The organism is Klebsiella sp. HMSC16C06 (assembly GCF_001808325.1).
Classification (GTDB): domain Bacteria; phylum Pseudomonadota; class Gammaproteobacteria; order Enterobacterales; family Enterobacteriaceae; genus Klebsiella; species Klebsiella variicola.
Map to the genome: position 1 here is coordinate 1 of NZ_KV793029.1, position 56,643 is coordinate 56,643.

The following is a 56,643-nucleotide window of genomic DNA, read 5'->3' on the forward strand; positions in this document are numbered from 1 at the left end:
GTTGTAGGCCGGGTAAGGCGCAGCCGCCACCCGGTATAAACGCAACTCCGTGCCTGATGCCATCGCCCGGCGGCGCTACGCTGGCGCGGGCCTGGAGACAATCAGAGCCGGACGAGTAGGCCAGCCAGGATAAGCGCCGCTGTAGGATCAGAAGCGTAAAATTATGGCTCGCGGCGATCGGCCAGGTCCGTGAGCGGCTGCGCATCGTCGTTTGTGGAAACCTGCGGCGGCGACTTGCGCTTCCACTTCAGCTCGCTCACCAGCACCCCCGCGAGGATCAAGACGCAGCCGAGCAGAGCCAGCAGCGGCAGACGCTCACCGGCCAGCCGGCCAAAAATACCGGCCCATACCGGTTCACCAGTATAGATAAGGGTGGCCCGCGTCGGCGAGACGCTGCGCTGCGCCCAGTTCATGGTCACCTGAATGATCGCGCTGAAAATCCCCAGCCCCAGCGCGACGCCGAGCAGGGCCGGCGTCAACGGCGGAACCGCCTCACCCGCCGGCTTCATGGCGGCGAAAGCCACCAGCGACGCGGTCGCCAGCTGCACGACCGTCACCCGGCGGACATCGACTTTCCCGGCCCAGGCGCTGATAAGGATAATCTCCGCCGCGATCGCCAGCGCGCTCGCCAGAGTAATCATCTCCCCCACGCCAAGCGCCAGCAGATTATTTTCCGGCCCGGCCAGCAGGATCAAACCGATAAACGCCAGCACAATCCCCACGCAGGACATCACCCCCGGCATACGACCCAGGCACAGCCACTGCAGCAGCGGTACCAGCGGCACATACATCGCCGTGATAAAGGCAGATTTACTGCTGGAGATCGACTGCAGTCCCCAGGTCTGCAGGCCATACCCCAGCGCAATCGCCACGCCAATCGCCACCCCCGCCTTCACCTCCAGCCACGTCAGCCCTCGCAGGGTGCGCAGCGAGAGCAGGCCCACCGCCAGCGCGGCAGTCGCGAAACGCAGACCGACAAAAAACAGCGGCCCGCTGAGGCTCACCGCATACTGCACGGCAAGGAACGTCCCTCCCCAGAACATGGTGATCATGATGAGAAGAGCTTCCTGGCGGGTAATGGAGAATTTTAACGAAGACATAAGGCAGCCATGACGATTAACGGGCGACCAGTGTGCAATCCGCCCGGCGGGAGCGCAACCACCGACAGATAAAAAAACCGCCGGCAGATGCCGGCGGCGAGGGCGATGCGGTTGGGTCGGGGAGATTAACACCGCATCAAAGAGAACAGTGCGAGTCGCGCGTTAACTTTCACGACTACCGTGACTGTTTTTACCCCCTTTTTTGCCAGCCTCTGAGGCGCGCTGAGGGTCATTTTTAAAATTCCCCCCGCTATGCTGGCCACCTTTACGTCCTGCTTCTGATGCTCTTTCACGGTCTTCAGCAAAGTTGCCAGAACCGCCACGATGGTTTGCCATTACTGACCTCCATTAGGTTAGACATCATAGTGCATTACGCGGGAGCGGCGACGCCGCTGTCTTACCGCGTATCTATAAGGTTAGTGAATGACTGCCGCTGACGGCGGCAAATGAAATATCCAGAAACAAACCCGGGCGAAAAAAGCCCCCTCGCGGCGCGTACGGGTTCTAACCTGCTCTGCTGGCGGAGAAAAAATAGTCGGCAAAAATGTATCCTGATGCTACACCCTTGCCACACCGGCCAAAATAGCAGGCACAACGCTTCCTCCTTCTCTCCCTTTCAGGCCGCGCGGTGCAAGGAAAAGTAAATAATGCTTTGTCATTTTGTTATAAATCAAATAAATGCCCGTTGGATTTGCACTCTCCGGCGGAGGCTTTATCTTTAAAGGTAACCAGCCATTTGGCTGGCTTATAACGCAACCGAGGAGTGATGGAAATGGCTAAAATTCTGGTGCTTTATTATTCCATGTATGGACACATTGAAACCATGGCTCACGCCGTCGCCGATGGGGCAAACCGGGTGGATGGCGTTGAGGTGGTTGTGAAGCGCGTGCCGGAAACCATGCAGGCTGAAGCATTTGCCAAAGCAGGCGGGAAAACGCAAAACGCGCCCGTCGCCACGCCGCAGGAGCTGGCAGAGTATGACGCCATCATCTTTGGTACCCCAACTCGTTTCGGCAACATGTCCGGTCAGATGCGCACCTTCCTCGATCAAACCGGCGGTCTGTGGGCGTCCGGCGCCCTGTACGGCAAGATCGCCAGCGTATTCAGCTCAACCGGCACCGGCGGCGGACAGGAACAAACCATTACCTCGACCTGGACGACGCTGGCCCACCACGGCATGATCATCGTCCCGATCGGCTACGGCGCCCAGGAGCTGTTTGATATTTCCCAGGTCCGCGGCGGTACCCCTTATGGCGCGACCACCATCGCCGGCGGAGACGGCTCGCGTCAGCCGAGCGAGGAAGAGTTAGCCATCGCCCGCTATCAGGGCGAACATGTCGCCAAACTGGCCGTTAAAGTCCACGGCTAATCTTCTGCAGGAGGAGTAACATGCCAACTCAAGAAGCAAAAGCACATCGCGTCGGCGAATGGGCAAGTTTACGTAACACCTCGCCGGAGATCGCCGAGGCGATTTTCGAAGTCGCCCACTACGATGAAAAACTGGCGGAGCAAATCTGGGAAGAAGGCAGCGACGAAGTGCTGGCGCTGGCCTTTGCCAAAACCGATAAAGATGCGCTGTTCTGGGGTGAACAGACGATTGAGCGTAAAAACGTCTAGGACGTTTATTTCCGCCAGGTCTCGCCCTAACCTGCTAAAAAACCCGGATTGCTCCGGGTTTTTTACATTATTTCGCCGCCTCGTTGATCACCTTTTTAAAGGTCTCCAGCGGACAGAATCCCTGATCGTCAACCGGGCAGCCGTTAAGCGCCAGGGTGACCCGCTGCGGCGGGGCCTGCAGGGTTAACGCGTCGGCGTTACGCAGCTGTTCAGTACTTTGATAGACATACTCAATCTTCATCAGATCGCGATTACCGGCGCTGTCATGCCAGCGCTGAAACAGCAGTTTGCCGCCAATGGGCGTGCGCTCGTACTGGCCAGGTAGTTGATAAGGCTTAAAGTCCAGGGCCGTCAGCAGCGAGGCGATATTCGAGTCGTGCCCCACCAGCAGCGTGACTTTCGCCTTGTTGGCCTCCTCGCCCACCAGCGCGTTATCGATATATTTAACCAACGGTTTGGCGACGTTTTGTGCCACCGCTACCGAGGTAAACAGACTATCCTGGTAGCCGTTCTTCAGCTTCGACAGCACCTGCCATTGCTTATCGCTGGTGATTTCCCCCCACGCCACCTGGTCTTTCGGGAAGCCTTCATAATATTGCAGGGTGAAGGCGTCCACCAGCGAGTTGCCCACCTTCAGCGGACCGGAAACCCCCGGCTCCTGTTGATAACCGGCGCTAAAGGTATCCTTACCCTCGCTCAGCGAGCAGACCTGCTTCTCTTTGCAGGAGGGCGAGTTGCGGTAATCGATCATCGTCTCCAGCAGCTTATAGCTCTCGGTCAGTTGCATCCCCTGACGCTCTTTTTCCATCGCCTGCAGCGCTTTCTCGCGAAACGCGGGGGAGTCGTCGGTAATAACCGGGTTGAAGGTCGGGTCCATGGTGCCCATCTGCGGCTGATGGTGCACCGTGATACCGCAGCCCGGGAACGCGCCGGTGATAAAGAACTGCGCGGTGGCGACGGTGCGCTGCAGGCTGTTGGCATAGGCGTAAACCGCGTTTTCCGGTGGGCACTCGCCGCTGGTCACCAGCTTCTGCTGCGCCAGCCATTCGCGCATATAGTGGCCCATATACACCTCCAGCACGCCGCCTTTGGTTGTCAGCTGGCCGCCCGGCACATCCCACTGCGGCCAGGCCTTGGCGGTGGACTGCTCGAGCACGCTGCCGTTATTGGCCAGCGGCGCACGCAGGTTGTGACGGCTCATGATCAGCACCTGCTGCAGCTGATATCCCTCCGGGGCGGCCGAGTCCTGCGCCTGAGCGCCAGCGGATAACATCACCGCGCCGGCAACGGCGGCGGCAAGTAGACGTTTTTTCATCCCTTCATCCTTAGTCATTTATTATCATCGCGTTAATTGTGACGGATTTATGACATTTTTCCTGGTAATCGCTCGCAAACTTAGACCGTAGCCGAAAATTTCCCCTGCCGGGCAAAGAGTTTTATAATGAAACAATTAACCTGGAGGCTTTCGTGAAACGTACCCGTCTGGAAAACAGCTGTTGCCCTATCGCCCGCTCCCTCGATGTTATCGGCGACTGGTGGTCGCTGCTGATCGTCCGCGATGCTCTACGCGGGGTGCGCCGGTTTAGCGAATTCCAGAAAAACCTCGGTATTGCCAAAAACATGCTCGCCGGGCGGCTGAAAATGCTGGTGGATGAAGGCATCCTGCGCCTGCAGCCGGCCTCCGATGGCAGCGCCTGGCAGGAGTATGTCCTGACCGACAAGGGCCGTGCCCTGCAGACGGTGCTGGTCGCCCTCTCCCAGTGGGCAGACGACTATCTGTTCGAGCCCGACGAACCGGCGACCCGGCTCATTGACCGTCAGCAGCGCCAGCCCCTGCGTAAGCTGGTCCTGCAGGCGGCGGATGGCCGTGAGCTGGCCCCGGCAGACATCACCATCGCTATTCCGCTGAACGACTAAACGCTGCCCGCGGCAGGCAAAAATGAAAAAGTCCGGACAAAATGGTTGCATTATTAAACCTAATATCTCATGCTGAATTTGGTTTAATAATGCAACCTTTTACGAGGCAATTCTCATGACCCAACCATCGCACACTGCTTTTATCACTGGCGCGTCCTCAGGTATCGGCGCGATCTATGCCGAACGACTCGCCGCCCGCGGCTACAACCTGATCCTCGCCGCCCGTCGTGAAGACCGGCTGCTGGCGCTCGCCGACCAGCTGCAGGCGCGCTACGCCATCCAGGCCAGCATCCTCAAAGCCGATCTTAGCGAAGAGCACGGGATTGCCGCCGTAGAGCAGCGTCTGCAGCAGGATCCCGCCATCGACCTGTTCATTAACAACGCCGGCACCGCGAAAATGGCGGGTTTTCTCGCCAGTACGCCGCGGGAGCACCAGGCGATTCATACGCTCAATACCACGGCGCTGCTGCGCCTGAGCTATGCCGCGCTGGCCGCTTTCATCCCACGACGCCGGGGAACGCTCATTAATATTGCCTCCATCCTCGCGCTACATACGCTGCCAGGTAGCGCGGTCTACAGCGCCAGTAAAGCCTGGGTGTTGAGCTTCACCCGCGGTCTGCAGGATGAGTTTGCCGACAGCGGCGTGCGTATTCAGGCGGTATTGCCGGCGGCGACCGCCACCGATCTCTGGCCGACCTCCGGCGTGGCGTTGAACGCCCTGCCCACCGGCACGGTGATGACCACAGAGGATCTGGTGGACGCCGCTCTCAGGGGGCTGGAGATGGGGGAACAGGTCACCTTACCACCGGTTCATGACCTGGGACTGTGGGAGGCTTTTGAGCAGTCCAGACTGGCGCTGTTTACCAGCGCACGAACCGGACAGCCTGCGCCGCGGTATCGCTAAGCGGCACCTTGCGGCGGACATTACTCCGGTAGCGGAACCGCCGTCAGGGTACAAATGGCCTCGTGCTCGCCGCCGCGGCGATCGGTGATCACCACCTTATCGCCCGCTTTTTTGCCTTCACACGGCTTGAGGACCTGCTCCACGATCTGCTCGCGGCTCGCCTGACGTTCACTTTCAGCCTGGCTGGCAAAGGCAGACAGCGCCAGCACCACGCCCAGCAGGCTGAGGGATTTCTTATACATGACTGACTCTCAGATCGTTCTTATTCGCGGTCAGCGTAACCCGCTGTACGCCGCACTTCTGTAAAATCACTTAACGGAGTGTTACATCCTTTCAGGTGAAACCCGGGCGGTCACATTCCTGCGGGAAATATTTTATCACAACCCCGCCGCCGGATATTCTCGCGATGAGGCGTCATCTTTCAGACATATCCCGATGTTATCTTCAAACAGAGCCCTGTATCTTTTTCCCTTTCTAAACAGAATATTAGGTTGGTCTATGTCGGGTCTTATTCTCTTTATCGTCGCGGTGGCGCTGCTGGGCGTCGCCATCTACAGCCTGGTGTCGTACCTCAAAGAGCGGCGCGCCAGTCAGTTACCTGTCCATAAAAAGAAGAAATAATACCTTCCGTTCCCCGCCGTTTTCTGCTGATTTCTTTACCGTCCTGTACTGTCCCTTACCGAACCAAAAACCAAGGCAGGCCCGTGGGCCTGCCTTGGTTCAATCGCAGCATCAAACGTTTATGACTCCCAGGCCTGCTCCGCTTTGGTGGCATCGAACTGCGGCGGCGGTTTACGGAAGCGTCGGGTCAGGTAAGCCAGGTACAGCAGGCCAAGCGCCGCCCACACCAGGCCGAGCGTTAGCGAGGTGGCCTCGAGGTTGATCCACAGCACGCCCACCGTCAACGCGCCGACCATCGGCAACAGCAGATAGTGCAGCCGATCCTTCCAGGTTTTGTTATACCCCTTGCGCCGCCAGAAGTGGTTGAACACCGACAGATTTACGAAGGTGAACGCCACCAGCGCGCCGAAGTTGATCAACGCCGTGGCGGTCACCAGGTCGAAGAACAGCGCCGACAGCGCGACAATACCCACCATAATCACGTTCAGCGCCGGGGTACGCCATTTCGGATGCACATAGCCAAAAATGCGCTCCGGGAAGACGTTGTCGCGGCCCATCACGTACAGCAGACGGGAGACGCTGGCATGCGAGGCCAGGCCCGATGCCAGGGTGTTAACAAAGGTGGTGCAGAGGAAAATCGACTGGAACAGCTTGCCGCCCACGTACAGCGCAATCTCCGGCAGCGCGGCATCGGGGTCTTTAAAGCGATGAATATCCGGGAAGAACAGCTGCATAAAGAACGACGCGACGATGAAAATAATGCCGCCGTACATCGCAGTAAGAAAAATCGCTTTCGGGATCACCCGTGCGGCGTCAGGGGTCTCTTCCGACAGCGTGGTCACCGCGTCGAAGCCGAGAAACGAGAAGCAGACAATCGTCGCGCCGGTAATAATCGGGATCAGATGCGCATTCTGGCTGATAAACGGCTGCAGCGACCAGACGGTCCCCACCCCCTCGCCTTTGTGCAGCCCCTGCACCACCAGAATGACAAACACCACCATGATCGAAATCTGCACGAGCACGAACAGGGTGTTGAAGTTGGCCACCAGGTTAACGCTTTTCAGGTTCGCGGCGGTCAGAATGGCGACAAAGGTGACCACCCACACCCATGGCGGCACCTCCGGGAACAGCGCCGAGAGATAGATCTTCGCCAGCAGGACGTTGATCATCGGCAGAAACAGATAATCGAGCAGCGACGACCAGCCGACCATAAAACCGACGTGCGGACTGATGGATTTTTGCGCGTAGGTATAGGCGGAACCGGCTTCCGGGAACTGACGCACCAGTTTGCCGTAGCTGATGGCGGTGAACAGCACCCCGGCCAGCGCCAACAGATAAGACGCCGGTACGTGGCCATTGCTGATGCCGGAGACGATGCCGAAGGTATCAAACACCGTCATCGGCGTCAGATAGGCCAGCCCCATCATCACCACTTGCCAGAGTTTGAGGGATTTACGCAGGCGTGGTCTGCCCGCCTGAGCGGCGTTATGCGCAGGAAGATTAATAGCCATCGCCCATTCCCCCCTTGCTGTTAACAGTTTGCGGACCCAACGTCCGCGTGACAAACCTGCTTAGCAAAGGGGTAAGGCATAGATAAAAGGGTAAGACGGACCGGTGAGCGGTAGCTGGCTGGCATTCCATGCGGCCTGAGCGGCCTCCCTCTCCCTGCGGATATTTGAACATCTGCATCATCTCATTTCCTCGTCACACACTGTGTCGTTAACTGAAGCCCCGTTGCCGCCTGCGCTCCTTAACGCGACATCCGGGAAATGGCTGGGCTCCCAGCAAAAAGGACGACCAGGCTCCGCTCAGGCCGTATGATGCTACTGATTACCAAACTCATGGGCCCCTCGCGGGGCGACCATCAGGCGTTTTTCAACATCCACTCAATTTCGGTTTCTGTGATAAGACGCTCAAACTGCAGTAATTCATCATGCTTACAGGCATGGAAAACGTGGCAGAAACGCTCACCGAGGCGCTCGCGCAGATGATCGTTCTGCATAAACTCCCACAGCGCATCGCTCTGGCGGATCGGGAACGGCAGGCCCTCTTGTTCCAGACCGTTACCTTCCACCTCTTCCTGCAAAGGCAGCTGGGGGTTATCCAGCCCGTGCAGAATGCCGGCAAAAATCGCCGCCATCACCAGATACGGGTTGGCGTCCGCCCCCGCCACGCGATACTCGACGCGGTGGTTCTGCCGCTCGCCGCACGGAATACGCAAGGCCACGGTGCGGTTGTTATGCCCCCACGAAGCCTGCGTCGGGACGTACATCCCCGGCTGGAAGCGGCGATACGAGTTCACGTTCGGCGCCAGCAGCGCCATCGAGGCCGGCATCAGATCGATCATCCCGGCCAGCGCGCGTTTGAGCAGCACAGAGTCTTCCCCGTCGCCGTCCACCAGCACGTTTTCCCCTTTATTGTTCAGCATGCTGATGTGGATGTGCATCCCGCTGCCCGCATGCTCTTCATAAGGCTTCGCCATAAAAGTGGCGTGCATCTTATGCTTCTCCGCCATTAAACGCACGAGACGTTTTAACGCCAGCGCATCATCGCAGGCATCCAGCACGTTATCGGTATGGTGAAGGTTGATTTCAAACTGGCCCGGCGAGGCTTCCGCCACCGCGCCGTCGGCGGGGATCAGCTGCAGTTTGGCCAGCTCGTCGATGTCATAAAGCACGTCGGCAAAGTGGTTCAGGTTATCGACGGAGTAGACCTGGCTTTGGGTGTTGCGATCGTCGGTGCCCGGCGCGCACGGCGGCTGGAGGTAGCCTTCGGCGTCGCGTTTGCGGTCCAGTAAATAGAACTCCAGCTCTACCGCTACCACGGGGAACAGCCCGCGCTGGCGCAACTGCTGCCAGAGGCGGTTGAGTACGTTCCGCGGCTCAACGTCAAAGGGAGCGCCATCTTCATCAACCATGGTCAGCTGTACCTGGGCTATCGATTGTGGGTCAGCCGCCGAAGGCGTTAAGGTGCCGGGTACCGGAATGCAGCTGCGATCCGGTTCGCCCATATCCTGACCCAGGCCGGCCTCTTCCACCACATTGCCAAGAATATCCATTGCAAACACCGAGGCCGGGAAATAACAGCCTTTCTCCAGTTTGCTCAGGCCGGCAACCGGAATGCGCTTGCCGCGGAAGCAGCCGTTCAGGTCGGTAAGGAGGACATCGACATACTGGGTATCGGGGTAGGTTTCGAGGTAGCGCTTCACTTCTTTCGCGAACGCGCTGACCCGTCTCTCTTCCGTCTGCTGAACAAAGTTCTCAACTTCTACGATATTGGTTTCCATGATTCACCGCCGTTGGTTGGGTTTCGGTCCTGTGCTCAGACCGTTAAATATAATGTCCACCCCATCGACTGTGTATGCAAATAAATTGTTTGTCAAATGTTAAATTAAGTTTGCAAAGGGCTATTTCCGCTGCTAGATTGAGAAAATATTGAACGATATGGCCGTTAAACCCGCTATAGCGGTCATAATTTAGTCCACTTTGTGAGGGCGATCATGGAAAATATAATGTACAAGCCAGTTATTGGCGTCGTGATGTGTAGAAACAGGCTTAAGGGTCACCAGACCCAGACTCTGCAAGAAAAGTACCTGAATGCCATTGTTAACCACGGCGGACTGCCGATCGCCCTGCCGCATGCGCTGGCGGAGCCGGAGCTGCTGAACGCGTTAGTCGATAAACTGGACGGGATTTACCTGCCAGGCAGCCCCAGTAATGTGCAGCCGCACCTTTATGGTGAAAACGGCGATGAGCCTGACGCCGACCCCGGGCGTGATCTTCTGAGCATGGCGCTGATTAACGCCGCGCTCGAAAGGCGCATCCCCATTTTCGCCATCTGTCGTGGACTGCAGGAACTGGTTGTCGCCACCGGCGGGACTCTGTATCGTCGTCTGTTCGAGCAGCCTGAGCTCCTTGAACATCGTGAAGATCCTGAACTGCCCGTCGAGCAGCAGTATGCGCCGTCCCATCAGGTTGAGGTTCAGGAAGGAGGATTGCTGTCGCAATTGATACCGGGCTGCAACACGTTTTGGGTAAACTCGCTACATGGGCAAGGGGCAAAAACCCTGAGTCCGCAGCTGCGCGTGGAGGCGCGAGCGCCGGATGGACTGGTGGAAGCGGTCAGCGTGAACGATCATCCTTTCGCGTTGGGCGTACAGTGGCATCCTGAATGGAACAGTAGCGAATACGCCCTGTCGCGTATGTTGTTTGATGGTTTTATCACCGCCTGTCAGGGCCATCATGCTGAAAAGCGGCGGCGCTGACCACTACCGTTAAGGAAATGCAAATATGAGCGATGACGGACTGGCGCCAGGGAAACGTCTGTCAGAGATCCGCCAACAGCTGGGTCTCTCACAGCGTCGTGCCGCCGAACTGTCTGGGTTGACACATAGTGCCATCAGCACCATAGAGCAGGACAAAGTCAGTCCTGCCATCAGTACGCTGCAAAAGCTGCTGAAAGTCTATGGGCTGTCGCTCTCGGAATTCTTTTCTGAACCCGAAAAGCCGGACGAACCCCAGGTGGTCATTAATCAGGATGACCTGATTGAGATGGGAAGTCAGGGCGTTTCCATGAAGCTGGTTCATAACGGAAATCCGAACCGTACGCTGGCGATGATTTTTGAAACTTACCAGCCTGGAACCACGACCGGGGAGAGAATTAAGCATCAGGGTGAGGAGATAGGCACCATACTGGAAGGTGAGATCGTGCTGACCATTAACGGTCAGTCGTATCACCTGGTGGCTGGACAGAGCTATGCCATTAATACCGGCATCCCGCACAGCTTCAGCAACACCTCGGCAGGCATCTGCCGCATCATCAGTGCCCACACCCCCACCACATTCTGATTATTTAGCCTGAACGAGGTTCAGGCTTTCTTCAGGCCTGTCGCGGCGGAATATCTATTTTCGTCGCGGCGAAGAAATCGTAGTAATTACGCCTGCGCCGTACGGAATATTATTTCCTGTTGGCCCCGAAATAATTAACGCCAGTGAATGGCGACTCGCTCCTGAATAATTCGGGTTGTAAACAACCTGTCGCCATTCAGGGGAATAAAACGGTATTCAACTCCGGGGATACGTTATGCCCTGCGCCCGGCGCAGTGCCCCCGTGCAGCCTGAAAACGCCGAACTGATTAATGTGCCGATAATGTTTTTAAGGAGTCATGATGAATTTTCAGCACCTGGCTTACTGGCAGGAAAAAGCGAAAAACCTGGCCATTGAAACGCGCTTATTTATTAACGGCGAATATTGCGCCGCGGCCGATAATACCACCTTTGAAACTATCGACCCTGCCGCGCAGCAGACATTAGCGCAGGTCGCCCGCGGTAAAAAAGCCGACGTCGAACGGGCGGTGAAGGCCGCGCGCCAGGCTTTTGATAATGGCGACTGGTCGCAGGCCTCCCCCGCACAGCGTAAAGCGATCCTCACTCGCTTTGCTGATCTGATGGAGGCCCATCGTGAAGAGCTGGCGCTGCTGGAAACGCTGGATACCGGCAAACCGATCCGCCACAGCCTGCGCGACGATATTCCCGGCGCCGCCCGCGCCATTCGCTGGTACGCCGAGGCGCTGGATAAAGTCTATGGCGAAGTGGCCCCCACCGGCAGCAACGAGCTGGCGATGATCGTTCGTGAACCAATTGGCGTGATCGCCGCGGTGGTGCCGTGGAACTTCCCGCTGCTGCTGGCCTGCTGGAAACTCGGCCCGGCGCTGGCGGCGGGCAATAGCGTAATCCTCAAACCCTCAGAAAAATCGCCGCTCACCGCCCTGCGTCTGGCCGGGCTGGCGAAAGAGGCCGGCCTGCCGGACGGCGTGTTGAACGTGGTCAGCGGCTTTGGTCACGAGGCCGGGCAGGCGCTGGCCCTGCATCCTGATGTTGAAGTCATTACCTTTACCGGCTCCACCCGCACCGGCAAGCAGCTGCTGAAAGACGCCGGCGACAGCAATATGAAGCGCGTGTGGCTGGAAGCGGGCGGCAAGAGCGCCAACATCGTCTTCGCCGACTGCCCGGATCTGCAACAAGCGGTCAGCGCCACCGCCGGCGGCATCTTCTATAACCAGGGCCAGGTGTGCATCGCCGGGACCCGTCTGCTGCTCGAGGAGAGCATCGCTGACGAGTTTCTGGCGCGGCTGAAAACCGAAGCACAACACTGGCAGCCGGGTAACCCGCTCGATCCGGACACCACCATGGGCATGTTGATTGATAACGCCCATGCCGACAACGTGCACAGTTTTATCCGCGGTGGCGAAGCCAAAAGCACGCTGTTCCTCGACGGACGGAAAAATCCGTGGCCTGCCGCCGTCGGCCCGACCATTTTCGTTGACGTCGACCCGGCATCGACCCTCAGCCGGGAAGAGATCTTCGGCCCGGTACTGGTGGTCACGCGCTTCAAAAGCGAAGAAGAGGCGCTGCAGCTTGCCAATGACAGTGACTACGGTCTCGGCGCCGCCGTGTGGACCCGCGATCTGTCACGCGCCCACCGCATGAGCCGTCGCCTGAAGGCTGGCTCGGTCTTCGTCAACAACTATAACGATGGTGATATGACCGTTCCGTTCGGCGGCTACAAGCAGAGCGGCAACGGGCGCGATAAATCGCTGCACGCGCTGGAAAAATTCACCGAACTGAAAACCATCTGGATTGCCCTGGAGTCTTGATCATGACTGAACATACCACTAGCTACTACGCCGCCAGCGCCAATAAGTATGAACCGTTCCCGACGCTGGAGGGCTCCATCAACTGTGACGTCTGCGTTGTCGGCGGCGGCTACACCGGCCTCTCCTCAGCTCTGCATCTGGCCGAAATGGGCTACGACGTGGTGGTGCTGGAAGGGGCGCGCATCGGCTTCGGCGCCAGCGGCCGCAACGGCGGTCAGTTGGTCAACTCCTATAGCCGCGATATCGACGTCATTGAGAAGAACTACGGCCCGGATGCGGCCAAAATGCTCGGCAGCATGATGTTCGAAGGCGGCGATATTATTCGCGAGCGCATCCAGCGCTACCAGATCCAGTGCGATTACCGCCCGGGCGGCCTGTTCGTGGCGATGAACCATAAACAGCTGGAAACCCTGGAAGAGCAGAAAGCCAACTGGGAACGCTACGGCAACACCCAACTGGAGCTGCTGGACAGAGAGGCCATTCGTCGCGAAGTGGACAGCGACCGCTACGTCGGCGCCCTGCTTGACCACAGCGGCGGCCATATTCACCCGCTGAACCTCGCCATCGGTGAAGCGGACGCCATTCGCCTGAACGGCGGCCGGGTGTATGAGCAGTCGCCGGTCACCCGCATCCAGCACAGCAGCCCGGCGGTGGTCAGCACCGCGCGCGGCCAGGTCACCGCGCGCTACGTGATCGTCGCCGGCAACGCCTATCTTGGCGATAAACTGGAGCCGGAGCTGGCGAAACGCAGCATGCCGTGTGGCACCCAGGTGGTCACTACCGCTCCGCTGTCGGAAGAGGTCGCCCGCTCGCTGATCCCGAAAAACTACTGTGTGGAAGATTGTAACTACCTGCTGGACTACTACCGTCTGACCGGCGACAACCGTCTGCTGTACGGCGGCGGCGTGGTCTACGGCGCGCGCGATCCGGACGACGTGGAGCGGCTGATTATGCCGAAGCTGCTGAAAACCTTCCCGCAGCTGCAGGGGGTGAAAATTGACTACCGCTGGACCGGCAACTTCCTGCTGACCCTGTCGCGGATGCCGCAGTTCGGCCGTCTCGATAACAATATTTACTACATGCAGGGCTACAGCGGCCACGGCGTGACCTGTACCCACCTTGCCGGACGCTTGATTTCAGAGCTGCTGCGCGGCGACGCCGAGCGGTTCGACGCCTTCGCCAAACTGCCGCACTACCCGTTCCCGGGCGGCCGCAGCCTGCGCATTCCTTTTACCGCCATGGGCGCCGCCTACTACAGCCTGCGCGACCGCCTTGGGGTTTAATCGCCTCTGCCGACGGCGCTGGCCGTCGGCTCATGCTGCGGATAGTGCTGCTGAAAGTAGTGGCGCAGAAACTCCACGGTGGTGCGAATTTTAGCCGACGTCGCCAACCGGGAGACATAGACTGCCCAGACGTTGGCAGGCTGAAAGAATTCCGGCAGCACATGCACCAGATGGCCGCTGGCGATATTCTCCCGGACGTCCCACCATGAACGTAACGCAATCCCCTGCCCGTCAAGACACCACTGATGCACAATTTCACCATGGTTGGACGACAGCGGCCCGGTCACCTTGATCGCATGCTGCCCCTCTTTGCTGTGCAACTGCCAGATGCCAAACGGATGATCGCGTTCTTTAATCACCAGGCAGGGTAAGGCGGCCAGATCGCTCAGCTGTTTCGGCGGTGGATGGCGGGCAAGGAATTGCGGCGAGGCGCAGAGCACGCGGTGGTTGGCCGCCAGCTGGCGGGCAATCAGATTCGGCGCGATATCATCGCCCACGCGAATATCGAGATCCACCCCTTCATTGACTAAATCCACCAGCCGGTCCTGGACATCGAAACGCAGTTCCAGCTGCGGGTACTGAAGGGCCAGCGCCGACAGCGCCGGGGCCACCACCCGGCGACCAAAGCCGAAGCTACTGATAATACGCAGCGTTCCCTGCGGCACCTGACGTACGTCGGAAAGCTCGTCCATCATCTCATCGACATCCTGCAAAATGCGCTGCGCCCATTCGTAGATCCGCTCCCCCTCCTCGGTAATGGTGACCCGGCGGGTAGTCCGGTGCAGCAACACCACATTCAGGGTTTGCTCCAGCAGCGAAACCCGCTTGCTGACGAACGCCGGTGATACGCCAAGCTCTTCGGCGGCGGCGGCGAACCCGGCCCGGCGAGCGACCAGCATAAAGACGCGTAAATCATTTAGCAGCGGCAGATTATTCATGATCTGTGTTTTATGTTTCACCAGTTAGCGTGATTAATTATGAACCAGTCAATTATAGGATAGGCAGGTGGTCAAACATCATCGCTAAAAAGTGAGAACCGGAATGAAAAAAACCTATCGTATTGCCGCCATCCCGGGTGACGGAATTGGCAAAGAAGTTCTGCCTGAAGGGATTCGCGTGCTGCAAGCCGCCGCACAGCGTTGGGATCTGTCATTGAGCTTCGAGCAGATGGAGTGGGCAAGCTGCGAATATTATGCCCATCACGGCAAGATGATGCCGGACGACTGGCGCGAGCAGCTGCAGGGCTTCGATGCCATCTACTTCGGCGCCGTCGGCTGGCCGGATACCGTTCCCGACCACATTTCGCTGTGGGGGTCGCTGCTGAAGTTCCGCCGTGAGTTTGACCAATACGTCAACCTGCGTCCGGTGCGTCTGTTCCCCGGCGTCCCCTGCCCGCTGGCGGGTAAAAAGGCCGGCGATATCGATTTTTACGTGGTGCGCGAAAATACCGAAGGCGAATATTCCGCCCTCGGCGGGCGCGCCAATGAAGGCACCGAGCATGAAGTGGTGATTCAGGAGTCGGTCTTTACCCGCCGCGGCGTGGACCGGATCCTGCGCTACGCCTTCGAACTGGCGCAAAGCCGCCCACGCAAAACGCTGACTTCGGCGACCAAATCCAACGGTCTGGCGATCAGCATGCCCTACTGGGATGAGCGGGTGGAAGAGATGGCCAAAAACTATCCGGATATTCGCTGGGACAAGCAGCATATCGATATCCTGTGCGCCCGCTTCGTGCTGCAGCCGGAGCGTTTTGATGTGGTGGTCGGCTCCAACCTGTTCGGCGATATTCTCTCCGATCTCGGCCCGGCCTGTACCGGCACAATCGGTATTGCGCCGTCGGCCAATCTCAATCCGGAGCGCACCTTCCCGTCGCTGTTCGAGCCGGTTCACGGCTCCGCGCCGGATATCTACGGTAAAAATATCGCCAACCCGATCGCCACCATATGGGCCGGGGCGATGATGCTCGATTTCCTCGGCAACGGCGATGCGCGCTATCACGCCGCGCACAACGGCATCCTGGCGGCGATTGAGCAGGTGATTGCCAGCGGGCCGAAAACCCCGGATATGAAAGGCAGCGCGTCAACGCAACAGGTCAGCGACGCCATCTGCAAGGCCATTTTGGCGTAATTACCCCGACCGCTCCCCGGTGGCGCTGCGCTTACCGGGGCTACAAAAGGCACGATAATGTAGATACTGTTATCGGTTTGCAACAGTTTCGCCCCGGGAAAAACGTTTGTTCTGTGTTATTTCCGGGCACATTGCGCTCCCGATATGTCTTCCGTGTTATGTCTCTTCTGGCGCAGGGAGCGCGCAGGGGGCGGCCAGTCGCCGCCGCCCCCTGTACCCCCGGGCTCCGGCCAGCAACATCGCCACTGCGTGGTTCCTTCGACTTATCCCTGCAGGCTTCGGGTCGGGCAAGGCGTTAGCCGCCACCCGACAAAAAAACGACACCGCGAGTAGCAAGCACGGGTAAGGCGCAGCCGCTACCCGGGAAGACCTGCGCCAACTTCCCTCTCTTTTCGCTATGCAGAATCCCCCACGATTGACAAGTGGACCGCATCACAGCGGTGAACTTTATTAATTCCTGAAAGGACAGAACCTGCGCCAATTCACCTTTTATTATTTCCGTTCCGTGTTTTATTGCTTCACGAATCGGCCAATTGTTTAATTCATGTAACGAAGAAATAATCCGATTGTTAATAGCTTTTTGCTACGAACCTTGACCCTACAGCGTGATAACAACGACAGGCTAAAGCCACCGACGGGCAATCATGCCCAGGAGATCACCCATGTTGAGCAACGTAAAGAAAAAAGATGTGCCGCTGATTGCCATCAGCCTGGCGGCCATTGTTTTCATCGCCGCTACATTAAGTCTCTTCCCGCAGCAAACCGCGCAGGCGGCTGATTCGATTTTTAACGGCGTGACCCGGCTGCTGGGTTCCACGGTACAGGTACTGGCGCTGGGACTGGTGCTCTATCTGGCGACCAGCAAATACGGCAATATCCGTCTCGGCGAAGGTAAAGTCGAATACAGTACCCTCTCATGGCTGTTTATGTTTATCTGCGCCGGGCTCGGCTCCTCCACGCTGTACTGGGGCGTTGCCGAATGGGCTTATTACTACCAGACCCCGGGCCTGAACATTGCTCCGCAATCGCCGAAAGCGCTGGAATACAGCATCCCTTATTCTTTCTTCCACTGGGGGGTTAGCGCCTGGGCGACCTACACTCTCGCTTCGCTGATCATGGCCTATCACTTCCACGTGCGGAAAAATAAAGGCCTCAGCCTCTCCGGGATCATTTCAGCGATCACCGGAGTGAGTCCGCAGGGCTTCTGGGGCCGTCTGGTCGATCTGATGTTCCTGATCGCTACCGTCGGCGCGTTAACCATTTCGCTGGTGGTCACTGCCGCCACCTTCACCCGCGGCCTGTCAGCGCTGACCGGGCTGCCGGATAACTTCACCGTGCAGGCGTTTGTGATCCTGCTCTCCGGCGGTATTTTCTGCATGAGCTCGTGGATTGGCATCAACAACGGCCTGCAGCGCCTGAGCAAAATGGTCGGCTGGGGGGCGTTTCTGCTGCCGTTGGTGGTATTACTGGTTGGTCCGACCGAATTCATCACCAATAACATCATTAACGCCGTCGGCCTGACGACTCAGAACTTCCTGCAGATGAGTCTGTTTACCGATCCCCTCGGCGACGGCGCCTTTACCCGCAACTGGACCGTCTTCTACTGGCTGTGGTGGATCTCCTATACTCCGGGCGTGGCGATGTTCGTCACCCGCGTCTCCCGCGGGCGCAAAATCAAAGAGGTGATATGGGGACTGCTCCTTGGTAGCACCGCCGGCTGCTGGTTCTTCTTTGGGGTGATGGAAAGCTACGCCATGCACCAGTTCGTTAACGGCGTGATTAACGTACCGCAGGTGATGCAGACTCTCGGCGGCGAAACCGCCGTCCAGCAGGTCCTGATGTCGCTGCCGGCAGGTAAGCTGTTCCTCGCCGCCTATCTGTTTGTGATGATTGTTTTCCTCGCCTCGCACATGGATGCGGTGGCCTACACCATGGCAGCGACCAGCACCCGCAACCTGCGCGAAGGCGACGATCCGGATCGCGGCATGCGCCTGTTCTGGTGCGTGGTGATCACCCTCATCCCGCTATCGATTCTGTTTACCGGCGCTTCGCTTGAGACCATGAAAACCACCGTGGTGCTGACCGCCCTACCATTCCTGGCCATTTTACTGATTAAAACCGGCGGCTTCGTGCGCTGGCTAAAACAGGACTACGCCCACGTGCCGGTCAATCAGATAGAAACCCATACGCCCGAGCCAATGATTAAAGCCGAGACGCTACCGGTTGGCACGGTACTCAAAGGCGACGGCCAGTCGCTGTAAAACCTCTTACTGACAATAATCACAAGGTGACCTTACATGAGCAATTTGAGCCCTGACTTTACTCTGCCGATTAACTTTTGCGCCAATCCGCAGGATGCCTGGACCATTCCGGCCCGTTTTTATACCGACAGCCAGGCGTTTGAGCACGAGAAAGAGCGCATCTTCGCCAATAGCTGGATTTGCGTCGCCCACGGCAGCGAGGTCGCCCGGCCGAACGACTACATCACCCGGGAGATCATTGGCGAAAATATCGTTATCGTCCGCGGCCGCGACAATATTCTGCGCGCTTTCTATAACGTCTGCCCGCACCGCGGCCACCAGCTGCTGAGCGGTGAAGGTAAAGCCAAAAACGTGATTACCTGCCCCTATCACGCCTGGGCCTTCAAGCTTGACGGCAATCTCGCCCACGCCCGCAACTGCGAAAACGTGGCGAATTTCGATAGCGAAAAGGCAACGCTGGTGCGGGTTCGCCTGGAAGAGTATGCCGGCTTTGTGTTTATCAATATGAACCCGCAAGCGGAGAGCGTGGAAACGCAGCTGCCGGGCCTGCAGGACAAAGTGCTGGAAGCCTGCCCGGACGTGCATGACCTGAAACTGGCAGCGCGCTTTACCACTCTCACCCCGGCGAACTGGAAAAATATCGTCGATAACTATCTGGAATGTTACCACTGCGGCCCGGCGCACCCGGGCTTCTCGGATTCCGTACAGGTTGACCGTTACTGGCACACCATGCACGGCAAATGGACGCTGCAGTATGGCTTCGCCAAGCCGTCCGAGCAGTCGTTTAAATTCGAAGAAGGTACCGAAGCCGCGTTCCACGGTTTCTGGCTATGGCCGTGCACCATGTTCAACGTGACGCCGATCAAGGGCATGATGACCGTGATCTATGAATTCCCGGTGGATGAAGAGACCACTCTGCAGAATTACGACATCTATTTCACCAACGAAGAGCTGACTGACGATCAGAAAGCGCTGATTGAGTGGTATCGCGACGTGTTCCGCCCGGAAGATTTACGCCTGGTGGAAAGCGTGCAGAAGGGGCTGAAGTCCCGCGGCTATCGCGGCCAGGGACGCATTATGGCGGATAACAGCGGCAGCGGTATCTCCGAGCACGGTATCGCCCATTTCCACAATTTGGTGGCCCAGGTGTTCCAGCCGTAATCGTTGAAGGAGTTTGCTATGTCCGTGTTTCACTCAGATCTGTTTCGCCAGCAGGCGCTGATTGCCGGAAGCTGGCGCGACGCCGCCGACGGCACGACGCTTGCCGTCAGCAATCCTTCCACCGGCGCGGCGCTCGGCCAGATCCCTAATATGGGTCGGGCGGAAGCGCAGCAGGCCGTGGATGCCGCCGCGGCCGCGCTGCCGGCCTGGCGCGCATTAACCGCCGCTCAGCGCGCCACGCTATTGAAAAACTGGCACCGCCTGATCCTCGAAAACAAAACCGCGCTGGCGCAGATCATGACCGCCGAGCAGGGCAAGCCGCTGGCGGAGGCCGAAGGCGAAATCGCCTATGCCGCCTCGTTTATCGAGTGGTTTGCCGAACAGGGCAAACGCGCCAACGGCGAAATAATCCCCTCCCCTGGCGCGGATAAACGCCTGATGGTGATCCGCCAGGGCGTGGGCGTCTGCGCGGCGATCACCCCGTGGAACTTCCCGGCGGCGATGATCACCCGTAAGGCCGGCCCGGCGCTGGCCGCTGGCTGCACGATGGTGATTAAGCCGGCTAACGAAACGCCGTTTACCGCGCTGGCGATGGCGGAACTGGCGATTCAGGCCGGGATCCCGCAGGGCGTTATTAACGTCGTTACCGGCCAGTCGCGCGAAATTGGCGCGGTGTTCACCGGCGATGAGCGGGTGCGTAAACTCTCCTTTACCGGCTCGACCGAAGTTGGCCGCGTGCTGATGCGCCAGTGCGCGGAATCCATCAAAAAGCTCTCTTTAGAGCTCGGCGGTAACGCGCCGTTTATCGTCTTTGACGATGCCGATATCGATAAAGCGGTCGAGGGAGCGCTGATCGCCAAGTTCCGCAACGCCGGGCAAACCTGCGTCTGCGTTAACCGCTTCTATATTCATCGCGCCGTCTACGACCAATTCTGCGATAAGTTCGTGGCCCGCGTCGCCGCCCTGAAAGTTGGCGATGGCAGCGAGTCCGATGTACAGATTGGCCCGCTGATCAACGCCGACGCCGGGCGCAAAGTCCAGTCCCTGCTCGACGACGCCCTGACCCGCGGCGCAACGCTGTTAACCGGCGGTAAAGCGCACCCACTGGGCGGTAATTTCTTCATCCCTACGGTTATCGGCGACGTACAGCCGGGGTCACTGCTGCTGCAGGAAGAGATTTTCGGCCCGGTGGCCGCACTGGTGAAATTTGACGATGAGCAGCAGGTCATCGAGCAGGCGAATAACACCATCTACGGTCTCGCCTCCTATTTTTACAGCAACGATGCCGCCCGTATCTGGCGCGTCTCCGAGCAGCTGGAATACGGGATGGTCGGCATCAATACCGGGCTGATTTCCAACGAAGTCGCGCCATTTGGCGGAGTGAAGCAGTCCGGCCTTGGCCGCGAAGGGTCGGAACACGGAATCGAAGATTACCTGGAGATGAAGTATCTCTGCCAGGGGTTGTAAATGTCCTCTCCCGGCGGCGGCGCTGGCCACGCCGGGATTTTTGATGGAGTTCAGCGATGTCTGATTATCAAATTTTTGAGGCGATCGTTCGCGATGTTGAACAGATCACCGCCCAGGTGAAGCGTTTTACGCTAGTGTCGCCGACCGGCGCCCCGCTGCCGGGATTCAGCGGCGGCAGCCATATTATCGTCCAGATGCAGGATGGCGAGCAGCGCTACAGTAACGCCTATTCGCTGATGAGCTCGCCGCTGGATACCACCAGCTGGCAGATTGCGGTGCGTCTTGAGTCGCCTTCCAAAGGCGGCTCGCGCTTTATGCACCAGCAGGTGCGCCCGGGCGATACCCTGACGGTGTCCACGCCCAACAACCTGTTCGCCATCGAACCACAGGCGCGAAAACATCTGCTGATCGCCGGCGGTATCGGCATTACGCCATTCTTGTCGCATATTCCGGAACTGGAACAACAGCAGGCCGACTGGCAGCTGCACTACTGTTTCCACGACGCCGACAATAATGCTTTCGTCGATGCGCTCAGCGCCGCGCCGTGGCGAGATCGGGTCAATGTTCATGTATCAGCGCTCGGCAGCCGTCTCGACCTGCCGCGCCTGTTCGCCGACCTCGAGCCCGGAACCCACGTGTATACCTGCGGCCCGGCGGCGCTTAACGAGGCGGTGAAAGCCGCCGCCGAACGCCATCAGGTGCCCGCCAGTCAGCTGCACTTTGAGCAGTTTATCGTTGAGGATAAAGGCGGAGAGGCGTTTACCCTGGTGCTGGCGCGTTCCGGACGCGAATTTACCGTACCGCAGGACATGACCATTTTGCAGGTTATTGAGAATAACAAAGCGGCGAAGGTGGAATGCCTGTGCCGCGAAGGGGTGTGCGGCACCTGCGAAACGATGATTCTGGAAGGGGAAGCGGACCACCGCGATCAGTATTACAGCGAGGAAGAGAAAGCCAGCCAGCAGAGTATGCTGATCTGCTGCTCGCGCGCCAAAGGCGGCCGCCTGGTGCTGGATTTGTAAAGCGCACACCGGCCAGCGGTGCTGGCCGGTGTGCAGATCACAGTTCCAGCTCGCGGCGCAGCAGGTCGGCAATATCCTCGCTGCTCTCCGCGGAGACCAGAGATTGACGGAACTCCGCGTGCATAATGCGCCGCGCCAGCCGCGAGAAGATTCGCATATGCTGATCGCCCGCCGAGTGCTTGTTCAGCGTCAGCATAATCACAAACTGCGCCTCTTCATCGCCCCATATCACCGGCTGCGCCAGCCGCGCGACGCTGATGGTCGACTGCTCGATATGCTCGGATTTACTGTGCGGAATGGCGAAGCTAAAGCCCAGACCGGTGGAGAACACCGCCTCGCGGGCCCACAGGTCAGCCTCCAGCTTTCGCGGATAGCGGCAGCGTCCGGCCAGCAGCAGGTTATCCGTCATCCCTTTCAGCACCTCCTCCTTGCTGCGCCAGTCGCTATTGAGCGTAATGCACTCGGCGCTCACCAGCGGCACATCCTGCTGACGCATGCGGAACTGGGCCAGCAGATGCTCCACTTCCAGTGAGGTACGGCACTGCATGGCCTGATTCAGCAGCTGGCGGCAGGCGCGGCTGTCCAGCTGGGCCAGGCGCGATTTGGTCGCCGGGATCGCCGGCGCGCTCATGCTCAATTCATCTAAACCGAGGCCTACCAGCAGCGGAAGCACCGATCCTTTGGCCCCCAGTTCGCCGCACAGACCAATCCATTTCCCCTGCCGATGCACCGCCTGTACCGCATAGTCCAGCGCGCGCAGGAAGGCGGGATTCAGGCTGTTATAATGGCGTGTCACTTTCGCATTATCACGATCGACCGCCAGCAGATACTGCGTTAAGTCGTTGCTGCCGATGCTAAAGAAATCCACCTCTTCACAACACTGATCGATGATAAACATCACCGACGGCACTTCCAGCATGATGCCGAGCGGGATCTTTTCATCAAACGGGATCTGCTCGGCGCGCAGCGACTGTTTGGCCTCCGCCAGTCGCTCTTTCACCCACAGGATCTCTTCCATTGATGAAATCATGGGGATCATAATCTTCAGCGAGCCGTGCGCCGAGGCGCGTAAAATCGCCCGTAGCTGAGTGTGAAACAGCGCCTGATACTCTTCATAGATGCGCACCGCGCGGTAGCCGAGGAACGGATTGTTTTCCGCAGGGATGTTGAGATAGGCCACCGGCTTATCACCGCCGATATCCATAGTCCGCACGATAATGCTGCGCCCGGCAGCGGGTTCCAGCGCCTGGCAGAAGATGTTGTAGAGCTCATCTTCCGACGGCGCGCTCGGGCGATCCATATACAGCATTTCAGTGCGGAACAACCCTACCGACTGCGCGCCCTGGTTGAATGCCGCCACCGCTTCCACCGAATGGGCGATATTGGCGGCGATCTCCACGCGGATACCGTCTTGCGTCTGCCCGGCTTTATCCAGCCATACCTGCTGCTGTTGCCGGATTTGCGCCTGTAGCCAGGCCTCCTGCTGATAGTAGCGCGCTACCGCCGGACTCGGATCCACCACCAGCAGCCCGGCGTTGCCGTCAATCTGCACCTGCGTATCCACCCACGGCAGCAGCGCGGCTAAATCCACGCCTACCAGAGTAGGGATATTGAATGAGCGTGCCAGAATCACGGTATGCGAGGTGGTGCCGCCGCTGCGCAGCAGCAGCCCTTTGAGATGCGTTTTATCCAGTTCCAGAAACTGGCTGGGGGTCAGCTCGTCGGCAAGACAAATGGCCGCTTCCCGCAACTGGCCCGGCGCCGGGAAACGGGCTTCGCCGTAGATATGCTGTAACAGCTGGAAGCAAACGTCGCGTACATCCAGTACCCGCTCCTGCAGATAGCTGTTGCCGGAGTCGCGGAACTGGGCGCAGAAGTGGTCGCCGGTGGCGACAATCGCCTGGGCGCAGCTCAACCCGGTGAGAATACCGCCAAGCAGGTGCTGGCGCAGCGAGGCATCCGTCGCCAGCGAACGGTGAGCTTCCAGGATCGCGCTGGCGGTGCCGTCATTGTCCAGCAGCCGCAGCTCGATATCTTTCACCAGCAGGCGCAGGCCATTATCCAGCGCCGCCTGCTCCTGTTCGGGACTGGCGGCGACGGGCAGTTCGCCCAGCTCGTGCAGATCGCGTGATTTGAGATGAACCAGCGTCCCTCCCGCGCTGCCGGCGCACACCGGGTGGGCATGAAACAGCGTCGGGTTCAGCCGCGAAAGCGACTCTGGCACCGGCTGGACATCCAGCGTTGGCGCAGCGGGCAGCGGCGCGTCACAGTGGGGAAATTCATCGCGCATAAAAGCCGTTAACGCGGCGAATGCCTCAGCTTCATCTTCGCCGCTGATAAGCAGCTGGCAGGCGTCGCCCTTCAGGGTATTGCTGCCGATAATCGCCAGCGCGCTCTTGGCATTTCCGCCGGTCTCGCGGCGCAAGTTCCGCCACTCAACCGCTGATGAAAAACGGTTACACAGCGTTTCGACCAGACTGGCCGGACGCGCATGCACGCCGTTGGGCAAATCACATGTAAATTCAATGACCAGAGCCATCGCCTTCCTCCAGAGCAATCCATTATTTCCTCAAAAGTAATAAAAGACGGCCCCAGGGACTAGGTGATAAAACTGGCAATTACTGGACTATTGTACACACAATATTTTTTTATGCCCGCCATCACAATTCCACCCTGTTAGCGCTCATCTCTCCTGTCACTACTAAGATTTGAGGTGGATCGCAATTCTTTTCTCACCTTACAAATATCCAGTAAATGCACTTTTTCTCTACTGTTTAATACCCCGCCCTTTTTCTAATGTTGAGGCATCAATACTGTCACGGGCCCTACAGCGCTCAGGAGCAAGCAATGAACGAACTGGTGCAAATACTAAAAAATACCCGCCAGCATCTGATGACCGGCGTGTCACATATGATCCCCTTCGTGGTCTCCGGCGGGATCCTGCTGGCGGTCTCCGTCATGTTGTATGGCAAAGGCGCGGTACCCGATGCCGCCACCGACCCTAATCTGAAGAAACTTTTTGATATCGGCGTCGCCGGGCTGACGCTGATGGTGCCCTTTCTCGCCGCCTACATCGGCTACTCCATTTCTGACCGCGCTGCGCTGGCCCCCTGCGCCATCGGCGCCTGGGTGGGCAACAGCTTTGGCGCCGGTTTCTTCGGCGCGCTGATCGCCGGCATGATTGGCGGCCTGGTGGTCTATTACCTGAAAAAAATCCCCGTACATAAAGTTCTGCGCTCGGTGATGCCGATTTTCATCATTCCCATCGTCGGCACCTTTATCACCGCCGGGATCATGATGTGGGGGCTTGGCGAGCCGGTTGGCGCGCTGACCGCTAACCTGACCGGCTGGCTGCAGGGGATGCGCGAGGGCAGCATCGTGGTGCTGGCCATCATTATCGGTCTGATGCTGGCCTTTGATATGGGCGGCCCGGTGAACAAAGTAGCCTACGCCTTCATGCTGATTTGCGTTTCGCAGGGCGTCTACAGCGTGGTGGCTATCGCTGCCGTCGGTATCGCCGTACCGCCGCTGGGCATGGGGCTGGCGACGCTGATTGGCCGCAAATATTTCACCGCCGAAGAGCGGGAAACCGGCAAAGCCGCGCTGGTGATGGGCTGTGTCGGCGTGACCGAAGGGGCGATTCCCTTTGCCGCCGCGGATCCGCTGCGCGTCATTCCGGCCAATATGATTGGCGCCGCCAGCGGCTGCGTCACCGCCGCGCTGATGGGCGCCCAGTGTTACGCCGGCTGGGGCGGGCTCATCGTGCTGCCGGTGGTCCAGGGCAAGCTCGGGTTTGTTGCCGCGCTGCTGGTCGGCGCCTGCGTCAGCGCTGCCTGCGTCATCCTGCTGAAAGCCTTCGCCAAAAAGAAACCCACTGACGTCGCCGCTGACGATGAACTAGACCTTGATTTCGAAATTAACTAACAGACTGGAAGGAACAGATTATGACCCACATTATCGCTGTCACCGCCTGCCCGTCGGGCGTGGCTCACACCTACATGGCCGCTGAATCGCTGGAAAGCGCCGCCAAAGCCAAAGGCTGGCAGGTCAAGGTTGAAACGCAGGGTTCCATTGGCATTGAAAACGAACTGACGGCGGAGGAGATTGCCGCCGCCGATATGGTCATTCTGACCAAAGATATCGGCATCAAATTCGAAGAGCGTTTTGCCGGGAAAACTATCGTGCGCGTCAATATCAGCGATGCGGTCAAGCGCGCCGACGCCATCATGAACAAGATAGACAGCCACCTTTCCCAGAGCGCCTGAAGCCTTAAAAGGGCGCCTTCGCGCCCTTCGCCACAACATGGAGTTTATCATGACGAATCGTACCCAACGCCTGAAAGCCAGCCTGTTCGCCCAGCCGCGCGAAATCTCCCTTGAGCGCGCATTACTCTACACTGCCAGCCATCGGCAGACGGAGGGCGAGCCGGTGATTATCCGCCGGGCGAAAGCCACCGCGTGGATCCTCGATAAGGTGATGATTTCGATTCGTGAGGATGAACTGATCGCCGGCAACCGCACCGTCAAACCGCGGGCAGGGATTATGTCGCCCGAGATGGACCCCTACTGGCTGCTCAACGAGCTCGACGCCTTTCCGACCCGACCACAGGACCGCTTCGCGATAAGCGAAGAAGATAAGCAAATCTACCGCGAAGCGCTGTACCCCTACTGGGAAAAGCGTTCAATGAAAGATTTCATCAACGGCCAGATGACTGAAGAGGTCAAGGCCGCCGTCAACACCCAGATATTCAGCGTGAACCAGACCGATAAAGGCCAGGGCCATATCATCATCGACTATCCACGGCTGCTGAATCATGGCCTTGGCGCCCTGGTCGCCGAACTCAAAACGCACTGCGCCCGGCAACCGGAGAACCCCTTTTATCAGGCGGTACTGATCCTGCTGGAAGCTTCCCAGCGCCATATTCTGCGCTACGCCGCGCTGGCCGAGGAGATGGCTGGGCACTGTCAGGACCCGCAGCGTCAGCAGGAGCTGTTAACCATCGCCGCGATTTCGCGCCACAACGCGCAACACCGGCCAACGGACTTTCCCCAGGCCTGCCAGCTGTTCTGGTATATGAATATCATTCTGCAGTACGAATCCAATGCCAGCTCGATTTCGCTGGGGCGTTTTGACCAGTATATGCTGCCGTTTTATCAGGCATCGCTGAATCAGGGTCAGGATCCCGCGTATCTCAAGGAGTTGCTGGAGTCGCTGTGGGTGAAATGCAACGATATCGTCCTGCTACGCTCCTCCAGCAGCGCGCGCTATTTCGCGGGTTTTCCCACCGGCTATACCGCCCTGCTCGGCGGGCTGACGGACACCGGGCGCAGCGCGGTCAACGTGCTGTCATTTTTATGCCTCGACGCCTATCAAAACGTTCAGCTGCCGCAGCCGAATCTGGGCGTGCGGGTCAACGAGCTGATTGATCGCCCGTTCCTGCGTAAAACCGCTGAGACCATTCGCCTGGGTACCGGGATCCCGCAGATTTTCAACGATGAGGTGGTGGTCCCGGCCTTCCTTAACCGCGGCGTGTCGCTGGAAGATGCCCGCGATTACGCGGTGGTCGGCTGCGTGGAGCTCTCTATTCCAGGGCGCACCTACGGCCTGCATGATATCGCCATGTTTAATCTGCTGAAGGTGATGGAAATTGTGCTGCAGGAAAATGAACATCAGCCTGACGTCAGCTGGGACGGCCTTATCTGCCAGATCCGCGACAAAATTCGCCATTACATCAAGCTGATGGTCGAGGGCAGCAACATTTGCGATATCGGCCACCGCGACTGGGCGCCGGTCCCGCTGCTCTCCTCGTTCATTGAAGATTGCGTGCAGCACGGCAAAGATATCACCGCCGGCGGCGCGCGCTATAACTTCTCCGGCGTCCAGGGTATCGGGATCGCTAACCTGAGCGATTCGCTGTACGCCCTGAAGGGTATGGTCTTCGACCAGCAGCGTCTCAGCTTTGACCAACTGATGGCCGTGCTGAAAGCCAATTTCCAGACGCCAGAAGGGGAAAAAATCCGCGCCCGGCTGATTAACCGTTTTGACAAATACGGCAACGATATCGACGATGTCGACAATATTAGCGCCGATCTGCTGCGTTTTTACTGCAAAGAAGTCGAGCAGTATCTGAACCCGCGCGGCGGCCTTTTTACCCCCGGCTCCTACACCGTCTCCGCGCACGTGCCGCTGGGTTCGGTGGTGGGCGCCACCCCGGACGGGCGACTGGCCGGCGAACAGCTGGCGGACGGCGGCCTGTCGCCGATGGTCGGTCAGGATTCCCAGGGGCCGACGGCAGTGCTGAAATCGGTCAGCAAGCTGGATAACTATCTGCTGTCGAACGGTACGCTGCTGAACGTCAAATTCACTCCGGCAACGCTGGCCGGCGACGGCGGCCTGAACAAACTGGCCGATTTTTTACAGGCCTTCTGCAAGCTCAAGCTGCAGCATATTCAGTTCAACGTGGTCAATGCCGACACCCTGCGTGAAGCGCAGCAGCGGCCGCAGGACTATGCCGGCCTGGTGGTACGGGTCGCGGGCTACAGCGCCTTCTTTGTTGAGCTGTCGAAGGAGATTCAGGATGACATTATCCGCCGCACCGCGCATCAGCTGTGAGGTCATCGACACGCGCGCCGATCGGGCGCGTATTTTTAACCTCCAGCGCTACTCGCTCAACGATGGCCAGGGGATCCGCACGGTGGTCTTTTTTAAAGGCTGCCCTCATACCTGCCCGGGGTGCGCCAATCCCGAATCAATTTCACCCAGGATTCAGACCCTGCGCCGGGAGAGTAAATGCCTGCGCTGCACGCGCTGCCAGCAGGACGTCGCCGAATGTCCGTCCGGAGCGTGGGAACAGATTGGCCGCGATGTGACGCTGGATAACCTGTTGCAGGAGGTGCTGAAGGATGAGGTCTTCTTTCGCGCCTCCGGCGGCGGCGTCACCCTCTCCGGGGGCGAAGTGCTCATGCAGGCCGGGTTTGCCGCCCGCTTTCTCCAGCGCCTGCGCCAGTGGGGGATCCGCACCGCCATCGAAACCGCGGGCGACGGCGCTTTTGACCGCTTCCTGCCGGTGGCCGAAGCCTGCAATGAAGTGCTGTTTGATTTTAAAATCATGGAACCTGAGCGGGCGCGGTCGCTGCTGCGAATGAATCAGCCACGGGTGCTGGACAATTTTCGCCAGCTGGCGGCGAGAAAAATCAACCTGATCCCGCGGGTGCCGCTGATCCCGGGCTACACACTGAATACCGATAATTTTCGCCAGATTCTGGCGTTCCTCGCCCCTTTCGCGCTAAAAGAAATGCACCTGTTGCCGTTTCATCAATATGGCGAGCCCAAATACCGTCTGCTGGGCAAACCCTGGACGCTGGCCAGCGTGAAAGCGCCTGACGAAGCGGAAATTCAACCATATCGGGTGATGGCCGAAGCGGCCGGTTTCCACGTCACTATCGGCGGTTAACGCCAGGAGGATGTTATGGACTTCAATATTGTCGCCGTCACCGCCTGCGTCAGCGGCGTGGCGCATACCTACATGGCCGCCGAACGACTGGAAAAGGTCGGTCATCATGAAAAATGGCACCTGAAGGTGGAAACCCAGGGGGCGCTCGGCGTAGAAAATCGGATCACCGCGGAAGATATCGCCCGCGCCGAAGTGGTGCTGCTGGTGACGGATATCGAAATCGACGACCCTCAGCGCTTTCGCGGCCTGCGGACGATTAAAACCAGCATCAAGAGCTTCCTGCTGCAGCCGCAGCAGATCGTCGAGGCCGTGAAAAGCATCATGAAAAAGCCGGTCGTCTATGTAGAACTTCCCTGACCGGCAACAGGCCTTATTCTACATCCAGCAGCCACTTTTGCGCCGGCGTCAGGCGGCTTGCCGTCTCCGGCGTCAGCCAGCGCCGCTGATCCTGCTGCGGCGTATCCGCACGATCGATATATAACCCATGCAGTACGCGTCGTCTGCTGCCTTCACGATTACGGGTGCCGCCGTGCCAGGCGTGGGCGTTGTAGATCATCACGCTGCCAGCCGGCGCGGCAAACACAATCTCATCGGGATGGGCCTGTTCCGGGTCGGCCAGCACCTCCTCTGGTAACTCGGGGCGGAGGTGGGTACCAGGAATGATCCGCGGCGCGCCGTTGGCGGCGCTCAAATCGTCTATCGCCCAGATGGTATTCACCAGGTGGACTTTGGGAAAATCCGGGCGCGGCTTTTTCCAGTCAGCGTGCAGCGGCTGGTGGCCGCCGTTATACAGCGCCTCGCGGGCGTTCAGGCTGGAGACTTTAAAATCCCCGTTGAAGATATAGCGACAAGCGGAGAGGATCAGCGGGTGTGACCAGACTTTCTCCCAGATAACCCCCTTATTAATCAGGTTAGCGATCCGCGTCGCCGTCGCCTCCTGATGGTGCTCCATCGCCAGATTATCGCCTTCGCGTTCAACCAGGGTGTCAATGAGCAGGCGCATTTCGCTCAGCCACTGGGCGTCAACGACGTTATGCACGACGGTGTAGCCGAGGGTGTCGAGCTCGTGTTTCATTTGCGCGCTGAGCGTCTGGCTGGCGCCTAACGCATCGAGAAAGTTAGCCGATGATGAGTTCATTTTGCGTTCCTTTTTAACGTTCCGATAACACAAACAAACTCTACTGGCCCCTCCGCGGTATAACAGGAGGCGAGCGCTACGAAAAACTGGACATACGTATGCGAGCTCACAAAGTGTGATGGGCATCAATAATCTCTTTTCCGGCGATGCATGCGCTACAGCTGGCCGGCAATCCGCTGCGCAAAATGGCTAAACTAACGCTGCCGGGAAGGAAAAAATAGATTACCATCAACAGGATAATGCGCATGCTGAGGGCAAAGAATGATTGAAGATCTGCCGGATATACTGCATCGGTTAATCGGTCAAAAAGATCACTTACAGGTGAGATTTCCTGAGCCGGATATCTCCGTGCCTGCCCTCGCCTTCAACGTGCCGTTTCCGCGTCTGGAAATTGTGCTGGAGGGCCAACTGAATGAACAGGGACTGCCGCTGGCCGCCTCGACGTTAACCACGCTGCAGGTACTGTACGTGCAGGCGGGGAAGTGGACGCTGCCGCAGTGGACCGGCCCGGCCACTACCCTGAGCATTCTGTTTGGTCGGCAGAAACTGGGATTCAGTATTCAGCGCTGGGACGGAAAAAGCCTGCACACGGAAAAACAGAGCGTTTCCCGGCTTGGGCCGCGCGTGGGTTCCTACCTGTTGCTGAGCCTGAATGAAGTCAGCCTGCAGCCCGACCCGCTGACCGCGCGACTGGTGATCGCCGCGCTGCTGAGTCATTGTCGTGAACAGCTGGTCGGGCTGGAGATGCGCGTCAGCCGCAGCCGGGATCTGTTTCTCGCCGTCCAGGACTACCTCGAGGAAAATCTCAGTCTACCGCTGACGCGGGAATCGGTAGCCAAACGTTTTCACATCACGCCCAACTATCTTTCGCATATTTTTCAGAAATCAGGCTCGGTGGGATTTAATGAGTATCTGACCCGGGTTCGCCTGGAAAAGGCGAAGCAGCTATTGCGCGGCTATGACCTGAAGGTGAAAGAGATTGCGCACAATTGCGGCTTTGTCGACAGCAACTATTTTTGCCGGGTTTTTAAACGCTACACAGAACGCTCGCCATCGGAGTATCGGCGACACTGCCGTAGCGCGCAGCAGGCCTAACCTGCCGCACCGGCAGATGGCGCCCACTCCACGCGGCCGCGGCCGTTATGCTTGGCCTTGTACAGCGCCTCGTCGACTTTACGGATAAACGTCTCCTGCGCTTCGCCTGGCCGCCAGGTTCCGACGCCAATGCTGATCGACAGCGGCGTCTGATGATTGATCAGGATGGTGCGAGCGTTAGCAAGGATCGACTGCGCCAGAGCGTGCAGCTCGGGCTCCGACAGGCCATCGACGATAATGGCGAACTCTTCCCCACCGATCCGCGCCGGCTGGACCTGCTCGCTGGTTAGTTTCGCCAGCTGTTTCCCCAGCGAAAATAACACTTCATCCCCCACCAGGTGGCCCCAGCTATCGTTGATTTTCTTAAAAAAATCGATATCCAGAATCATGAGTCCCAGCGCATGCCCGGACTTCTCGCGAATGGTATCAATGAAAAAACGCCGGTTGGGTAACTGGGTCAGTTCATCCTTCAGGGATTGCGAGCGCGCATCGACGTACAGCAAATTGATTCGCTCAATAATTTTGTAGACCCCCACCACGGTCAGCAGCATCCCGGAGAGGCGCAGCAGATCTTCGCAGTAGTAGCCCATCCAGCGCGGCTGAACCACGATCTCATCCATCACGTCAAAGGTGCCGCCGGCAATCCACAACAGCAGCCCATAGCGTACCCAGTTGACGGCAATGTGGCTCATCCGCACCTTCGCCGAGCTCCACAGCATAAACACCAGAAACAACAACGCCAGCAGATCGATATAGAGGCCGGGGTTAGTCAGGATCTCGTGTCGTGTACCGACCGGAGGCGACACCAGGGCGCAGCCGACAGCAACAGCGACGATAACCAGCAGCGCAGGCAGGAGCGTCACCCGGGCCACAGCGGCCGGGCCGGGGCGATTAGCAGGAGTATGGAGTTCAGGCATAGCGGTGTCTCATGGTAACAACAGGGCCGATCGCGAGACAGGATAACAGTTAAGCGTAGCGGGACGAATGAAAAAGCGACGGTTCGGTAAAATGGCGGGAACTGGACTGACCCCGCGGAATTGTTCCAACGTACTACCACTCCATGGCGACGAGGTCAGTGGCGCGGATACTAGCGGCTTCATCCGCCATCTAATTAGCTTTCCGTGCGGCGCCGTCGATAGCCGACGCCGCCTGCTCAGGGATTAGCCGCTAAACACTCGCGCCTTGCCGCTGACCGTCAGTCTCACCATCGCGCCGGGCTGCCACGCCGGCTGGCTCACGGTTCGCAGGACAATCGGCCGCTCGTGCCCAGCCATCGACAGCGTCAACGTGGAAAGCTGGCCTGAGAAATCGACATCGCGGATAATGGCGGTACTTTCCTGCGGCCCGCTCACACTGACGCTCAGCTGTTCCGGACGCAGCATCACCCTACCTTCGCCAGCAGGATGCAGTGCGTCCGTCGCCAGGTCCCCCAGCGCGCAGCTTGCCCGGCCGGGGCTAAGGCGTGCGGGGAGGATCAGGGCATCGCCAAGAAATAACGCCGTCTCTTCATCCACCGGCTGCGAGTAAACCGTCAGCGGGGTTCCAACCTGGGCGAAGCGCCCCTGACGCATTACCGCCACCTGCGTAGCGAACGACAGCGCCTCGTTCTGGTCATGAGTCACCAGAATCGAGGCGATCCCCGTCTCGGCCAGCAGGTCCGCCGTCGCTTTGCGTGTGCTGGCGCGCAGCCCGGTATCCAGTGCAGAAAACGGCTCATCCAGCAGCATCAGCGCCGGCTGCTGAGCCAGCGCGCGGGCCAGGGCAACACGCTGCTGCTGGCCACCGGAAATTTCGTGTGGCCAGTGACTCGCCAGACCAGCGTCGAGGGCGACCATCTCCATTAGCGCCCCCACGCGGCGACGCTTCTCCTCACGGCTGGCGTCGAGCCCCCAGGCGATATTGTCCGCAACATTAAGATGAGGAAACAGCGCCCCTTCCTGCGGAACATAGCCGATCCGTCGCTGGTGGGCGGGGACAAACACACCGTCGGCAAACAGAGACTTACCGTGCATGACGATCCGCCCGCGATCGGGCGTTTCAAAACCGGCGAGAATGCGCAGCAACGTGGTCTTCCCCGAGCCGGACGGACCAACAATGGCCGTCCGGCTCCCCGGCGCTACGGTCAGATTGAGATTATCGAGGACCAGCGCATCAGCGAAGGATTTCGAAATAGAAGACAATTCCAGCATGTTACAACCCTGCCATTTTTTTCGACTGCATATAAAGAACCGCGGTCAGCGGCAGCGAAATGACGATCATCAATAGCGCGTACGGTGCCGCCGCTACGTAGTCGATCTCACTGGTTAACGCCCAGAAACCGGTCGACAAGGTGCGGGTGCCTAACGGCGAAAGCAGTAGTGTGGCGGTGAGCTCATTGCTGACGCCAAGGAACACCAGCGCGGCACCTGCAGCCGCGCCCGGCGCGGCAAGCCGCATAGTGATACTCCACAGGGCGCGGGCCGGACTGCGTCCAAGACTACGGGCAACGTTTTCCAGCTCCACCGGCGCCTGCGCGATACCGGCGCGCAGGTTAATCAGCGCACGCGGCATAAACATCAACAGATAGGCCAGAAACAGCGTCACTTCGGTCTGGTACACCGGACGGGCGTAGTGGATGGTGACCGTCACCAGCGCCAGCGCGGTGACAATACCGGGCAGCGAGCTGGTGATGTAATTACACCCCTCCAGCAGGCGGAACAACGGGCGCGGATAGCGCACGCCGAGCCACGCAATGGGGATCGCGCAAACCGTTGTCAGCAGCGCCCCGCCCGCCCCCAGGAGCAGGGTCTGGCGCAGAGAATGCCAGAGATCGGCATGCAGCCAGTTGTCGATGCCGCCCAGCCATAGCCAGCGGCACAGGACCAGTAAGGGAACCCCCATCGCCAGCATCACCAGCAGCAGAAGCAGTAGCTGCGCGCCAAAAGCGGCCCCTTTACCCAGCACAAGCCGCTTCTGCTCGCGGGCCGCCCCGGCGCCGATACGCGCGTAACGCGCTTTACCGCGTGAGGCGCTCTCAAGCAGCAGGATCGCCAGGCAGCACAAGGCCAGCACGCCTGCCAGCATATTGGCGGCCGGACCGCTGAAGGTCGACTGGAACTGATCGTAAATAGCGGTCGTGAAGGTATCGAAGCGGATCATCACATACAGGCCATATTCCGCCAGCAGATGCAGGGCCACCAGCAGCGCACCGCCGCAGATTGCCAGACGCAGCTGCGGGAGCACCACCCGGAAGAACACTTTCCACGGCGGCGTGCCCAGCGACGCGGCGACATCTTCAAGGGTGGGATCGAGGCGGCGCAGCACGGCCGCCACCGGCATATAAATAAACGGATAGTAGGCGAGCACCGAGAGAAACACCCCGGCGGAGAGGCCATGCAGCGAAGGCACGGCACTGACCCAGGCGTAGCTCTGGACAAAGGCCGGGATCGCCAGCGGGGCTACCGCCAGCGCCGACCACAGCTGCCGACCGGCAAGGGCAGTACGTTCCGTCAGCCAGGCCAGCGTCACGCCGAGCACAATGCTGATGGGGACCGCCAGCACCGTCAGCCACAGGGTATTGCTGAGCAGCTCCCCTACCCGCGGACGAAAGACCAGCGCTTTAATGGTCGGCCAGCCGGTGTCGAACCCAACCGCCACCACAAACCCTAACGGCAACAGCGCCAGCAATGAAAACAGCAGCGCTAACGCCACCATCGGAAATGCAGGACGCCTGCGCTCGGGCAGGCGTCCTGTTTTCTTTCCGAGCGACAAACTCAGAACAGACATAGCAACATCACTTCCTCAGGATCAGAGCAGGCCAGCCTGCGTCATCAGCTCAATGACCTTTTTACTGTTCAGCGAGGAAGGTTCTACCTTCGGTGCATCCAGATCTTTCAGCGGGGTCAGTTTCGGGTTAGAGGCCGCATCTACCCCCACGGCATATTCGAAGGCGTTATTGGTGCGCAGTGCATCCTGCCCCTGCTTGCCGGTGATCCATTTAATAAAGGCCTGCGCCTGCGCTTTATGTTTGCTGGAAGCCAGCACACCGCCACCGGAAATGCTGACGAAGGCGCCCGGATCCTGGTGTTTGAAGTAATACAGTTGGGTGTTTTTACTGTTTTCGCCGGTTTTTGACTGATCGACGAAGCGGTAGTAGTGGTAGATCACCCCGCCGTCGATCTGCCCGGCGTTGACCGCTTTCATCACCGTGCTATTGCCTTTGTAAGAGACAAAGTTGGTTTTCATCGCCTTCAGCCAGTCGAGAGTCGCCTGCTCACCCTTCAGCGCCAGCATCGCGCTGACGATAGCCTGGAAATCAGCCCCCGATGGCGAAGCCGCCCAGCGCCCTTTCCACTCCGGTTTTGCCAGATCCATCAGGGAATGCGGCAGCTGCGCCTCGCTGATTTTCACCGGGTTGTAGACAAAAACGGTGCTGCGCGCGGCAATGCCGATCCAGCGCCCATGCTGCGGACGGTACTGCGCCGGAACCTGCTGCAGGGTGGCGGCATCCAGCGGGGCGAAAAGTTTGGCATTATCGACCAGCACCATCGACGGCGAGTTCTCGGTCAGAAACACATCGGCCGGCGACGCGGAGCCTTCCTGAACCAGCTGATTACCCAGCTCACTGTCATCGCCATTGCGCAGCGTGACCTTAATACCGGTCTCTTTGGTAAATCCATCCACCCACGACTTCACCAGATTTTCGTGCTGGGCGTTGTAGACCACAATCCCGTTCTGAGCGTCAGCCGCCATCCCCTGCGGCGCCAGAAACAGAGAAGCGGCAACCAGCGCTGCCGTACGGAGGGGCGATAAGCGAAATTTCATGAACGCATCCTTAATGAAATAGGGCAAAAAACGGTAAATAGCCTGAGCGGAGAGGATTAAATCACAGCAAAAAAAGAATGATAATGAAAACAATTATCATAAACTTAAAAAAGCAAAAAATAGCGCCGGTCGGTTATTAGGGATTAGAAAATGCTTAAAACCATCCACTCCCGAAATTTAGATTAAGAAAACATTAAGCTGCGATTTTTTTATTACCTTCGTGACAGAACAGCCACCTCTGCACGTTATCCGCGGTCTTTGCCGGCGGGTATTGTGATACTGATCATGTTTTTACATGCTCCGTCGTCGCGGAGGTTATCCCCCTTCTACGATCATTGGATAACGCCTTTTCAGCGGGATGGATGGTTCATTTTATGCTCGCCTCACATAGCACGCGTAATAAATGAAAAAGACAAAAGTGCGAAACGCATGGATTTCCTTTTCCCTGGCGCTGGTGGTATTTCTGGCTGGCGTGTTCGTCATTAACTGGCAACTGTGGCATTCAGACCAGGCCACCCATGCCGCCGCCGCCCGTCAGGCGGCGAAGAAAATCGCCGTTATTCTGGATGAAGCCCGAGCCGCCACGGTGACGGCAATGAACGTTAGCCGCCGCGGTTGCTCCGTGCAGGGTCAGTTCCAGCTCGGGACTGAGGCCGCCCTGCAGCCGCATCTGCGCACGATCGTGCTGGTAAAAGATGGCCAGGTGTGGTGCTCGTCGCTACCCGGCAATCGGGTACTGACGCTCCATCCGGAATCCTTGCCTGATGAGCTGCTGCAACTGCTGCCCGCCAGGATGATGGTTAACAAGCGGCCGGTGCTGATCTATCACACGCGTTCAGCGCAGGTGAGAGTCATTGTCAGTATCAGCGACATCCATTTGCGCGATGCCTTGTATAGCGATGAGGATAACGCCGGGCTGGCGCTCTCGGTCAACCATCAGATGATCGCCAGATATGGCGATGTGGAGCCGCTGAAAGCCAGCCCACATCAGGATATATTTAGCTCACCGGACTACCCGTTTCGCATTATCTATCCCGAGTCGCCTTTTTTTAGCCCCGGCCGCTTATTTCAAAATGGTTTCGGTCTGCTGATTTTCATTTTCTCTGTCTCGCTATTGTTTTATTTCCTGCTGCGCAAATATCTCAATGTCTATACCTCTGAAGAAGAGAACCTGCGCTACGCCATCGCCCAGGGCGATATCGTTCCCTACTATCAACCGCTGGTGAACGGGAAAACCGGGGAGATCTACGGCGTGGAAATTCTCGCCCGCTGGCAATACACCACCGCGCAGTGGCGTTCGCCCGCTGAATTTATTCCACTAGCCGAACGTACCGGCTTAATTATCCCGCTGACCCGCAGCCTGATGGCGCAGGTCGCCGCCCAGATGAGACCCATCTTCAGTAAGCTGCCGGACGGGTTTCATATCGGCGTCAACATCAGCGCATCACATATCAACGCCCCGTCGTTTATCGATGACTGCCTGCACTATCAGCGCGGCTTTGAGGGGAAAGCGGTGAAGCTGATGCTGGAGATCACGGAGCAGGAGCCGCTGTTGCTCAACGACGCGGTCGTGGACAAGCTCAATACGTTACACTCCCGCGGGTTTTCCATCGCGCTGGACGACTTTGGCACCGGCTATTCCGGGCTTTCCTGTCTCCACGAGCTGGTTTTCGACTATATCAAAATCGATCAGAGTTTTGTCGGCCGGGTAACCGGGGAGGCGCCGTCAAGCAAGCTGCTGGACTGCGTGATAGAGATGGCGCGGACACTGTCACTGCGCATCATTGCCGAGGGTGTCGAAACCCAGGTCCAGCTGGAGTATCTCAATCGCCAGAATATTCATCTGCTGCAGGGCTACTATTTCTGGAAGCCGATGCCCTACGTCGCGCTGGTGATGCTCCTGCTGAGCAAACCAAAGGCGCGGATTGTCGAAGAATGAGCGGGCGCTCCATAACCCGCGGGCCTGCACCAACCTCATCACTAAGTCAACGAATTCAGCGCATCCTGTCGGGTCTCCTTAATGGAAAAGATGCGATCCATACGGGTGAGCTTAAACAGGTTTTTAATCGTGTCATTGAGTGAACACAGCGCCAACTCGCCCTGACCGTTGACGCTTTTCAGAATGGAAACCAGCGCGCCAAGGCAGCTACTGTCGATGAAATCGACGTGGCTCAGATCCAGCAGCACGTTTTTGGTATCCGGGTCGATAGCCTCCAGAAGCTGCTGCTTAAACGACTGCACGACGGAAGCATCCAGTCGGCGCACAAGAGGTACAATAATTTTTACGCCCTGCTCGGTATGTAATTCAACGTTCATGCTCATCCTCAATAGTGACTGATATCCGTCGACGAGTCCCTTTTTCGGCCGGCGTGTTCTCTCTTTAGCAGGTGATACCCCAAACATCCCGGGCGTAGCCACGTATGGTTCTGTCGCTGGAAAATTCTCCCATCCGACAAATATTGAGTAAGGCCCGACGGTGCCATTGTTCCGGCAGTTCAAAATCGGCCATCGCCTGCCGCTGGGCCTGACAATAACTGTCGAAATCCAGTAAATGACAGTAATGATCGCCCTCAGTCAACATGTGGTGAAGTGGTGCAAACAGCTCACGATCGCTGGTGAACAACCCAGACACGAGAGTATCGACAACACGCGCCATAGCCGGGTTCTGATGATAGAAGTTATGGTGATGCCCAAGGCGCCGGCTCTCTTCAATCTCTTCCGCCACGGCGCCAAACAGATAAAAATTATCGATCCCCACGGCCTCGCGGATTTCGATATTCGCCCCATCATAGGTGCCGATGGTTAACGCGCCGTTCATGGCAAACTTCATATTGCTGGTGCCGGAAGCCTCGGTCCCGGCGGTGGAGATCTGCTCAGAGAGATCCGTGGCCGGAATGATTTTTTCCGCCAGCGAAACTTTATAATCTTCGAGGAAAACCACTTTAAGCTGCCCGGCAACCTGCGGGTCGCGGTTAATTTTCCGGGCGACGGTATTAATCAACTGAATAATCAGCTTCGCCATCCGATAGCCCGGCGCCGCTTTACCCGCAAACAAATGCACCTTAGGCGCGATAGTTTTCCCTGTCTCTTTGATATCCAGATAAAGCGCGATCACGTGAAGAATATTGAGTAACTGACGCTTATATTCATGAATACGTTTGACCTGACAATCATACATCGCCAGCGGATCGAGGACGATGCCATAGCGTTGAGCGACCAGCTGGCTGAGCGCGGTTTTGTTGGCAAATTTAATGGCCCGGATATTATCAATAACAGCAGTATCATCGGCCAGGCTTTCCAGACTGGACAGCAAGGGTAAATCGGTTGGCCACCCTTCCCCCAGCTGTTGGTGCAAAAAAGCGGCCAGGCCGGGGTTAGCCTGCTGCACCCAGCGTCGCGGCGTGACGCCGTTGGTCTGATTAATGAATTTCTCCGGGGTCATAAAATAGAAGTCAGGCACCAGTTGTTTCTTGACCAGTTCCGAATGCAGCCATGCTACCCCGTTCACGCGATGGCTACCGACAATCGCCAGATTGGCCATGCGGATTTGCTTATCGTGATGTTCGTCAATTAAAGACAGCGAAGATAACAGATGATTTTTATCCGGCCAGCGCCGGGCCACCTCTTCAAGGAAACGATGGTTGATCTCAAATATAATTTGCAAATGACGCGGCAGCAGTTTTTCAAACAGCGTCACCGGCCAGGTCTCCAGCGCTTCCGGCATCAACGTATGATTCGTGTAGGCACAGGTGTTTTGCGTTATCTCCCACGCCTGCTCCCAGGGCAGCCGGTGTTCATCGACGAGGATACGCATCAGCTCCACCACCGCTAATGCCGGATGGGTGTCATTCAGCTGAATCGCCACATGCTGCGGCAGGAAAGTAATATCGTCATTAACCTCGGCATAGTCGCGAAATATATCCCGCAGCGTACAGGCCACCAGAAAATACTCTTGCGTCAGCCGCAGCTCTTTTCCGGTCAGCACCTCATCGGATGGATAGAGTATTTTTGAAATATTCTCCGACGCGATTTTATCACTCACCGCCTTGATATAATCACCGCGATTGAAAATATGGATATTAAAGGAGTCAGAGGCCACCGCGCTATAAAGCCGCAGCTTGTTGGTCGTCGTATCCCGGTAACCGGAAACGAAATAGTCATGGGGTATACCGATAATCGTTTTCCAGCCCAGCCACATTGGATTGTAATTGCCATCAACATCTTCGCTGTGTTCAATATAGCCTCCCAGCGGGATCAGGATTTGCTGCGCATGATGTTCGACCAACCACGGGGAGTGCATGGAATGCCAGTCATCCGGATGCTCGATCTGCTGGTCATTTTGAAAGGATTGGCGAAAAAGACCATATTCGTATTTGATGCCATGCCCGGATGCGGCAATATCAAGGGTGGCCATCGAATCGATAAAACAGGCGGCTAAGCGCCCTAACCCTCCGTTACCCAGCGCGGCGTCGGGTTCTTCGTCAAGAAGGTGGTCAAGATCAAACCCCAGGTCATTCACCACCTGGTGCATCTCCGCCAGTAAATTCATATTCAAAAGGTTATTACGCAGCGACTGTCCCAGTAAAAATTCCATCGACAGATAGTAAACACGCTTTTTATGCTCTTCACGTTGCCGCGTCTGGCTCAACAAAAAATGATCCTGTTGAAAATGACGAATGGCCAGCGCCACCGCGTTAAAAATATCGCCATGCGTAGCTTTATTTAAGCTAACACACAATGTGTACTTTAATTGCTGTTCAACCAACGCCCGTAATTCTTTGATATTTTGCGGGTTAATGTCAGGCATGCTGACCTCTCTGGTCTCTGTATCTGCGTAAAAACCATGGCAGGTAAATCATCATTTTTCCAAGTATAGACGAAGATATTTTGCCGAATGGTTTTTATTCCTCAGCACCATTGCCGTTTATAACGAGAGGCTGAATAATTAAAATAACAACCATTTGCAATGGATTGATCGTCACCTTTTCGCCAGCGATAACGCTACAGACATGGCGGGTTTGCGGAGTCGGGAGGTGAAGGTGAAGTGCAGTCAGGACGGCTACAGGTAAAAGCAAAAAGGGGTTACCTTTCGGTAACCCCTTCTTTTATATGGCGGAAGCGCAGAGATTCGAACTCTGGAACCCTTTCGGGTCGCCGGTTTTCAAGACCGGTGCCTTCAACCGCTCGGCCACACTTCCGGTGTGAGGCGCACTATAAACACCTCGGCGGATGCTGTAAAGCACCATTTTGTTCAACTGCCTTAAAAACAAACAATTCTGTGTTATTCGTCTGAATTTCAGGCAGTTCGCACAGAAAATCAGCGCTCCTCACCACTATCAGATGACTATTTTTTAATGTACATGTCTTTGGTGTAGTAATACCCCAGCTTATCTGGCGTGAAACCGCCCACCCTGGGTTTCACTAAATGGGTACGCACATAGTGATAGACCGGAATGGCGGGAACATCCTGCGCCAGCAGATCTTCCGCCTGCTGATAGTATTTGCCCCGGGTCGCTACGTCGGAGGCTTTCGCCGCATTGCGCAGGGCCTCATCGTAAGCCGGGTTGCTGTACTGACTGGTGTTCTCGCTATCACCGGTACGGAACGTATTGAGGAAAGTGGCGGCATCGTCGTAGTCGGCGATCCAGGCATAGCGGACGGCGTCAAAGTTATGCGTATGCATGGTATCCAGCATCGTCTTCCACTCCTGGTTCTGCAGCTTCACCTCGACGCCGAGGTTTTTCTTCCACATAGAGCTGGCGGCGATGGCGATACGCTGGTGCGACTCATAGGTGTTATACAGCAGGGTAAAGACCAATGGGTGACTGTCATCATACCCCGCCTGCGCCAGCAGTTTTTTCGCCTCAGCAATCCGCTTCTCGCGCGGCCAGCTGGCGTAGTCCGGGTTGCGCAGCGTCACGCCGCCGATATCCGGCTGGCTGATCACCCAGGCCGGTCGCTGCCCCTGGCCAAGCACTTTTCCGGCAATGATATCTTTATCAAGCGCCATATTCAGCGCGCGCCGCACGCGGGCGTCGTTAAACGGCGGCCGGGTAGTATTGAATTCGTAGTAATAGGTCGCCAGCTGCGGCGAAACGTCCAGCTGATCGCCCATGCTTTTCTGCAACTGCGCAAACTGATTGATCGGCACCGTATAAACAATATCGATCTCCCCCGCTTTATAGCGGTTGACATCGGCAGCCTCCGAAGAGATGGGCAGGTAAGTCACTTTATTAATAACGGTGTGCGCATTATCCCAGTACTTCGCATTCCGTTCAGCCCCAGCCGCTCATTCACCACCCATTGGGTCAGCTTATACGGGCCGCTGGTGACGATATGCTCTGGTCGGGTCCATTTATCGGCAAAACGCTCCACCAGCACTTTGTCGATCGGTACCAGCGAAGGGTGCGCCAGCATCGCCAGGAAAGCGGCATTCGGCTGGTTCAGAGTGACCTGCAGCGTGGAGTCGTTCAGCGCTTTTACCCCCAGCGTCTCGGGTCCCTTTTGCCCCAGGGCAATTTCGCGAGCGTTGGCGATATGCATATTGCCGGGATAGCTCGCATAGGGCGAGGCGGTGGCCGGCGAGACCAGCCGTTGCCAGCTCCAGACGATATCCTGCGCCGTGATGGCCGTGCCGTCGGACCAGGTCAGACCGGGGCGTAAATGGAAGGTCCATAACAGGTTGTCCTTGTTTTCCCAGCGCTCCGCCAGCCGGGGCTGGATCGCCCCCGCAGGCGTCACGCTGACCAGCCCTTCAAAGAGATCGCTAATGATGTTGAATTCAATGTCGCTCTCGACTTTATGCGGATCGAGTGAGGCAGGTTCACTGCCGTTATTTCTGACCAGCTCCTGCTTTTCCGCCAGCTGGGTGCCAGGCGGCACCTGCGCCGCCAGCGCCCCGCCGGTTATGACCATCAGACTCATTGCCAGGAGCGTCCGCGTGATGTGATTGTTTTTGTGTAATGTCATTTCCCTTTGCCTTAAACGTACGGAGTTATTCCCCCTTCCACACTTAGTCGCAGAATTTAAATAAAGCAATATATTTCAGCAACCTATAAGATTTCGATCGGCTCACCGAAGCGAAACGCGAAAACATATCGCTTTTCCCAATCCATGTAGAATTTTATGCTGGACAAAAGCGGCAAAAGCTAAGTAAAGATGGGTAAAAGCATTAGGGCTTCACGCTTGTTTTTCTTATTCTTTATCCCTAATTACATCTGTCATAAGAGAGTGACTCATGGATCGCATAATTACATCATCGCGTGACCGTTCCTCGCTGCTCAGCACGCACAAGGTTCTGCGTAACACCTACTTCTTGCTCAGCCTGACGCTGGCGTTTTCCGCTATCACCGCCACCGCCAGCACGGTGCTGATGCTTCCTTCCCCGGGGCTGATTTTAACCCTCGTGGGGATGTACGGTCTGATGTTCCTGACCTACAAAACGGCGAATAAACCCACCGGGATTATTTCCGCCTTCGCTTTCACCGGCTTCCTCGGCTATATCCTTGGGCCGATGCTGAACGCGTACCTTTCTGCCGGCATGGGCGATTTGATCGGCCTGGCGCTGGGCGGCACCGCACTGGTCTTCTTCTGCTGCTCGGCCTACGTGCTGACGACGCGCAAAGATATGTCCTTCCTCGGCGGAATGCTGATGGCGGGCGTGGTGGTCGTCCTGATTGGTATGGTCGCTAACCTGTTCCTGCAGCTGCCGGCGCTTCATCTGGCGATTAGCGCGGTGTTCATCCTGATCTCTTCGGGTGCCATCCTGTTCGAGACCAGCAACATCATCCGCGGCGGTGAAACCAACTACATCCGCGCCACGGTCAGCCTGTATGTCTCGCTGTACAACATCTTTGTCAGCCTGCTGAGCATCCTGGGCTTCGCCAGCCGGGACTAATCGCTCCCCTGCTTCACCGAGGCCTCGCTTATGCGGGGCCTTTTTTTTTGCTACACTGCGGCCAGTTTCAGGCGGTATGTGAAAAATCATGTTTATTTTTGAAGGCAACGAAATTGAAACGGATAGCGAAGGCTATCTGAAAGATACCACCCAGTGGAGCGAGGCGATGGCGGAAGTCATTGCCGCGCAGGAAGGGATAACGCTCGCCGTTGAACACTGGGAAGTGGTGCGCTTTGTGCGCGAGTTTTACCTTGAGTTCAACACCTCTCCGGCGATCCGCATGCTGGTGAAGGCGATGGCCAACAAGTTTGGCGAAGAGAAAGGCAACAGCCGCTATCTCTATCGCCTGTTCCCGAAAGGCCCCGCCAAACAGGCGACCAAAATCGCCGGGCTGCCGAAGCCGGTGAAGTGCATCTAATAGAGAATCGCGAATTTTTCCCAGCTGCGGGTGGGTTGATGGGGTTCGGTTAACACCCGGTCAACCCGCGCGCTGCGCGGCCCCCCGGCTTTCAGCCAGGCGATGAGTTTCTCCACCTGCTCTGCCTCGCCGCAGGCAAGCACTTCCACCCCGCCGTCGTCCAGATTACGGGCATAGCCGGTCAACCCCAGTTGCAGCGCTTCCCGCTGTGTTGAATAGCGAAATCCCACGCCCTGAACCGAACCGTAAACCCATGCCATCGTGCAGATACTGGCCATTATCATCTCCTTTTCGCTCACACTTTACGCTGAGGATAGCAAATTCGCTCAGCGTACGTGCTTCGGCAGTAAACCATAATGCTGACGGAAGCGCGCGGTAAAGCGCGATCCCGACTGATATCCGCTGTTCTGCGCGATTTCGCCTATTGGCCGCGAGGTGGTCTGCAGCTGCCCCAGGGCGTGAGCCATCCGCACCTCCTCGACGATCTGGCGAAAACTCTGCGATTCCTGCTGCAGCCGACGGCGCAGCGTGGACTCGCCGAGAAAGAGCATTTTCGCCACCCGCGACACGCTCCATGCCTGCGCCGGCGACAGCATGACCAGTTGTCGAACCTGCGCCGACAGATCCTGCTGCCGCTCGACGAGCAGCGGGCCCGCATAGCCCGCCTCGTGCAGGGCCAGCAGCAGGCCCATAGTCTGGTGGAGCTGTAGAGAGGTGGATAATCCCTCCCGCACCGCCTGCAGAACGCTTTGCCACATAAACGCCAGCTCTGTCGTCACCGGGGCGCAGAGCGAGGTCAGACGCCCTGGGGGTGGTTCGCTGAGATAACGGGTCTTAAACGTCGTCAGCAGCTCGGGGGTCAGCGACAGCAGATCGGAGCAAAACAGGCCGTTCTCCGGCTGGTTAATCACCTCCAGCTCAACGTCAGCCGGCAACACAATCAGCTGTTGCGGCGTCGCCAGCACCCGGCTCTCCCCTTGCACAATCACTTTGCTGCCGCGTTTCACCCGACAGAGCGCCGGGGAGAACAGCCGCACCCGATGCAGTCTGCACAGCCGTCGGGTGGTGACCTCTGCCGCGGTTAAGGCGTTATGCTGAAAGTGGATACTCTCCATCGGATCGACCCTTTATTTTAGCGCCCGGCCATCGCCGTCAACTGTACGCTGGCGAGAGCATGGCTGTGTAACAGATAGCCGACCAGCGCCCCGCTGGCCCCGGCATCCACCGGCAGCGTAGGGACATCCAGCGCCCATACCGTAAAGCGGTAGCGATGCGGTTTATCTCCCGCCGGCGGACAGGCGCCGCCGAAACCGGCATAGCCAAAATCGTTGCGGCCCTGTACCGCTCCGCCCGGCAGTGTAGCGCTGTTTTTATCTCCCGCGCCAGCGGGCAGCGAAAAGACGCTGCTGGCGATATTGACCACCGTCCAGTGCCACCAGCCGCTGCCGGTAGGCGCATCGGGATCTCTGACAGTGACCGCGAAGCTTCGCGTCCCCGCCGGGGCATTTTTCCATGCCAGCTGCGGAGAGACATTGCCTCCGGTACAGCCGAAACCGGCAAACCAGTGCTTCCGGGCCAGCGCCTGCCCGTCATGCATATCCTCGCTGCTCACGCTAAACGGCGCAGCCATCGCGCCACTGCTCACAATCGCGACCATCGCCACGGCCATGCGGATACCTGTTTTCATCGTCTGCTCCTCGTTGGGGTGAGAAAACAGGGTATGAGAGTCCGCACAAGCTGAATGTGCCGAAGCGCCTGCATTTTGTGCCGAAACGCTCATCTGTGCCTGCCGGGCGAAAGATGCTTGCGTGCGCCAGGTGTGCTACTCTACGCGCCATTTTTCGGTGCCGACATTCCCGTTGCTTAAAGGTAGCTCCATGACAGATTCCCTATTCCCCCGCTTAGTGTTAGCCAAAGGACGCGAGAAATCCCTGCTGCGTCGCCATCCGTGGATTTTCTCAGGCGGCGTCGCCCGCATGGAGGGTAAAGCCCGCAGCGGTGAAACCATCGATATTGTTGACCATCAGGGAAAATGGCTGGCCCGCGGCGCTTACTCGCCGTCGTCGCAGATCCGCGCCCGCGTGTGGACCTTCGACCGCAATGAAGCCATCGATAGCACCTTCTTTGAACGCCGCCTGCAGCAAGCGCAAACCTGGCGGGCATGGCTGGCCGAGCGCGATGGTCTCGACAGCTACCGTCTGATCGCCGGCGAGTCCGATGGGCTGCCGGGCGTCACTATCGACCGCTTTGGCAACTTTTTCGTGCTGCAGTTGCTCAGCGCAGGCGCCGAATACCAGCGGGCCGCCATCATCACCGCCCTGCAGAACCTGTTCCCGGACTGCGCCATTTACGATCGCAGCGATGTCGCCGTGCGTAAAAAAGAGGGACTGGAGCTGGCCCAGGGGCCGGTGGTGGGCGAGCTGCCCCCGGCGCTGCTGCCGATCACCGAGCACGGCATGAAACTATTGGTTGATATCCAGGGCGGGCACAAAACCGGCTACTACCTCGACCAGCGCGACAGTCGCCTGGCTACTCGCCGCTATGTCGCGGATAAGCGGGTGCTGAACTGCTTCTCTTATACTGGCGGCTTTGCGGTGTCAGCGCTGATGGGCGGCTGCCGCCAGGTCACCAGCGTGGATACCTCTCAGGAAGCGCTGGACGTCGCCCGACAGAACGTCGAGCTCAACGGACTGGATCTGTCCAAAGCGGAATTTGTGCGCGACGACGTGTTCAAACTGCTGCGTAAATACCGCGATCAGGGAGAGAAATTCGACGTGATCGTGATGGATCCGCCGAAATTCGTGGAAAACAAAAGCCAGCTGATGGGCGCCTGCCGCGGTTATAAAGATATCAATATGCTGGCGATCCAGCTGCTGAACCCCGGCGGCGTGCTGCTGACTTTCTCCTGCTCCGGGCTGATGACCACCGATTTATTTCAGAAAATCATCGCCGATGCCGCAATTGATGCCGGGCGTGATGTACAATTTATAGAACAGTTCCGTCAGGCTGCCGACCACCCGGTGATCGCAACCTACCCGGAAGGGCTGTATCTGAAGGGGTTTGCCTGTCGCGTCATGTAACTTGAAAAACGAAACATGAGCCTCATATAGGGAGTATTCATGTTTCCCAGGAGGTGCCTATGATAGCCAGCAAATTCGGTATCGGCCAACAGGTCCGCCATACGCTCTTGGGCTACCTGGGTGTCATCGTCGATGTCGATCCCGAGTATTCACTCGCGGAACCGGAAGAGGATGAGATTGCCGCCAATGACGAACTGCGTGCGGCGCCCTGGTACCATGTGGTGATGGAAGATGATGATGGTCAGCCGATCCACACCTATCTGGCAGAAGCGCAGCTGAGCAGCGAAACCCGCGACGAACACCCGGAACAGCCGTCCCTCGACGAACTGGCCAAAACGATTCGTCAGCAGCTGCAGGCTCCGCGCCTTCGCAACTAAAACAAAACCCCGCCAGGCGGGGTTTTTTGTTATTTTGCTAATCCCAGTCGCGGTAGCTCAATGGCCGGGCAACGATCCATCACCACGTTCAATCCGGCTTCTCTGGCCAGCACCGCGGCCTGCTCATTGATCACCCCCAGCTGCAGCCACAGCGTTTTCGCGCCGATGGCTATCGCCTCTTGCGCCACGCCCCACGCCGCTTCTGAATTACGGAAGACATCAACCATGTCGACCTTTTCCGGAACGTCGGCGAGCGTCGCATACCCTTGCTGTCCCAGCAGCGTCTTGCCCGCCACCTTCGGCGAAACCGGGATAACGTGATACCCCTGATCCAACAGATACTTCATGACCCGGTAGCTCGGGCGGTCAGGTTTATCGCTGGCGCCAACCAGCGCAATCGTCCGTGTCGACGTCAGGATGCCGGCAATATCGTTCTCTTTCATGGGTTCCTCCTGCTATTTCACCTAAGTGTATGCTAATCCGCAGCAGGCGGCCATCCAGGCTAACCCACAGATTCGACAAAATTTTCACCCCGATGCTTGCAGCGGCAGCCACATTCAGTAATCTGTCTGCAGGTCAAAATGTGGAATGAAAATATGGAACTGACAACTCGTACCCTGTCCGCGCAAAAACATATCGCGCTGGTGGCTCACGATCACTGTAAAGATATGCTGATGAAATGGGTCGCTCGCCATCAGGCGTTGCTGGCGCAACACGTTTTGTATGCCACCGGCACCACCGGTAACCTGGTCTCGCGGGCTACCGGACTGGAGGTCAATGCCATGCTGAGCGGCCCGATGGGCGGTGACCAGCAGGTTGGCGCGCTTATTTCAGAAGGCAAAATCGACGTGCTGATCTTCTTCTGGGATCCGCTGAACGCCGTGCCTCACGACCCGGACGTCAAAGCGTTGCTGCGCCTGGCCACCGTCTGGAACATTCCGGTCGCCACTAACGTCTCCACCGCTGACTTTATCATCCAGTCACCGCACTTTAATCAGCCGCTCGATATTCTGATCCCGGATTATCCGCGTTATCTTGCCGAGCGCCTGAAATAACCCACACGTGATTAGGGTTTCCTGGCCACCGGCACATCCAGGGCCTGCAGGATGTCGACAAACGGCGAAGGTTGCGCTTTGTTAAACAACAACCACACCCGATGACGTGCGCGGGTTATCGCCACGTACAGTAGTCGACGCTCCTCCGCATCAGGAAAATCTTCCGGCTGCGGCAGGAGCGCCTGCTCCATGATCGACTCGCGCGCCGGCGCGGGAAACGCATCCTCTCCCTCCTGCAGTCCCAGCACAATCACATAGTCCGCCTGCTGGCCCTTGCTGGCATGAATAGTCATAAAATCAAGCTGCAGATGCGGCCAGCGCGTCGCCGCCTTGTTGAGCGCGTCGGGCTTCAGATGATGGTAACGGGCAAGCAGTAGGATCCGCTGCTCGGGCTTAACGTAGCCGCTCAGTTTATCCAGTAAATCATCCAGCTTATCGTCGGCTAACAGCGTGACGGCCTTTTTATCGCCCGCCGTCAGGCTGTTCAGCGGCTTACTTAACTGATGCGGATTCTGCTGGATAAAGCCATTGGCGATTTCGCCAATGCGGCCGTTAAAGCGATAGGTGGTATCCAGCGCGCAGCTATCCCCTTCGCCAAAGTAATGATTAAACGCGGTGGTCAGGGAAAGCTGGGCCCCGCTGAACCGGTAAATCGCCTGCCAGTCATCCCCGACGGCAAAGAGCGTGGTTTGGCTGTTCTGCCGGCGTAATGCAGCCAACAGCGAGGCCCGCTGCGGCGAGATATCCTGAAATTCATCCACCAGAATGTGTTTCCAGGGGCTGACGAAGCGGCCTTTATCGAGAATATTGACCGCCTGATGGATCAGGCCGGAAAAATCGACCGCATTCTCGGCCTTCAGCGCCGCCTTCCACTCTTTCATCAGAGGCGACATCAGTTTCACCCGTTTACTGAACTGATCGCGTACCGCCTCCGGCGCCCCGGCAATCATCTCTGCCTGGGAGCCGCCGTGCATACGCATCAGGCTGACCCAGCGGTCGAGCCGGCTGGCCATACGCCGCTGCACCTTCTTGTCCTGCCAGAAATCGCCTTCCGGCAGTTGCCAGCCCATCTCCTCTTCCAGCCACAGGCGCCAGCCTTTCGCCTGCGCTTTTTTCTCCTGACACTGCTGCTGCCAGCTTTTCACGAGCAGCGCCTGACGAGTTGCGCTATCGCTTTCCAGTTTACTGATGGTGGGGACTTTTTTGCTGCCCTGCTGAATAATATGTAGCGCCAGCGAGTGGAAGGTACGCGCGGTGATATCGTCGGATGCAAGACGCTCGCGGATCCGCGCATCCATCTCTTGCGCCGCCTGGCGGCCGAATGCCAGTAACAAAATTTGCTCTGCCGCCGCTTCTCCCCGCGCCAGCAGCCAGCCTGCCCGCGCCACCAGCACCGAGGTTTTGCCGCTGCCCGCGCCCGCCAGCACCAGCAGGGAACGCTCGCCGTTCACCACCGCCCGTGCCTGTGAGGCATTAAGAGGGGACGACTCAACGCCGTCAAAAAAGCCGCGATACTGCTCAAGCATCGCCTCGGTGAAGGCCTGGTTATGGGCCAGGCGTGTCGCTTCAATATCCCCTAACCAGCGCTGACACTCCCGCCACAGCTCCCGACAGTTGTCAAAGGCCTCAAGCCGGCTGGAGGGCATCGGCAAACCAGTCAATGCCTGGCGAATGTTATCCTGCACATCCGCCACCTGCTGACGCGTCAACCATTTGCCTTCTGCACGGGTGCGCTCGATCGTCGCCAGCTGCCGCTTCAGTACGCCAGCGGCGATGTCGCTCATTTCCGCGCTCCACTGCTCCCAGAGCGTTTGTAAATGGTGATAGAAGCGCTGCGTTTCGCTCCACTCGGTACCGTGCAAACGCACGACTTTGCTGTCAGGCAACACAAACTCCAGTTCGCCCCAGACCAGACCGCGCTTACAATGCACTGACAATAACTGATTGAAAGGGATAAGATACTCATGACGGTCGCCGGAAACCTTTACGCCGGCGTTCAGTAACTGCACCCGATCATAAGGGTGCTGAGCCATGCGTTTGCCCAATGTTGTCGCTTTAAGTTCCATATAATGTCGATTTTCAATCAGGGTGGATTGTTTTTCAGTTTAACCGCCCGGGACCAGGTGCTCCAGCGCAAAAAAACGTTACAATTGTCAGGTCTTATTATCCACAGGGCAAAACCGAGGCTTTATGCGTACCATTCTGAATATTTTGAACTTTATCCTTGGCGGTTTCGCCACCACTCTAGGCTGGCTGCTCGCCACGCTGGTTAGCATCATTCTGGTCGTCACGCTGCCGCTGACCCGCTCCTGCTGGGAAATAACCCGACTCTCCTTATTTCCTTACGGTAACGAGGCGATTCATGTGGATGAGCTGGAGCCGGGCCGTAAAAATGGCCTCCTCAACGCCGGCGGCACCGTGCTGAATATTCTGTGGTTCATTTTTTTCGGCTGGTGGTTGTGCCTGATGCATATTTTCAGCGGCATAGCTCAATGTCTGACCATTATTGGCATCCCGGTGGGGATCGCGAACTTTAAAATTGCTGCCATTGCCCTTTGGCCGGTAGGGCGCCGGGTCGTCTCTGTGGAAACCGCGCGTGCCGCACGTGAAGCCAATGCGCGTCGTCGCTTTCAGTAACCGAACGGAACACGGACATGATTAGCCCCCTGCTACGCCGCTATACCTGGAACAGTGCCTGGCTTTATAACGTACGGATCTTTATCGCGCTCTGCGGCACAACGCTGTTTCCCTGGTGGATCGGCGAAGTCAAACTGACCATCCCTCTCACCCTTGGCGTTGTTGCCGCGGCCCTGACCGACCTTGATGACCGGCTGACCGGTCGTCTGCGCAACCTCGCCATTACCCTGGTCTGTTTTTTTATCGCCTCCGCCTCTGTGGAGCTGCTGTTTCCGTGGCCGCCGCTGTTTGCCCTCGGCCTGACCGTGTCTACCATCGGCTTTATTTTGCTCGGCGGCCTCGGCCAGCGCTATGCCACTATCGCCTTCGGCGCCCTGCTCATCGCCATCTACACCATGCTCGGCGTCACACTGTACGATCACTGGTATCTACAGCCGTTGTTCCTGCTGGCGGGGGCCGTGTGGTACAACCTGCTGACGCTGTCCGGGCACCTGATTTTTCCGATTCGTCCATTGCAGGACAACCTGGCGCGTAGCTATGAGCAACTGGCTCGCTATCTGGAGCTCAAATCCCGGCTGTTTGATCCTGATCTTGAGGATGAGAGCCAGGCGCCGCTGTACGATCTGGCCCTCGCCAACGGCCAGCTGGTTGCTACGCTTAACCAAACCAAGGTCTCGCTGCTAACCCGACTGCGAGGCGATCGGGGCCAGCGCGGCACCCGCCGCACCCTGCAGTACTACTTTGTGGCCCAGGATATTCACGAACGCGCCAGCTCATCGCATATTCAGTACCAGACTCTGCGCGATCAATTCCGCTACAGCGACGTGATGTTCCGTTTCCAGCGCATGCTCTCGATGCAGGCCCAGGCCTGCCAGAAGCTCTCGCGGGCGATTTTACTGCGCGAACCCTACCAACATGACGCCCATTTTGAACGCGCGTTTATGCATCTCGACGCGGCGCTTGACCGCGTGCGCGCCAGCGGCGCGTCCGACGAGCAGATCAATGCCCTTGGGTTTTTACTCAATAACCTGCGCGCTATCGATGCGCAGCTGGCCACGATTGAATCGGTGCAAACGACCGCGCCTGCCGGGAGCAACACCGAGACGCTGTTGGCCGACGACAGACTCGGCGGGCTTAACGATATCTGGCTGCGTCTGCGGCGCAACATGTCACCGGAGTCTGCTCTCTTTCGCCACGCGGTACGTATGTCGCTGGTGCTCTGCGCCGGCTATGCCTTTATCCAGTTTACCGGGCTCCAGCATGGCTACTGGATCCTGCTGACCAGCCTGTTTGTCTGTCAGCCGAACTATAACGCCACCCGCCACCGACTGGCGCTGAGGATCATCGGCACGCTGGTGGGGGTGGCGATCGGCCTGCCCGTCCTGCTGCTGGTGCCTTCGATTGAAGGGCAACTGGTGTTGATCGTGCTCACCGGCGTGCTGTTCTTTGCCTTTCGTAACGTGCAGTACGCCCATGCCACCATGTTTATTACGCTGCTGGTGCTGCTGTGCTTTAACCTGCTTGGCGAAGGTTTTGAGGTCGCGCTACCGCGCATTATTGATACCCTGATCGGCTGCGCCATCGCCTGGGCGGCGGTCAGCTTCATCTGGCCGGACTGGAAATTTCGCAATCTGCCGCGCGTCCTGGACCGGGCGATGAACGCAAACTGCCGTTATCTGGATGCCATTCTGGAGCAGTATCACCAGGGCCGCGACAACCGTCTGGCCTATCGTGTCGCCCGCCGTGATGCCTACAACCGTGATGCCGAACTGGCCTCCGTGGTCTCGAATTTGTCGACTGAACCGCGCGCGGATGGCGCCCAGCGCGAGACCGCTTTTCGCTTGCTGTGTCTCAACCATACCTTCACCAGCTACATCTCCGCTCTCGGTGCGCATCGGGAAAAACTGTCCACCCCCGATATTCTTGCCCTGCTGGATGATGCTGTTTGTTATGTTGATGACGCCCTGCACCATACCCCCGCCGATGAACATCGGGTGCAGAAGTCTTTGACCAGCCTGCAAAGCCGGATCCAGCATCTGGAACCGCGCGCGGACAGTAAAGAGCCGCTGGTATTACAGCAGATTGGCTTGTTGCTCGCGCTGCTGCCTGAAATTTGCCGCCTGCAACAACGCGTTCACGCTCAGACAGAATAACGGCGGCTGTCCGCTAGCGGGCTCCAGCCCATTCGAGCAGCTCCTGACGCCGCAGCGTCGGGAGCGCGGCGGCGTGAACGCCGACAATCGCCCCCTCCAGCGCCAGCAAGACGTTGAGCGACAGAGAGGCGTTGTTTTCTCGTAGCCGTTGCCAGGCCTGCTGAGCGCCTACCTCCCGAAGCGTCCTGACATCCGGTATGCCCGCGTGGATCAGCTGCAATTCCATATGAAAGCTGATATTGGGTAAATCCTTCAGACGGCCCGACGCCCGTCGGTGGTTCTTTTCACGCTGCGCGCTCTGCCACGACAACAGCGACAGCCGAAAAAGCTGAGTCTCATCGCGCCACAATGCGTCGTCAATTTGATAATACTTCATCGGCACGATGCGCCCATGTCGGCGCAGCGTTAATAAAGGATTGCGATGTTCAACCCGATACGCGGCGCTCTGCTCGCAGGCCCTCAGGTAAATATCGCCCTCTGCCACCATCGCAAACACCGTATCATCAATGGCCAGGCTATAGCCGCCAAAAAGCGGACGAGAATGTAACTGACCCAGCGGCGAGACGCAGGCCTGAAATTGCGGGAACCGCGGACATACTAGTTTTCTCATGATCATTCCTTTGTTAATCATGTAATTAAACTTAAGTTGTTAACGGATCCGCTAAGAGAAAACATAAGGGACTTCCCGAACAGCAGCAAGATGATTTTCGCCGACTTTTCCACCAGAATGCGGTTTTGCGAGACGCTTTCAGAAAATCACTGACGTTGCTGCAATCAACAGGGTGGAAAGAAATCATTAGCCGGCATTAAGGATATCGTTGAGGAGAGGTGCGCATCGCTATAAATCAGACGCGGCGGGGAATGATTAAATTTCAGCCAGCAAAATGGCAAATTGCGGTTGATCTTTTCCCCAGGTAGATATACTGTATATGCATACAGTAACTACAGGCGGGATAGACTATGTTTACTTCAGCTCACGCAAATCGTTCAGCACAGGCTTCTGCTTCTGCAGGCCACTACGCTCATCGTTCTGGCGAACAGACCGCCAATGGGCTGATCAGTGAAATTGTCTATCGTGAAGATCAACCCATGATGACACAGTTACTGCTGCTACCTTTATTACAGCAGCTGGGTCAACAGTCTCGCTGGCAACTGTGGCTCACGCCGCAACAAAAGCTTAGCCGCGAGTGGGTCCAGTCTGCCGGTCTACCGCTGTCTAAAGTCATGCAAATTAGCCAGCTGTCACCCTGCCATACCGTAGACTCAATGATCCGCGCGCTGCGCACCGGTAATTATAGTGTGGTTATCTGCTGGCTAACGGAGGAGCTAACCGCGGAAGAGCATGAGCGTCTGGTCAATGCCGCCCAGGAAGGTTGCGCGATGGGATTCATCATGCGCCCGGTGAGAAATCAAGGCACGCTCGGCAGACAACTCAGCGGGCTAAAAATTCACTCAAATTTGTATCATTGAGTGAAATTAGGATTATTCCTGGAATTTTTTTTACCGATGGTAAAGACACAGCGTTTTTCAGGGACTTTTTCGCGCAATGCCTGTCACACGGGGATTTCTGCCTTTTTTCTGCGTACGAAAATCAACCATATTTGTTAAATATTGTGTACACAACCCTTTTTTTTCATATGCCTGACAGAGTTCACACTTGTAAGTTTCGAACTAAGTTGTAGACTTTACATCGCCAGGGGTGATCGGCTTACGCTGCATGTATCAGCATAGTTAACAACAAGTCACGCCCCGGGTGAAGGATTTAACCGTGAGGTCTTTTGTAACTTCATGGCGAATTTTGGATGATAATGAGGCGCAAAAAATGAAAAAGACAGCTATCGCGATTGCAGTGGCACTGGCTGGCTTCGCTACCGTAGCGCAGGCCGCTCCGAAAGATAACACCTGGTATGCAGGTGGTAAACTGGGTTGGTCCCAGTTCCATGACACTGGCTGGTACAACAGCTCTCTGAACAACAATGGTCCAACCCACGAAAGCCAGCTGGGCGCTGGTGCGTTCGGTGGTTACCAGGTTAACCCGTACCTCGGTTTCGAAATGGGTTACGACTGGCTGGGCCGTATGCCGTACAAAGGCGACCAGGTTAATGGCGCATTCAAAGCTCAGGGCGTTCAGCTGACCGCTAAACTGGGTTACCCGATCACTGACGATCTGGACATCTACACCCGTCTGGGCGGCATGGTATGGCGCGCAGACTCCAGCAACAGCATCGCTGGCGACAACCACGACACTGGCGTATCTCCGGTATTTGCTGGCGGCGTAGAGTGGGCTGTGACTCGTGATATCGCTACCCGTCTGGAATACCAGTGGGTTAACAACATCGGCGACGCGGGCACCGTTGGCGTTCGTCCGGACAACGGCATGCTGAGCGTGGGTGTTTCCTACC

Annotated in this window: 51 protein-coding genes, 1 tRNA gene and 3 pseudogenes (1 of these 55 only partly in view); 32 read left to right on the plus strand and 23 right to left on the minus strand. The window is 57.6% G+C overall.

Annotated elements, in window-relative coordinates; genetic code table 11:
- Nucleotides 1-161 precede the first annotated feature (161 nt).
- Both HMPREF3142_RS26035 and HMPREF3142_RS26040 read right to left on the minus strand, forming a co-directional pair.
- Nucleotides 162-1,100, minus strand: a complete 939-nt coding sequence (locus tag HMPREF3142_RS26035) for a DMT family transporter (protein WP_008805936.1) — start codon at nt 1,098-1,100, stop codon at nt 162-164.
- Nucleotides 1,101-1,262: 162 nt separating this feature from the next.
- Entirely contained in the window at nt 1,263-1,436 is a 174-nt protein-coding gene (locus HMPREF3142_RS26040) for a con-10 family general stress protein (RefSeq protein WP_002898708.1), read from the minus strand.
- 117 nt (nt 1,437-1,553) lie between these two features.
- Here HMPREF3142_RS26040 and HMPREF3142_RS29625 point away from each other — a divergent pair, with 117 nt between their 5' ends.
- The 3 genes from HMPREF3142_RS29625 (at nt 1,554) to HMPREF3142_RS26050 (ending at nt 2,717) form a co-directional block, all read left to right on the plus strand.
- Nucleotides 1,554-1,655: a hypothetical protein gene (locus HMPREF3142_RS29625; protein ID WP_224224868.1), complete on the plus strand. Its 102-nt coding sequence runs from the start codon at nt 1,554-1,556 to the stop codon at nt 1,653-1,655.
- Between the two features lie 217 nt (nt 1,656-1,872).
- On the plus strand, nt 1,873-2,469 hold the full coding sequence (wrbA, locus tag HMPREF3142_RS26045) for an NAD(P)H:quinone oxidoreductase (RefSeq protein ID WP_008805935.1): 597 nt from the start codon (nt 1,873-1,875) through the stop codon (nt 2,467-2,469).
- A gap of 20 nt (nt 2,470-2,489) precedes the next feature.
- Entirely contained in the window at nt 2,490-2,717 is a 228-nt protein-coding gene (locus HMPREF3142_RS26050) for a YccJ family protein (RefSeq protein ID WP_008805934.1), read from the plus strand.
- Nucleotides 2,718-2,784: 67 nt separating this feature from the next.
- Here HMPREF3142_RS26050 and agp read toward each other — a convergent pair whose 3' ends face one another.
- The gene (gene agp / locus HMPREF3142_RS26055; protein ID WP_063106261.1) at nt 2,785-4,032 is read right to left on the minus strand and encodes a bifunctional glucose-1-phosphatase/inositol phosphatase; all 1,248 of its coding nucleotides are present in this window, start codon (nt 4,030-4,032) and stop codon (nt 2,785-2,787) included.
- A gap of 152 nt (nt 4,033-4,184) precedes the next feature.
- Here agp and HMPREF3142_RS26060 point away from each other — a divergent pair, with 152 nt between their 5' ends.
- Entirely contained in the window at nt 4,185-4,634 is a 450-nt protein-coding gene (locus HMPREF3142_RS26060; RefSeq protein WP_012542276.1) for a winged helix-turn-helix transcriptional regulator, read from the plus strand.
- A gap of 115 nt (nt 4,635-4,749) precedes the next feature.
- Nucleotides 4,750-5,538, plus strand: coding sequence for an SDR family NAD(P)-dependent oxidoreductase (locus tag HMPREF3142_RS26065; protein WP_008805931.1), 789 nt, complete (start codon nt 4,750-4,752; stop codon nt 5,536-5,538).
- A gap of 20 nt (nt 5,539-5,558) precedes the next feature.
- On the opposite strand, the gene HMPREF3142_RS26070 is transcribed toward HMPREF3142_RS26065, so the two are convergent.
- Nucleotides 5,559-5,780, minus strand: a complete 222-nt coding sequence (locus HMPREF3142_RS26070) for a hypothetical protein (protein WP_008805930.1) — start codon at nt 5,778-5,780, stop codon at nt 5,559-5,561.
- 256 nt (nt 5,781-6,036) lie between these two features.
- Here HMPREF3142_RS26070 and HMPREF3142_RS28720 point away from each other — a divergent pair, with 256 nt between their 5' ends.
- On the plus strand, nt 6,037-6,159 hold the full coding sequence (locus tag HMPREF3142_RS28720; protein ID WP_002898600.1) for a small membrane protein: 123 nt from the start codon (nt 6,037-6,039) through the stop codon (nt 6,157-6,159).
- A gap of 119 nt (nt 6,160-6,278) precedes the next feature.
- Here the strand turns inward: HMPREF3142_RS28720 and HMPREF3142_RS26075 are convergent, their stop codons facing one another.
- Nucleotides 6,279-7,670, minus strand: coding sequence for an APC family permease (locus HMPREF3142_RS26075; protein WP_008805929.1), 1,392 nt, complete (start codon nt 7,668-7,670; stop codon nt 6,279-6,281).
- 353 nt (nt 7,671-8,023) lie between these two features.
- Nucleotides 8,024-9,445 (minus strand): glutamine synthetase family protein, encoded by a 1,422-nt coding sequence (locus tag HMPREF3142_RS26080; RefSeq protein WP_008805927.1) that lies wholly within the window; start codon nt 9,443-9,445, stop codon nt 8,024-8,026.
- Between the two features lie 225 nt (nt 9,446-9,670).
- On the opposite strand from HMPREF3142_RS26080, the gene puuD reads away from it, so the two are divergent.
- The 4 genes from puuD to HMPREF3142_RS26100 all read left to right on the plus strand — a co-directional run bounded on the left by puuD (nt 9,671) and on the right by HMPREF3142_RS26100 (nt 14,097).
- Nucleotides 9,671-10,423, plus strand: a complete 753-nt coding sequence (puuD, locus tag HMPREF3142_RS26085; RefSeq protein ID WP_162494428.1) for a gamma-glutamyl-gamma-aminobutyrate hydrolase — start codon at nt 9,671-9,673, stop codon at nt 10,421-10,423.
- A 25-nt stretch (nt 10,424-10,448) separates the two neighbouring features.
- Entirely contained in the window at nt 10,449-11,006 is a 558-nt protein-coding gene (gene puuR, locus HMPREF3142_RS26090) for an HTH-type transcriptional regulator PuuR (RefSeq protein WP_002898590.1), read from the plus strand.
- Between the two features lie 320 nt (nt 11,007-11,326).
- A complete protein-coding gene (puuC, locus tag HMPREF3142_RS26095) occupies nt 11,327-12,814 on the plus strand; it encodes an aldehyde dehydrogenase PuuC (RefSeq protein WP_023297349.1) in 1,488 nt (495 codons plus the stop codon).
- Between the two features lie 2 nt (nt 12,815-12,816).
- Nucleotides 12,817-14,097, plus strand: coding sequence for an NAD(P)/FAD-dependent oxidoreductase (locus tag HMPREF3142_RS26100; RefSeq protein ID WP_008805924.1), 1,281 nt, complete (start codon nt 12,817-12,819; stop codon nt 14,095-14,097).
- On the opposite strand, the gene HMPREF3142_RS26105 is transcribed toward HMPREF3142_RS26100, so the two are convergent.
- Nucleotides 14,094-15,056: a LysR substrate-binding domain-containing protein gene (locus tag HMPREF3142_RS26105; RefSeq protein ID WP_008805923.1), complete on the minus strand. Its 963-nt coding sequence runs from the start codon at nt 15,054-15,056 to the stop codon at nt 14,094-14,096. The genes HMPREF3142_RS26100 and HMPREF3142_RS26105 overlap by 4 nt on opposite strands.
- Nucleotides 15,057-15,138: 82 nt before the next feature.
- Between HMPREF3142_RS26105 and HMPREF3142_RS26110 the strand changes: the two genes are divergently transcribed.
- The 5 genes from HMPREF3142_RS26110 to HMPREF3142_RS26130 all read left to right on the plus strand — a co-directional run bounded on the left by HMPREF3142_RS26110 (nt 15,139) and on the right by HMPREF3142_RS26130 (nt 22,135).
- The gene (locus tag HMPREF3142_RS26110; RefSeq protein WP_008805922.1) at nt 15,139-16,224 is read left to right on the plus strand and encodes a tartrate dehydrogenase; all 1,086 of its coding nucleotides are present in this window, start codon (nt 15,139-15,141) and stop codon (nt 16,222-16,224) included.
- A 662-nt stretch (nt 16,225-16,886) separates the two neighbouring features.
- Nucleotides 16,887-18,485, plus strand: coding sequence for a BCCT family transporter (locus tag HMPREF3142_RS26115; protein WP_070612890.1), 1,599 nt, complete (start codon nt 16,887-16,889; stop codon nt 18,483-18,485).
- A gap of 36 nt (nt 18,486-18,521) precedes the next feature.
- The gene (gene yeaW / locus HMPREF3142_RS26120; protein ID WP_070612892.1) at nt 18,522-19,646 is read left to right on the plus strand and encodes a carnitine monooxygenase, oxygenase subunit YeaW; all 1,125 of its coding nucleotides are present in this window, start codon (nt 18,522-18,524) and stop codon (nt 19,644-19,646) included.
- 18 nt (nt 19,647-19,664) lie between these two features.
- Nucleotides 19,665-21,113: an NAD-dependent succinate-semialdehyde dehydrogenase gene (locus HMPREF3142_RS26125; protein ID WP_070612893.1), complete on the plus strand. Its 1,449-nt coding sequence runs from the start codon at nt 19,665-19,667 to the stop codon at nt 21,111-21,113.
- A gap of 56 nt (nt 21,114-21,169) precedes the next feature.
- Nucleotides 21,170-22,135: a PDR/VanB family oxidoreductase gene (locus tag HMPREF3142_RS26130; RefSeq protein ID WP_047666289.1), complete on the plus strand. Its 966-nt coding sequence runs from the start codon at nt 21,170-21,172 to the stop codon at nt 22,133-22,135.
- 37 nt (nt 22,136-22,172) lie between these two features.
- Here HMPREF3142_RS26130 and ptsP read toward each other — a convergent pair whose 3' ends face one another.
- Nucleotides 22,173-24,674 carry a phosphoenolpyruvate--protein phosphotransferase gene (ptsP, locus tag HMPREF3142_RS26135; protein WP_032753970.1) on the minus strand — a complete coding sequence of 834 codons (2,502 nt, stop codon included), beginning with the start codon at nt 24,672-24,674 and terminating at the stop codon, nt 22,173-22,175.
- A 308-nt stretch (nt 24,675-24,982) separates the two neighbouring features.
- Here ptsP and HMPREF3142_RS26140 point away from each other — a divergent pair, with 308 nt between their 5' ends.
- From HMPREF3142_RS26140 to HMPREF3142_RS26160, 5 genes are read left to right on the plus strand one after another with little or no spacing between them, the layout of a single operon-like run.
- Entirely contained in the window at nt 24,983-26,059 is a 1,077-nt protein-coding gene (locus HMPREF3142_RS26140; protein ID WP_070612895.1) for a PTS fructose transporter subunit EIIC, read from the plus strand.
- A 20-nt stretch (nt 26,060-26,079) separates the two neighbouring features.
- Complete coding sequence (locus HMPREF3142_RS26145; protein ID WP_004179264.1) at nt 26,080-26,400, plus strand: PTS fructose-like transporter subunit IIB; 321 nt, start codon at nt 26,080-26,082, stop codon at nt 26,398-26,400.
- Nucleotides 26,401-26,449: 49 nt separating this feature from the next.
- Nucleotides 26,450-28,747, plus strand: a complete 2,298-nt coding sequence (locus HMPREF3142_RS26150; RefSeq protein WP_070612897.1) for a formate C-acetyltransferase — start codon at nt 26,450-26,452, stop codon at nt 28,745-28,747.
- Nucleotides 28,713-29,588 carry a [formate-C-acetyltransferase]-activating enzyme gene (locus HMPREF3142_RS26155; protein WP_070612899.1) on the plus strand — a complete coding sequence of 292 codons (876 nt, stop codon included), beginning with the start codon at nt 28,713-28,715 and terminating at the stop codon, nt 29,586-29,588. Before HMPREF3142_RS26150 ends, HMPREF3142_RS26155 begins: the two co-directional genes overlap by 35 nt.
- Nucleotides 29,589-29,603: 15 nt before the next feature.
- A complete protein-coding gene (locus tag HMPREF3142_RS26160; RefSeq protein ID WP_008805913.1) occupies nt 29,604-29,945 on the plus strand; it encodes a PTS fructose-like transporter subunit IIB in 342 nt (113 codons plus the stop codon).
- Nucleotides 29,946-29,958: 13 nt separating this feature from the next.
- Here HMPREF3142_RS26160 and HMPREF3142_RS26165 read toward each other — a convergent pair whose 3' ends face one another.
- Nucleotides 29,959-30,726, minus strand: a complete 768-nt coding sequence (locus HMPREF3142_RS26165) for a phytanoyl-CoA dioxygenase family protein (RefSeq protein WP_004183607.1) — start codon at nt 30,724-30,726, stop codon at nt 29,959-29,961.
- Between the two features lie 261 nt (nt 30,727-30,987).
- Here HMPREF3142_RS26165 and HMPREF3142_RS26170 point away from each other — a divergent pair, with 261 nt between their 5' ends.
- On the plus strand, nt 30,988-31,821 hold the full coding sequence (locus HMPREF3142_RS26170) for a helix-turn-helix transcriptional regulator (protein WP_008805911.1): 834 nt from the start codon (nt 30,988-30,990) through the stop codon (nt 31,819-31,821).
- Here HMPREF3142_RS26170 and HMPREF3142_RS26175 read toward each other — a convergent pair.
- From HMPREF3142_RS26175 to HMPREF3142_RS26190, 4 genes are all read right to left on the minus strand, one after another.
- Entirely contained in the window at nt 31,818-32,738 is a 921-nt protein-coding gene (locus tag HMPREF3142_RS26175) for a GGDEF domain-containing protein (RefSeq protein ID WP_008805910.1), read from the minus strand. The two genes, HMPREF3142_RS26170 and HMPREF3142_RS26175, sit on opposite strands and share 4 nt — an antisense overlap.
- A 243-nt stretch (nt 32,739-32,981) precedes the next feature.
- A complete protein-coding gene (locus HMPREF3142_RS26180; RefSeq protein ID WP_004179253.1) occupies nt 32,982-34,010 on the minus strand; it encodes an ABC transporter ATP-binding protein in 1,029 nt (342 codons plus the stop codon).
- A 1-nt stretch (nt 34,011) separates the two neighbouring features.
- Entirely contained in the window at nt 34,012-35,586 is a 1,575-nt protein-coding gene (locus tag HMPREF3142_RS26185; protein ID WP_008805909.1) for an ABC transporter permease, read from the minus strand.
- Between the two features lie 21 nt (nt 35,587-35,607).
- The gene (locus HMPREF3142_RS26190) at nt 35,608-36,624 is read right to left on the minus strand and encodes an iron ABC transporter substrate-binding protein (protein WP_070612901.1); all 1,017 of its coding nucleotides are present in this window, start codon (nt 36,622-36,624) and stop codon (nt 35,608-35,610) included.
- A 403-nt stretch (nt 36,625-37,027) separates the two neighbouring features.
- Here HMPREF3142_RS26190 and HMPREF3142_RS30020 point away from each other — a divergent pair.
- Both HMPREF3142_RS30020 and HMPREF3142_RS30025 read left to right on the plus strand, forming a co-directional pair.
- A pseudogene (locus tag HMPREF3142_RS30020) lies at nt 37,028-37,642 on the plus strand (CSS-motif domain-containing protein); the annotation flags it as partial.
- Nucleotides 37,643-37,801: 159 nt separating this feature from the next.
- Nucleotides 37,802-38,563 (plus strand): annotated as a pseudogene (locus tag HMPREF3142_RS30025) (EAL domain-containing protein); the annotation flags it as partial.
- 41 nt (nt 38,564-38,604) lie between these two features.
- Here the strand turns inward: HMPREF3142_RS30025 and HMPREF3142_RS26200 are convergent.
- The 4 genes and pseudogenes from HMPREF3142_RS26200 to HMPREF3142_RS26215 form a co-directional block, all read right to left on the minus strand.
- Nucleotides 38,605-38,940 (minus strand): STAS domain-containing protein, encoded by a 336-nt coding sequence (locus HMPREF3142_RS26200; RefSeq protein WP_008805907.1) that lies wholly within the window; start codon nt 38,938-38,940, stop codon nt 38,605-38,607.
- Between the two features lie 64 nt (nt 38,941-39,004).
- Nucleotides 39,005-41,431, minus strand: a complete 2,427-nt coding sequence (locus tag HMPREF3142_RS26205) for a glycogen/starch/alpha-glucan phosphorylase (protein WP_070612905.1) — start codon at nt 41,429-41,431, stop codon at nt 39,005-39,007.
- Nucleotides 41,432-41,734: 303 nt separating this feature from the next.
- A tRNA-Ser gene (locus HMPREF3142_RS26210) sits at nt 41,735-41,822 on the minus strand.
- A 146-nt stretch (nt 41,823-41,968) separates the two neighbouring features.
- Nucleotides 41,969-43,593: pseudogene (locus HMPREF3142_RS26215) on the minus strand (ABC transporter substrate-binding protein).
- Between the two features lie 268 nt (nt 43,594-43,861).
- Here HMPREF3142_RS26215 and yccA point away from each other — a divergent pair.
- Together yccA and tusE are read left to right on the plus strand one after the other, a co-directional pair.
- Nucleotides 43,862-44,521 carry an FtsH protease modulator YccA gene (yccA, locus tag HMPREF3142_RS26220; RefSeq protein WP_002898458.1) on the plus strand — a complete coding sequence of 220 codons (660 nt, stop codon included), beginning with the start codon at nt 43,862-43,864 and terminating at the stop codon, nt 44,519-44,521.
- Nucleotides 44,522-44,609: 88 nt separating this feature from the next.
- Complete coding sequence (tusE, locus tag HMPREF3142_RS26225; protein WP_002898457.1) at nt 44,610-44,939, plus strand: sulfurtransferase TusE; 330 nt, start codon at nt 44,610-44,612, stop codon at nt 44,937-44,939.
- Here the strand turns inward: tusE and yccX are convergent.
- The 3 genes from yccX to HMPREF3142_RS26240 are packed head-to-tail and all read right to left on the minus strand — an operon-like array spanning nt 44,936 to nt 46,626.
- A complete protein-coding gene (yccX, locus tag HMPREF3142_RS26230; RefSeq protein ID WP_012542291.1) occupies nt 44,936-45,217 on the minus strand; it encodes an acylphosphatase in 282 nt (93 codons plus the stop codon). The two genes, tusE and yccX, sit on opposite strands and share 4 nt — an antisense overlap.
- Before the next feature lie 48 nt (nt 45,218-45,265).
- Nucleotides 45,266-46,054: an AraC family transcriptional regulator gene (locus HMPREF3142_RS26235; protein WP_008805902.1), complete on the minus strand. Its 789-nt coding sequence runs from the start codon at nt 46,052-46,054 to the stop codon at nt 45,266-45,268.
- Between the two features lie 17 nt (nt 46,055-46,071).
- A complete protein-coding gene (locus HMPREF3142_RS26240; protein WP_023339857.1) occupies nt 46,072-46,626 on the minus strand; it encodes a YbhB/YbcL family Raf kinase inhibitor-like protein in 555 nt (184 codons plus the stop codon).
- A 190-nt stretch (nt 46,627-46,816) separates the two neighbouring features.
- Here HMPREF3142_RS26240 and rlmI point away from each other — a divergent pair, with 190 nt between their 5' ends.
- Together rlmI and hspQ are read left to right on the plus strand one after the other, a co-directional pair.
- Nucleotides 46,817-48,019 carry a 23S rRNA (cytosine(1962)-C(5))-methyltransferase RlmI gene (gene rlmI, locus HMPREF3142_RS26245; RefSeq protein WP_070612906.1) on the plus strand — a complete coding sequence of 401 codons (1,203 nt, stop codon included), beginning with the start codon at nt 46,817-46,819 and terminating at the stop codon, nt 48,017-48,019.
- Between the two features lie 59 nt (nt 48,020-48,078).
- The gene (hspQ, locus tag HMPREF3142_RS26250; protein ID WP_002898441.1) at nt 48,079-48,396 is read left to right on the plus strand and encodes a heat shock protein HspQ; all 318 of its coding nucleotides are present in this window, start codon (nt 48,079-48,081) and stop codon (nt 48,394-48,396) included.
- Between the two features lie 29 nt (nt 48,397-48,425).
- On the opposite strand, the gene HMPREF3142_RS26255 is transcribed toward hspQ, so the two are convergent.
- Nucleotides 48,426-48,839, minus strand: coding sequence for a CoA-binding protein (locus HMPREF3142_RS26255; RefSeq protein WP_002898434.1), 414 nt, complete (start codon nt 48,837-48,839; stop codon nt 48,426-48,428).
- Between the two features lie 153 nt (nt 48,840-48,992).
- On the opposite strand from HMPREF3142_RS26255, the gene mgsA reads away from it, so the two are divergent.
- On the plus strand, nt 48,993-49,451 hold the full coding sequence (gene mgsA / locus HMPREF3142_RS26260) for a methylglyoxal synthase (protein WP_008805898.1): 459 nt from the start codon (nt 48,993-48,995) through the stop codon (nt 49,449-49,451).
- 11 nt (nt 49,452-49,462) lie between these two features.
- On the opposite strand, the gene helD is transcribed toward mgsA, so the two are convergent.
- Nucleotides 49,463-51,517: a DNA helicase IV gene (gene helD, locus HMPREF3142_RS26265; protein ID WP_048267716.1), complete on the minus strand. Its 2,055-nt coding sequence runs from the start codon at nt 51,515-51,517 to the stop codon at nt 49,463-49,465.
- Between the two features lie 124 nt (nt 51,518-51,641).
- Here helD and HMPREF3142_RS26270 point away from each other — a divergent pair, with 124 nt between their 5' ends.
- Nucleotides 51,642-52,088: a YccF domain-containing protein gene (locus HMPREF3142_RS26270; protein ID WP_012542294.1), complete on the plus strand. Its 447-nt coding sequence runs from the start codon at nt 51,642-51,644 to the stop codon at nt 52,086-52,088.
- Between the two features lie 17 nt (nt 52,089-52,105).
- The gene (yccS, locus tag HMPREF3142_RS26275) at nt 52,106-54,241 is read left to right on the plus strand and encodes a YccS family putative transporter (protein WP_008805895.1); all 2,136 of its coding nucleotides are present in this window, start codon (nt 52,106-52,108) and stop codon (nt 54,239-54,241) included.
- 13 nt (nt 54,242-54,254) lie between these two features.
- Here yccS and HMPREF3142_RS26280 read toward each other — a convergent pair whose 3' ends face one another.
- Nucleotides 54,255-54,851 carry a TfoX/Sxy family DNA transformation protein gene (locus HMPREF3142_RS26280; RefSeq protein ID WP_012542296.1) on the minus strand — a complete coding sequence of 199 codons (597 nt, stop codon included), beginning with the start codon at nt 54,849-54,851 and terminating at the stop codon, nt 54,255-54,257.
- A 350-nt stretch (nt 54,852-55,201) separates the two neighbouring features.
- On the opposite strand from HMPREF3142_RS26280, the gene sulA reads away from it, so the two are divergent.
- Both sulA and ompA read left to right on the plus strand, forming a co-directional pair.
- Nucleotides 55,202-55,711 (plus strand): SOS-induced cell division inhibitor SulA, encoded by a 510-nt coding sequence (sulA, locus tag HMPREF3142_RS26285; RefSeq protein ID WP_008805893.1) that lies wholly within the window; start codon nt 55,202-55,204, stop codon nt 55,709-55,711.
- Between the two features lie 352 nt (nt 55,712-56,063).
- Nucleotides 56,064-56,643 carry the 5' portion of a porin OmpA gene (gene ompA, locus HMPREF3142_RS26290; RefSeq protein WP_008805892.1) on the plus strand. Its footprint extends 473 nt past the window's final position, so the window shows 580 of its 1,053 coding nt (coding positions 1-580); the start codon lies at nt 56,064-56,066; the stop codon falls past the right edge of the window.

Coding starts and splice junctions, on each gene's coding strand:
- HMPREF3142_RS26070 (WP_008805930.1), bottom strand. CDS start 5,780: ATGTATAAGAAATCCCTCAGCCTGCTGGGCGTGGTGCTGGCGCTGTCT.
- agp (WP_063106261.1), bottom strand. CDS start 4,032: ATGAAAAAACGTCTACTTGCCGCCGCCGTTGCCGGCGCGGTGATGTTA.
- HMPREF3142_RS26080 (WP_008805927.1), bottom strand. CDS start 9,445: ATGGAAACCAATATCGTAGAAGTTGAGAACTTTGTTCAGCAGACGGAA.
- HMPREF3142_RS26040 (WP_002898708.1), bottom strand. CDS start 1,436: ATGGCAAACCATCGTGGCGGTTCTGGCAACTTTGCTGAAGACCGTGAA.
- HMPREF3142_RS26155 (WP_070612899.1), top strand. CDS start 28,713: ATGACATTATCCGCCGCACCGCGCATCAGCTGTGAGGTCATCGACACG.
- HMPREF3142_RS26185 (WP_008805909.1), bottom strand. CDS start 35,586: ATGTCTGTTCTGAGTTTGTCGCTCGGAAAGAAAACAGGACGCCTGCCC.
- yccA (WP_002898458.1), top strand. CDS start 43,862: ATGGATCGCATAATTACATCATCGCGTGACCGTTCCTCGCTGCTCAGC.
- hspQ (WP_002898441.1), top strand. CDS start 48,079: ATGATAGCCAGCAAATTCGGTATCGGCCAACAGGTCCGCCATACGCTC.
- HMPREF3142_RS26200 (WP_008805907.1), bottom strand. CDS start 38,940: ATGAACGTTGAATTACATACCGAGCAGGGCGTAAAAATTATTGTACCT.
- HMPREF3142_RS26175 (WP_008805910.1), bottom strand. CDS start 32,738: ATGCCTGAACTCCATACTCCTGCTAATCGCCCCGGCCCGGCCGCTGTG.
- sulA (WP_008805893.1), top strand. CDS start 55,202: ATGTTTACTTCAGCTCACGCAAATCGTTCAGCACAGGCTTCTGCTTCT.
- HMPREF3142_RS26115 (WP_070612890.1), top strand. CDS start 16,887: ATGTTGAGCAACGTAAAGAAAAAAGATGTGCCGCTGATTGCCATCAGC.
- yccX (WP_012542291.1), bottom strand. CDS start 45,217: ATGGCCAGTATCTGCACGATGGCATGGGTTTACGGTTCGGTTCAGGGC.
- HMPREF3142_RS26160 (WP_008805913.1), top strand. CDS start 29,604: ATGGACTTCAATATTGTCGCCGTCACCGCCTGCGTCAGCGGCGTGGCG.
- HMPREF3142_RS26165 (WP_004183607.1), bottom strand. CDS start 30,726: ATGAACTCATCATCGGCTAACTTTCTCGATGCGTTAGGCGCCAGCCAG.
- tusE (WP_002898457.1), top strand. CDS start 44,610: ATGTTTATTTTTGAAGGCAACGAAATTGAAACGGATAGCGAAGGCTAT.
- HMPREF3142_RS26050 (WP_008805934.1), top strand. CDS start 2,490: ATGCCAACTCAAGAAGCAAAAGCACATCGCGTCGGCGAATGGGCAAGT.
- HMPREF3142_RS26140 (WP_070612895.1), top strand. CDS start 24,983: ATGAACGAACTGGTGCAAATACTAAAAAATACCCGCCAGCATCTGATG.
- HMPREF3142_RS26235 (WP_008805902.1), bottom strand. CDS start 46,054: ATGGAGAGTATCCACTTTCAGCATAACGCCTTAACCGCGGCAGAGGTC.
- puuR (WP_002898590.1), top strand. CDS start 10,449: ATGAGCGATGACGGACTGGCGCCAGGGAAACGTCTGTCAGAGATCCGC.
- HMPREF3142_RS26255 (WP_002898434.1), bottom strand. CDS start 48,839: ATGAAAGAGAACGATATTGCCGGCATCCTGACGTCGACACGGACGATT.
- HMPREF3142_RS26180 (WP_004179253.1), bottom strand. CDS start 34,010: ATGCTGGAATTGTCTTCTATTTCGAAATCCTTCGCTGATGCGCTGGTC.
- yeaW (WP_070612892.1), top strand. CDS start 18,522: ATGAGCAATTTGAGCCCTGACTTTACTCTGCCGATTAACTTTTGCGCC.
- helD (WP_048267716.1), bottom strand. CDS start 51,517: ATGGAACTTAAAGCGACAACATTGGGCAAACGCATGGCTCAGCACCCT.
- HMPREF3142_RS26270 (WP_012542294.1), top strand. CDS start 51,642: ATGCGTACCATTCTGAATATTTTGAACTTTATCCTTGGCGGTTTCGCC.
- HMPREF3142_RS26065 (WP_008805931.1), top strand. CDS start 4,750: ATGACCCAACCATCGCACACTGCTTTTATCACTGGCGCGTCCTCAGGT.
- HMPREF3142_RS26280 (WP_012542296.1), bottom strand. CDS start 54,851: ATGAGAAAACTAGTATGTCCGCGGTTCCCGCAATTTCAGGCCTGCGTC.
- HMPREF3142_RS26150 (WP_070612897.1), top strand. CDS start 26,450: ATGACGAATCGTACCCAACGCCTGAAAGCCAGCCTGTTCGCCCAGCCG.
- puuC (WP_023297349.1), top strand. CDS start 11,327: ATGAATTTTCAGCACCTGGCTTACTGGCAGGAAAAAGCGAAAAACCTG.
- yccS (WP_008805895.1), top strand. CDS start 52,106: ATGATTAGCCCCCTGCTACGCCGCTATACCTGGAACAGTGCCTGGCTT.
- HMPREF3142_RS26075 (WP_008805929.1), bottom strand. CDS start 7,670: ATGGCTATTAATCTTCCTGCGCATAACGCCGCTCAGGCGGGCAGACCA.
- mgsA (WP_008805898.1), top strand. CDS start 48,993: ATGGAACTGACAACTCGTACCCTGTCCGCGCAAAAACATATCGCGCTG.
- ptsP (WP_032753970.1), bottom strand. CDS start 24,674: ATGGCTCTGGTCATTGAATTTACATGTGATTTGCCCAACGGCGTGCAT.
- HMPREF3142_RS26110 (WP_008805922.1), top strand. CDS start 15,139: ATGAAAAAAACCTATCGTATTGCCGCCATCCCGGGTGACGGAATTGGC.
- HMPREF3142_RS26130 (WP_047666289.1), top strand. CDS start 21,170: ATGTCTGATTATCAAATTTTTGAGGCGATCGTTCGCGATGTTGAACAG.
- HMPREF3142_RS26205 (WP_070612905.1), bottom strand. CDS start 41,431: ATGCCTGACATTAACCCGCAAAATATCAAAGAATTACGGGCGTTGGTT.
- HMPREF3142_RS26125 (WP_070612893.1), top strand. CDS start 19,665: ATGTCCGTGTTTCACTCAGATCTGTTTCGCCAGCAGGCGCTGATTGCC.
- HMPREF3142_RS26240 (WP_023339857.1), bottom strand. CDS start 46,626: ATGAAAACAGGTATCCGCATGGCCGTGGCGATGGTCGCGATTGTGAGC.
- rlmI (WP_070612906.1), top strand. CDS start 46,817: ATGACAGATTCCCTATTCCCCCGCTTAGTGTTAGCCAAAGGACGCGAG.
- HMPREF3142_RS26100 (WP_008805924.1), top strand. CDS start 12,817: ATGACTGAACATACCACTAGCTACTACGCCGCCAGCGCCAATAAGTAT.
- HMPREF3142_RS26145 (WP_004179264.1), top strand. CDS start 26,080: ATGACCCACATTATCGCTGTCACCGCCTGCCCGTCGGGCGTGGCTCAC.
- HMPREF3142_RS26190 (WP_070612901.1), bottom strand. CDS start 36,624: ATGAAATTTCGCTTATCGCCCCTCCGTACGGCAGCGCTGGTTGCCGCT.
- puuD (WP_162494428.1), top strand. CDS start 9,671: ATGTACAAGCCAGTTATTGGCGTCGTGATGTGTAGAAACAGGCTTAAG.
- wrbA (WP_008805935.1), top strand. CDS start 1,873: ATGGCTAAAATTCTGGTGCTTTATTATTCCATGTATGGACACATTGAA.
- HMPREF3142_RS28720 (WP_002898600.1), top strand. CDS start 6,037: ATGTCGGGTCTTATTCTCTTTATCGTCGCGGTGGCGCTGCTGGGCGTC.
- HMPREF3142_RS26035 (WP_008805936.1), bottom strand. CDS start 1,100: ATGTCTTCGTTAAAATTCTCCATTACCCGCCAGGAAGCTCTTCTCATC.
- HMPREF3142_RS26170 (WP_008805911.1), top strand. CDS start 30,988: ATGATTGAAGATCTGCCGGATATACTGCATCGGTTAATCGGTCAAAAA.